The organism is Pseudomonas sp. LS2P72, assembly GCF_054897865.1.
The window spans coordinates 963,235-1,020,905 of the sequence record NZ_CM142708.1 but is presented as its reverse complement, the minus strand read 5'-3'; the positions used below and the strand labels follow the sequence as shown (position 1 = coordinate 1,020,905).

The window sequence follows — 57,671 nt, the reverse complement described above, 5'->3', positions numbered from 1 at the left end:
AACAATTCCTGATTAAAGAAGGCTTGCTGCTGCGCCCATTGGGCGGCGCGCTGTCGCAATTCCGTGCCGGTATGGAAGGCGTCGCCAACAGCCGCGCCTGCGGTTGGAACCGTCCGCCTATCGACCGCATGGCCAACCTGAACATCGAGGCCGGCGATCAACCGCTGGAGCAGATGATCGGCAACATCGAGCACGGCATCTTGATGAGCACCAACCGCTCTTGGTCCATCGACGATGCGCGCAACAAATTCCAGTTCGGCTGTGAATGGGGCCAACTGATCGAAAACGGCGAACTCAAAGGCGTGGTCAAGAACCCCAACTACCGGGCGATTTCCGCGCAGTTCTGGAAAAACCTCAGCGCCGTTGGCGATGCCAACTCCGTCAAGGTCCTGGGCACACCGAACTGCGGCAAAGGCGAGCCGAACCAGGTGATCCGAGTCGGCCATGCCTCGCCGGCCTGTGTATTCAGCAATGTGGATGTGTTTGGGGGAGATGCCTGATGAGCACTTCAAAAAATCAGGCCGATGCGTTCAAGGCCTTGGTCAATTGGCTGCGCGACGCGATTCGCGAGCCGGAGCAATTCACTCTAAGTTACGCCGCGGAATCGTCGGCCTTCGTGCGCTTCAACCACGCCAAGGTCCGTCAGGCCGGGCAGGTGCAGCAGGCGAGCGTCGGTTTCAAACTGATCAACGACGGCCGGCATGCCGACCTGAACATCACACTTTCCGGTGATGCTGAAGTCGATGTTCAGCGTCTGGCCGAAGGTCTGCAACAGCTGCGCGAAACCTTGCCGCTGCTGCCGCAAGATCCGTACCTGTTGCTCAACCACAACGGTTGGCAGAGCAAGAATGTTCAAGATCATCCGCTGCCGGACACCGAGCAGGTGGTCGCTGAAATCACCCAGGCGGCCGAAGGGCTGGACCTGGTGGGTTTCTACGCCGCCGGCCCGATCAGTCGCGGTTTCGCCAGTTCTTCGGGCGCGTTCGGCTGGCATCAGGCCAACAGCTTCAACTTTGATTTCAGCCTCGTCCATGACAACGGCCAAGCGGTGAAAGCCAGTTACGCCGGGCACGACTGGAGCAGCGAAGGGTTTGCCAAGCGCTTTGCGCAGGCACGCGAGCAGTTGGCGTTCCTCGGCAGACCGCAACACATCCTGGCGCCGGGTCAGTATCGCGCCTATCTGGCACCAGCAGCCTTGGGAGAAATCATGGACATGCTGGGCTGGGGCGGTTTCTCGGCGCAGTCGATTGCCAGCAAAAACAGTCCGCTGCAGAAGCTTTACGCGGGCGACAGTGCGCTCAGCCCGTTGGTGTCGGTGGATGAAAAGGTCAGCGGTTCGTTGAGCCCGGCATTCTCCGGCGAAGGTTATCCGCGCAACGATCTGGGGTTGATCGTCAACGGCAAGGCCGGCGCGCAGATGGTCAGTTCACGCAGTGCAGCCGAGTACGGCCTGACCGCCAACGGCGCCAGCGGCGGTGAAATGCCAAACGCGGTGAACATGGCGGCCGGTACGTTGCCTGATGCAGAGATTCTCAAGCAACTGGGCACGGGCTTGTACATCAGCAACCTGTGGTACCTGAACTACTCCGATCAGCCGGCGGCACGCCTGACCGGCATGACGCGGTTTGCGACCTTCTGGGTCGAGAACGGCGAGATTCAGGCGCCGGTGAGTACGATGAGGTTTGATGACAGTGCCTACAGTTTGCTTGGATCGCAGCTGGAAGCGTTGACCGAGGAGCGGGAGCTGATGTTGTCGGCCAGCACCTACAGCCAGCGGGCCACCGCGTCGGCGTTGTTGCCAGGGGCGCTGATCAGCAAACTGACCTTGACCCTTTAAACACATCACCCCAGTACACAGGGGATCCTGTGGTGAGGGGATTCTGTGGCGAGGGGATTTATCCCCGTTCGGCTGCGAAGCAGTCGTAAATTCGGCAAATGCGGTCTGTCTGATAAACCGCGTGTGCCAGTTTTTGGGGCTGCTGCGCAGCCCAACGGGGATAAATCCCCTCACCACAGAACCCCCTCCCCACAGAGGTCAGTGCCAGCCTTGACCTTGCATTAATTTCAACCCACAAGAGGTCCCATGCCCAACCGCCCGCCTCTCGACGCTGTCACCACCCGCTGGGTGCCGTGGGTTGTCGCCATCGCGTTCTTCATGCAATCCCTCGACGGGACCATCCTCAACACCGCCCTGCCCGCCATGGCCCGAGACCTGGCCGAAGACCCGCTGCGCATGCAGGGCGTGATCATCGCCTACATGCTCACCGTCGCCTTGCTGATCCCTGCCTCGGGCTGGATCGCCGACCGTTTCGGCACCCGGAAAATCTTCTTCGGCGCGATCCTGCTGTTCAGCCTCGGCTCGTTGCTCTGCGCACTGTCGAGCACCCTGAGCCTGCTGATTGGCGCACGGGTGATTCAGGGCCTGGGCGGCGCGCTGATGTTGCCGGTCGGGCGGTTAGTGGTGCTACGCGCCTACCCTCGCTCGGAACTGGTGCGGATCATGGGCTTCATCACCATCCCCGGATTGCTCGGCCCGTTGCTCGGCCCGACTATGGGCGGCTGGATGGTGGAATACCTGACCTGGCACTGGATCTTCCTGATCAACCTGCCGGTCGGCGCCGTCGGCTGCTACGCGGTGTGGAAATTCATCCCCGACCTGCGCGGCACCGAACGCACCCGCTTCGATAGCCTGGGCTTTTTACTGTTCGGCGCGGCGATGGTGCTGATCACCATCGCCATGGAAGGTCTCGGCGAATTGCACCTGCCGCACTTGCGCGTGATGTTGCTGCTGTTCGGCGGTATGGCCTGTCTGGCGGCGTATTGGTTGCGGGCCGGACACATCGAAAATCCGCTGTTCGCACCGTCGCTGTTCAAGACCCGGACGTTTGCCGTGGGCATCCTCGGCAACCTGTTCGCCCGACTGGGCAGCGGCGCCCTGCCGTTTCTCGTGCCGTTGCTGCTGCAAGTGGCGCTGGGTTATTCGCCGTCCCAGGCCGGGATGAGCATGTTGCCGCTGGCGGCGGCAGCGATGGTCGCCAAGTCGGTGGCGCGACCGCTGATCGAACGTCTGGGCTATCGCATCGTACTGACCGGCAATACGCTGGCGCTGGGGTTGATGCTGGCGAGCATGGGCCTGGTGAGCGAGCAAACGCCGTACTGGCTGCTGTTGGTGATGCTATCGATTCTGGGGGCGATCAACTCGTTGCAGTTCACCGCAATGAACACCGTAACCCTGATCGACCTCGACGACGCCAGCGCCAGCAGCGGCAACAGCCTGCTGTCGGTGGTCGCGCAATTGTCCCTGAGCCTTGGCGTTGCCTGTGCCGGCGCCTTGCTTGGCGGCTTCACGGCGGAGATCGGCAACGACGGCGTGGACACGGTTTTGGGCGCGTTCCAGCTGACCTTTGTAACGGTCGGGATCATGGCGATGCTGGCTGCAACGATCTTCTCGCAGCTTTCACCGAAGGATGGCCGACGGATGGTCAGCCGCGAACACGATATAGAGCACTGATCCGTAGCAGCTGCCGAGGCACGAGGCTGCGTTGCGTGTCCGCAGGACCGCCCTCGGGGGCCGCTTCGCTGCCCAACGGGGATAAATCCCCTCACCACGGCCTCGCGGGCTCGACAGCTGCTACACGCTACTCGTCCAGAACTTGCAGGTAGAGCGAGCGAGGCTGGTACACTGCGCGACATTTTGTTTTGCAGGCCAGTCCCGTGACCACCATCGCCACCGCTTTTAATACTTTGCCGCTGTCCGCCGCCATGCTGGCTAACCTCGACTCTTTGGGTTATGCCGAGATGACGCCGATCCAGGCGCAAAGCTTGCCGGTGATCCTCAAGGGGATGGACCTGATCGCCCAGGCCAAGACCGGCAGCGGCAAGACCGCCGCCTTCGGTATCGGCCTGCTGAACCCGATCAATCCGCGCTTCTTCGGTTGCCAGGCGCTGGTCATCTGCCCGACGCGTGAGCTGGCTGACCAGGTCGCCAAGGAACTCCGTCGTCTGGCCCGAGCCGAAGACAACATCAAGATTCTGACCTTGTGTGGCGGCGTATCCTTCGGCCCGCAGATCGGCTCTCTGGAGCATGGCGCGCACATCATCGTCGGCACCCCGGGCCGCCTTCAGCAGCACCTGCGCAAGGGTTCGCTGATTCTCCATGGTCTGAACACGCTGATCCTCGACGAAGCCGACCGCATGCTCGACATGGGTTTCTACGATTCCATCGAAGAAATCATTGCCCAGTGCCCGGAACGTCGCCAGACCCTGCTGTTCTCCGCCACGTACCCGACGGGCATCAAGCAGTTGGCCGCGAAGTTCATGCGCAACCCTCAGATCGTGAAGGCCGAGGCGTTCCACGACGACACGCAGATCGAGCAGCGCTTCTACGAGATTTCCCCGGAAGAGCGCATGGACGCCGTGGTCAAAGTCCTCGCGCATCATCGTCCGGCGTCCACCGTGGCATTCTGCTTCACCAAGCAGCAGGTGCAGGAAACCGTTGATCACCTGACCTCCAAAGGCATCTCCGCCGTCGGCCTGCATGGCGATCTGGAACAGCGTGACCGTGACCAGGTACTGGCCATGTTCGCCAACCGCAGCACCTCGGTGCTGGTGGCTACCGACGTCGCCGCGCGCGGTCTGGACATCGATGCGCTGGACATGGTGATCAACGTCGAACTGGCCCGTGATTCGGAAATCCACATCCACCGTGTTGGCCGTACCGGTCGTGCGGGTGAGAAAGGTATTGCGATCAGCCTGGTCGCACCGTCCGAAGCGCACCGCGCCCAAGCCATCGAGCTACTGCAGAATTCGCCGTTGAGCTGGGATCAGCTGGACAACCTCAAATCCCAGGGCGGCGCACCGCTGCTGCCGGTGATGAGCACATTGGTCATCGGCGCTGGCCGTAAAGACAAGGTGCGTCCGGGCGACATTCTTGGCGCACTGACGGGCGATGCGGGTATTCCGGGCGCTCAGGTCGGCAAGATCGCGATTTTCGATTTCCAGGCCTATGTGGCTGTTGAACGCGGAATCGCCAAGCAAGCCTTGCAGCGTCTGAATGACGGCAAGATCAAAGGCCGTTCGCTGCGCGTGCGTATCCTGTAAGAACAGCGCAACTCCCCCTGTGGGAGCGAGCCTGCTCGCGAATGCAATTTGTCAGTCGGCCTATAGGCTGACTGACACACCGCTTTCGCGAGCAGGCTCGCTCCCACATTAGTTTTGTGGTGAAACAGAGAGGACACCGTTTTGCGCTCTACCGAAGTCGTGATCATTGGCGCTGGCGCCGCAGGTTTGATGTGTGCGCTGACCGCCGCCGGGCGCGGGCGCAAGGTGATGTTGCTCGACCATGCGAACAAGGCCGGCAAGAAGATCCTGATGTCGGGCGGTGGCCGCTGCAATTTCACCAACATGTACACCGAACCGAGCAATTTCCTCTCGCAGAACGAGCACTTCTGCAAATCCGCCCTGGCCCGCTACACCCAGTGGGATTTCATCGGCATGGTCGCCAAACACGGCGTGCCGTACCACGAGAAGAAACTCGGCCAGCTGTTCTGCGATAACAAATCCAGCGACATCCTTGAAATGCTGCTCAACGAGTGCGATCAGGTCGGCGTCAGCCTGCACCTGGACACCTCGATCCAGCACATCGAGAGAATGGAAAGCGGCTACCTGCTGCAAACCACCCTCGATCAGATCACATGCGAATCCCTGGTCATCGCCACGGGCGGCTTGTCGATCCCGACGCTGGGTGCGACCGGTTTCGGTTATCAGGTGGCCAAACAGTTCGGCCACGACTTGCTGCCGACCCGCGCCGGGCTGGTGCCGTTCACCATCACCGATCAGCTCAAGGAGCTTTGCACCGAACTGTCCGGTACGTCGGTGGATTGCCTGGTGAGCTGCAATGACCAGAGTTTCCGCGAGAACATCCTGTTCACTCACCGCGGCCTCAGTGGTCCGGCAATTTTGCAGATTTCTTCGTTCTGGGAATCCGGCGACACGGTTGAGATCAATCTGATGCCGGACCACGACGTGCCGAGCTGGCTGCAACAACAGCAAACCGAACGTCCGAACAGCGAGCTGAAAACCCTGCTGGGGGAAATCTTCACCAAGAAGATGGCCAACCTGCTGGCAGACAACTGGTTCGTCTCCAAACCGATGAAGCAGTACACCCACGCGGAAATCGCCGACATCGCCGACAAACTGGCGAGCTGGAAAGTGGTGCCGGCCGGCACTGAAGGCTATCGCACCGCTGAAGTGACATTGGGCGGCGTCGATACCAACGAGGTGTCGTCCAAGACCATGGAATCGCTGAAAAGCCCCGGCCTGTATTTCATCGGTGAAGTGCTCGACGTCACCGGGCATCTGGGCGGTTTCAACTTCCAGTGGGCCTGGGCCTCCGGCTACGCTGCCGCGCAATACGTCTGATCGACCGCGTTATCTTTTCCCCCTGTAGGAGCCGAGCTTGCTCGCGATAGCGGTCTGACCGCCAACATCATTGTTGAATGTTAATCCGTCATCGCGAGCAAGCTCAGCTCCTACATTTAGGGAAGGCTCGCCAGGGAAGGAACAGATTTTGCTGTCAGATGTGATCGGCGCCATTGCGTCGGCGTCATTACTGGCTCAATTTAGCGTCATTGCCTCGGAAGGCCTTCGCACTTCATGTCATCGACCCCCTTTAGTCAGTCTCTGCGTCGCCTCTGGGCGCTGGATAAATTCAGCTACAGCGTGCGGGTATTCATCGCCCTGACCGGCAGCATGGCGCTGTGTTGGTACAAGGATGAAATGGGGCTGCTGATCCCGCTGTTCCTCGGGATCATCGCCAGCGCCCTGGCCGAGACCGACGACAGTTGGCAAGGCCGCCTTAACGCACTGGCCGTGACGCTGGTGTGCTTCAGCGTCGCCGCCCTCTCCGTCGAACTGCTCTTCCCCTATCCCATCGTCTTTGTCATCGCCCTGGCCCTGGCCAGTTTCGGCCTGACCATGCTCGGCGCCTTGGGTGAACGCTATGGCGCGATTGCCTCGGCGACGTTGATTCTGTCGGTCTACACCATGATCGGCGTGGACCAGCGCGGCGGTGCAGTCACCGATTTCTGGCACGAACCGGTGCTGCTGGTGGCCGGTGCGGCCTGGTACGGCTTGCTCTCGGTGCTGTGGCAGGCGATGTTTTCCAATCAGCCGGTGCAGCAAAGCCTGGCGCGGTTGTTCCGTGAACTGGGTTTTTACCTGAAGCTGAAATCGTCGCTGTTCGAGCCGATCCGGCAGATGGACGTGGAAGCGCGTCGACTGGAACTGGCGCAGCAAAACGGTCGTGTCGTGGCGGCACTGAACGCCGCCAAGGAAATCATCCTGCACCGGGTCGGCAATGGTCGACCGGGCTCGAAACTCAGCCGTTACCTGAAGCTGTACTTCCTCGCTCAGGACATCCACGAGCGCGCCAGCTCCTCGCACTACCCTTACAACGCCCTCGCCGATGCCTTCTTTCACAGCGATGTGATGTTCCGCTGCCAGCGCTTGCTGCGCCAACAAGGCAAGGCCTGCCGGGCGCTGGCCGAGTCGATTCAGATGCGCCAGCCGTTCATCTACGACGCGAGCTTCGCCGAAGCCCTGAGCGATCTGCACGCCTCCCTCGAACACTTACGCATTCAGAGCAATCCGGCGTGGCGCGGATTGCTGCGTTCGTTGCGGGCATTGGCGGCCAATCTCGGCACGCTCGATCGTTTGCTCAGCGACGCCAGCAACCCCGATGCCCTGGCGGACGCCACCGACAGCAGCCTGCTCGACCGTTCGCCCCGCAGCCTCAAGGACGTGTGGATTCGGTTACGCACGCAGCTGACACCGACGTCATTGCTGTTCCGTCACGCACTGCGTTTGCCCCTGGCCCTGAGCATCGGCTACGGGATGGTGCATTTGATCCATCCGTCTCAGGGTTACTGGATCATCCTCACCACGCTATTTGTCTGCCAGCCAAACTACGGCGCCACCCGCCGCAAACTCGGCCAGCGGATCATCGGCACCGCCATCGGCCTGACCGTGGCCTGGGCGCTGTTCGATCTGTTTCCGAATCCCTTGGTCCAATCGTGCTTCGCAATCGCCGCCGGCGTGGTGTTCTTTATCAACCGCACCACCCGCTACACCTTGGCGACGGCCGCGATCACCTTGATGGTGCTCTTCTGCTTCAACCAGGTCGGGGATGGTTACGGGCTGTTCCTGCCGCGGTTGTTCGATACCTTGCTCGGCAGCCTGATCGCCGGGCTGGCGGTGTTCCTGTTCCTGCCGGACTGGCAGGGCCGACGCCTGAACAAAGTGCTGGCCAACACCCTGACCTGCAACAGCATTTACCTGCGCCAGATCATGCAGCAATACGCCGCCGGCAAAAGCGACGACCTGGCGTATCGCCTGGCCCGACGCAATGCGCACAACGCCGACGCGGCACTGTCGACGACGCTCGCCAACATGCTGATGGAACCGGGGCATTTCCGTAAGGAGGCGGATGTCGGGTTCCGCTTCCTGGTGCTGTCGCACACCTTGCTCAGTTATTTGTCCGGACTGGGCGCACACCGGGAAACCCAGCTACCGCCCGACGTGCGCGAGCATTTGATCGACGGTGCCGGGGTGAAACTGGCCGCCAGCATCGATGAAATTGCCCAAGGGTTGGCGAGCAAACTGCCGATTGCGATTCAAAGCGATGAGGAAGAGGCACTGGCCAATACGCTGGAACAGATGCCGGACGAACTTGATGAAGGCCAACGGCTGGTGCAGACGCAATTGGCATTGATGTGCCGTCAGCTTGGGCCATTGCGGACGTTGGCAGCGCACCTCATCAAGGAAACGAGTGAGGTTTGAGATCTGCGGTGTCGGGGCCGGCCCCTTCGCGAGCAGGCTCGCTCCCACAGGGATTACCTAAATCCTGTGGGAGCGAGCCTGCTCGCGATGAGGCCATCAGCAACACCACAAAGCTTACATCCCATGTTGCTTCATCAACCGCTGATAACTCCCATCCACTTTCATTGCCGCGATCTCGCGGTCGAAACCGGCGACGATCTGTTCATGCCTGGGGTTCTTCAGGCTGACCAGGATGTGCAGGCTGTTCTCGCTCAATGGCTTGGGCAAAAACTCCACGGCATTGCGCACCTTGGCTGATTCCCGGGCCAGGTAGTAACGCGCGACGTATTCGTCTTCCAGCGTCAATTTGACCCGGTTGGCGGCGACCATGCGCACCGCCATGGAAAAGCTGTGCACCGGGACTTTCTGCAGCGATACGTCGTCATCGAACTCTGGCGAATAGGCATAACCGCGCACCACCGCAATCGGGTAGGTATGCAGTTGTTGCAGGTTGTTGTATTCGATCGGCGTGTCTTTGCGCTTGAGAAAGCGCACTCGGTTGAGCAGGTATTCGCCGGAAAACTGGCCAAGTTTCGTACGATCTTCGGTGTACCAGGCGTTGACCAACACGTCGTATCGACCCTCGCCTACCCCCAGCAAGGCCCGCGCCCACGGCACTTGTTCAAAGTCACTGGCATAACCGGCCCGGGCCAGTGCTGTGCTGACGATGTCTGTGGCCAACCCACCGTTGACCAGCGTGGCGTCGGTAAAGGGCGGCCAGGCATCGGCGACCAATCGCAGCTTTTCCGCTGCCGCGCTTTGAGTCAGCAACAGCAACCCACTCAAAGCAAAGGCTCGATGCAATCGCGGCATGCTAGAAAATCCTTAGCGGGCGGGACGCCCGACGGCGCTTCATCCCAGATTACACAAACAAGACAAGGCCGAGCGAAATGAATGATGGCATTTTGGCCTTTGTCACAGATTTCTCTGCCATACAGACATCTTTCGCCTGGGCGCTTAGTATCGGAGCGACGATGTTCAAGGAGTGTGAAGATGACAATCGATTGGGTCTGCAAACACCACAGCGATCTGGGCAAAGAGCAGCTGTACGCCATTCTGCAGCTTCGTGCAGAGGTGTTTGTCGTTGAGCAGAAATGCGTCTATCAGGACATCGACGGCCAGGATCTGGAAGGTGACACCTGCCATTTGATGGCTTGGGACGGGGATCGGCTGGTGGCGTACCTGCGGTTGCTCGACCCGGAGTTGCAGGGTGGCGACGTGGTGATCGGGCGGGTGATCATTGCGCCTCAAGCGCGCGGTACAGGGCTTGGGCATGAGTTGATGGCGCAAGCGTTGAAACAGGCTGAAAAGCGCTGGCCTGAAGTACCGATCTATCTCTCGGCCCAGGCGCATTTGCAAGGGTATTACGCTCAATACGGATTTGTGGTGGCGGGCGAGGAATTTCTCGAGGATGACATTCCGCATATCGGGATGCGCCGGGTTTGAGACTTGCGACAGGCTCTGGAATCACCCCCTCACCCTAACCCTCTCCCCAAGGGGCGAGGGGACTGGCCGATGTGTTATGTAGAAAATTGGCGACTTGAACTACCGAGTCGAACTCAGGATTCGAAAGGCTTGAAGATCTGCTCCCTTTCCCCCTCTCCCCATTGGGGAGAGGGCTGGGGTGAGGGGGCGATCTAAAGCGAATCCAACAATCAGGGGTACTCAAGCACCGCTTTGATCTGCCGAAGATTGCGCTCGATCCATCCCCGATCTATCGCCCCCCACTCTCGAATCCGATAACGCCCGGCATGGTTGCGCGCACCCTCTTCCTGCTGAAACTCGCAAACAATGTCCAGATCCGCCAATGCTGCGATGGTGTCCTGCGCCGTACGCCGGGGCATGCCGGTGACTTCGGTCAACGCCGGGACGCTACTGGCCAACCCGCTATCAATCAGGTACGCCACGTACAACCGACGATAGAAGCTGCTCTTGGTCTTGCTTACATCCATCTAAACACTCCCGGTTGCGATATTTTGATCTCTATTGCATATCCCGCCACGTCAGGTACACCCGCACATCGAACTCCACCTGGTGATACCCCGGCAACATGTGTTCGCAAAGCTTGTAGAACGCCTTGTTGTGATCCGACTCTTTGAAGTGCGCCAGTTCATGCACCACGATCATTTTCAGAAACTCGGCAGGTGCATCCTTGAACAATGACGCAACCCGAATTTCTTTCTTGGCCTTGAGCTTGCCGCCCTGCACCCGGGATATCGCGGTGTGCAATCCGAGGGCGCGGTGGGTCAGGTCGAGGCGGTTGTCGAACAGCACCTTATCGATGGCCGGAGCGTTGCGCAGGTATTCCTGCTTGAGGTCCAGCGTATAGGTGTACAACGCCTTGTCGCTCTGTACCCGGTGTTTTTCCGGGTAACGCTGGCTCAGGTAATCGCCCAGCCGACCGTCGGCGATCAGCTGGCGCACTTGGTCCTGCAGCGCGGCGGGATAGGCCTGGAGGTATTTCAACGCGGTCATTGGGGCGGCAACACGATTCACCAAAAGGTCGCCAGTGTAGCGAATTCAGCCGGTCAGCGTGTTCCAGTCGAACGGCCGCACAAAGTCGCCGACGTCCTCGGCCATCATCGGCCGCGCGACCAGAAACCCTTGCACGTACTCGCAACCATTGGCTTGCAGCCACCGATATTGCGCAACGGTTTCCACCCCTTCGGCAATCACCAGCATCCCGTACTCCTTGCACAGCTCGATCACATTGCGCACCAGCGCCGCATCGCGTGAGGACTCCAGAAGCCGGCCAATCAAATGCCGGTCGAACTTGAGCGTATCCAACTCCAGATCCCGCAGATGAGACAACGAACACGGCCCGGAACCAAAGTCATCCAGGGCCACTCGCACACCCAGGTTACGCAGCAGGCGCAGCTGTTTACGGGTTTCCTCGGGGTTTTGCATCAAGGCCTCTTCGGTGACCTCGACTTCCAGATGACGCGCCTGCAAACCATGGCGCTCCAGCACCTGGCGCAACTCAGTGACCAGATTGGGCATGCCGAACTGCGTACTGCTCAAACTGACGCCCAGCACCAAATCGTCGGCAAACAAGGATTCCCAGGCTTTTCGCTGGCTGGCCCCTTGTTGATAGATCCAGCTGCCCAGGCGACTGATCAACCGCGCCTCTTCCAGCAATGGCAAAAACAGCCCCGGCGGTACATCGCCGACGCTCGGGTGCTGCCAGCGAATCAGCGCTTCGAACCCGCGAATCTGCCCATTGGCAATGGCCACCTGAGGTTGATACACCAAATTGAAATCACGGTTCTCGATCGCCGCGCGCACACTTTCTTCGAGCATCAGTCGCGAGCGTGCCCGGCCGTTCATTTCGTGATCGTAGTAACGATATTGCTGACGACCGGCGCGTTTGGCTTCATACATGGCGATGTCCGACGCGCGCAGCAAGCCGTCAAGATTGGAACCGCAATCCGGGTACGTCGCAATGCCGATACTGGCGCCCAACGCGATATCCAGACCATCGATCTGCTGACAGATCGACACCCGCTCAATCAGCTTCTCGGCAATTTTTGCCGCTTGCTCGGGGAACTCCAGATCCAGCAACGCGGTGAACTCATCACCGCCCATGCGCGCCAGAATATCGAAGGGCCGCAGACAGGCCTTCAACTGCTCGGACACCCACCGCAGCACCCGGTCGCCGGCATCGTGACCGAGGGAGTCGTTGACCCGTTTGAAGCCGTCGAGGTCCAGATACAGCAGCACCCAGGCGCTGTCGGAGCGGTCGCCACGCAGCAGCAGGTTTTCCGCCGTCTGGTAAAAGCCGCGACGATTTAGCAGCCCGGTCAATGGATCAGTAACGGCCTGGAACTCCAGTTGCTGATGCAGATGGCGCACCACCGACATATCCAGCACCGTCACCACCATCGCCTGTTGTTCGCTGGGCAACGGTGCGCAAGACAGCGCCACGGGCACCTGCTGGCCGGGTGCCGTACGCAGCGATGCATCATGCAGTCGCAGGGTTTCGCCACGTTTGTAACCGGCGAACAGCTCGGAGTCACCCCAGATCGGGATGTGCGGATTTTGCAGGAAATCCAGGAATTCTTTGCCTTGCAGGTCTTGCAACGTGGCATTGAGCAACCGCGACATCGCCGGATTGGCAAAGCGGATCAGACCGTCCTCACCGACCACCAGAATGCCTTCGGCGGCATTGTCGAGCACCGAAGCATTAAACGCGCGTGCGACCTCCAGATCGTGGCTCAGGCGCTGCAACGCACGGCGATTACGCTGATGCTCGAGCAGCGCCTGGACTTTGGGTTTGAGAATTTGCGGGTCGAACGGTTTGAACAGGTAATCCACCGCACCACTGGCATAGCCCTTGATCACGGCGTCCTGGGACTGTTCGTTGGCGGTAAGGAAAATGATCGGGGTGAGGCGGGTTCGTTGGCTGCCACGCATCAGGCGCGCCACTTCAAAACCGTCCATGCCCGGCATCTGCACATCCAGCAGCACCAGGTCGACATCGTGTTCAAGTAACAGACTGAGCGCCTCGAAGCCCGAGGCGGCGGTCATGACCTGCCAGTCCTGGCGCTGCAACAACGCGCGCATGCTGATCAGGTTTTCAGGGTAATCATCGACGATTAAAAGAATTGAGGGGCCTTCAGCTGGCGTGGGTTGCGCGCATTCCATGCTGCTTCTCTTATGCGGGACGTCAGGCCGGTTTCTCGTGAAAACCGGACAAATACTAAGCCTTCACTCTAGACCGGGTTCCGCAAAAGCAGAAGCTATCAGTACGCCATCATTTAACCAAAGCGTCCATTTGCCGACTAACGGTCGACGCCACAGGCCCCTGAAACCGGGAAAGATGGCCTTTTAACAGGATTTTGACGTCACCCGTTTGTCATTTACGCATTAACAAATTGAACTCCTGCGATTATAAGGATTGCCCCCAAGGTGCGTGCTAGAGCTTCTGGCACGTGCGTGCAGCAAAAAAATCCGTGGAAGCTTTTGTCTATGATCGATCTCGCAACCTGGAACCTCAGCGTTCCCGTCGGCAATCCGCCGTACACCGTTGAAACGTCAAAACTGGTGGATGGCTTCAAGGATAAATACTTCCACTCCGACACCGGCACCTTGTTTTTCTGGACCCCGGTCACCGGTTCTACAACTGAAAACGCAAAGTATCCCCGCACCGAACTTCGCGAAACCTACAGCAATGGCACCCTGAAAAACTGGCGCTACCCGGACGCCGACAACTCCCTGCGTGCCACCCTGGCGGTGAACCAGGTACCGACCTCGGGCAAGATCGTCATTGGCCAGATCCACGCCTATGAAAGCCAGAAGCCCATGGTGAAGCTCGAGTATCAGTACTCGACCAGCACGCAGTCAGGCAACATCGTCGCCAAGGTTCGTATGCGCCCTGATGACGATGACGCACGGACAATCACCCTTGCTACCGGGGTGAAACTGGATCGGGAGTTCAACTACCTCATCCACCTGAGCCCAGGCGGCGCGCTGGGCATCAGTGCGGCGGGCTACCAGTGGGACACCGAAATCAGCAAGACCTGGAGCGTCAAGCCGCTGTACTTCAAGGCCGGGGCGTATGTGCAGGACAACACCGGGTACACCAGCGAAGGCGGGAAAGTGACGTTCAGCAAGCTGGATATTGATCACGACAGATAACCCCCCACACTCCGGAACGCTCCCAAGAACAACTTGATCTCTGTAGCAGCTGCCGAGCCTGCGAGGCTGCGTCCGAGGACGAAGTCCTCGCAAGCCCGATGAACCCGGTCTTCCTGAATAAATGGGGTGTCAGATTTACGACCGCTGCGTCCGAACGCGACCGGTGAGCCGAACGCAGCCTCGCCAGCTCGACCGCTGCTACAAATCCCAGCGTCCGAAAACCTCGTAGGACTCCTCCGATCGTGGCGAGGGAGCTTGCTCCCGCTGGGCTGCGAAGCAGACCCAAACCCTGCTACGCAATTTCCTCAGACACACCGCAGTGCCCGGTATTATTGCCGCTACCCCACCGAACGAGACCAAACCGTCTAGCCACATGACCGGAAAGGCGTCCTACAGCCCGGTTGCAGCCACCCGAATCGCGGCCTAGAGTGGGCCTGTCGCTGACATCGTTAGCGATAGGGTTTCGCAGCCCTAACGATACGTGTAGTAACCTAGCGCCTCGAAAATGACGGGCGCACTAGCACCCGTCCTCCTTTTTTATGGTGGCTGTGTGTGGGAGACCTCCGGGTCTGCCGGGTTCCTCGTATCCCTGGTCTGCGAACCCGCTCACAGCTACCACCCATTTCGTTTCGCAGCGAACGGCAGTAGCTCTTCTTTTGGATTCGAGGAAGATTTACTTATGAAAATGAACAATCCGCCCCGCCGCTTCACCCCCATGTCCCAATTCGCCACCGAGTACCCCGTCCTGCTCATCGACAGCGACGCCCCGCTACGCGAACTCCACAACTGCGTCAGCGAACGCCTCAACGCCGCCCTCAAATACCTCAACCTCATGGCCTGCACCAGCCTCCCCGACTACTCCGAGAACGACATCAACACCGTCACCAACATCGCCTTGATCCTGATCCGGGATGTGCATGATGTGTTTCGGGTGATTGAACAGCGCGGGTTTGAAACACCCACAGTTCAGTAGCCGACAGGCAATAAAAAACCCGCATTTACTGCGGGTTTTTTGGACGAACTTCTACCTGGATTCTTTCGGAAGTGTGAAGGGGGCAGGTTTTTTGCCGTTTTCGCTCTCACCCAAAAGGGGTGGTACAGGTATTGTGTAAGGTGCAGGCTTTTTACCATCTGGCTTTAGATCCTTCGTACTCATAATTGCGTACTCCATCACGTGGTTGATTTTTTGTGTTCATTTTGAGATGAAAATAATCAGCTCGAGGCAGATCAATTTAGCCTACTACTTCTTATTACATTTTTCAGGATTATAATTCTCCTTAGTGCATTCAGCAGCAAATACAGTTTTTGAAGAACGCCCTATGGAGTCATAAGATGCGCGCTGAGCTGTATCATTAGCAAGAGCCAATCCGCTCGCGACGGACAAACTCATTACTACAAAAAACATTGCAGTTATTTTTTTCATAATTCACCTTAATCTCCAGACCAAATATTATAAAGGGACAAAAGACAATAAAGAGAGAAAGGGGACAGATTTATTAATCCACTTAACTCTGGGTTGCGCCTTCAACAATAGGTAGCAGCCAGCATTAAGTCACCTGTAATAAATGACAGTTTTTAATACGCCTTTGCGATAACAGATATAACTTTAAAGAAAAACACTTGAAACAGCTTTCCGGCAGGAGCACGTCTATTTGCTGCTACGCTTCCCCCATCACTACAAGGAAGTAGGAGGCTATATGCCCAGGATGGGACGAATTGTATTGCCTAATTATCCGCATCATGTCGTGCAACGCGGCTACAACAGGCAGGCTGTGTTCGCCGAACCAGAAGACTTCAAGCGCTACCTCGAAGATCTGCGAGAGCTCAAAACGCTATTCGACGTCAAAGTCTATGCCTTCTGCTTGATGACCAATCATGTCCATCTGTTGCTAGCACCGGGAGACTCCGCTGCGGGTCTCGGGCAATTGATGAAAGGCCTGGCGGGCCGCATGACGCGTTGCTGGAGGGACGCTCCGGCACCTTGTGGGAGAGTCGATACAAATCCAGCGTGGTTCAAACAGACACCTATTTGCTGGCTTGTAGTCGATACATCGAACTAAACCCGGTGCGAGCGCAAATGGTTCAGCATGCGCAAGATTACCCTCGGTCGAGCTTGCACCTGCGCCTCAACGAAACCGCAGACGACCATTGGCTGGATGAAGATCTTTGCTTCAACGAACTCGGTAAACCCATTCCGAACGCCTTGCTCGCTATACCTCATTTATGGAACAGGCGGTTCCTTCCTCAAAATGCAGTTGATCAGAGGCGCCCACCAGCGCGGCCGATTGACGGGCAATCCTCGATTTATAGACGAGATTGAACAAATCACTGGATTGCGAATATCGCATCGAGCGCGCGGCAGGCCTGCGAAACAACTCGAATAGAAGTACTAGGGGACAATTAAATAGATCTGTCCCAGATCTGTCCCCTTTTATTCCGCTTTTCCTTTTCCGTTTTTTATTAGCTATAACAATAATGCATTTTAATTATAAAAAACTGTCAACTTTAACAGGTTCGGTAATCCATTAAACCCCCTAGGCTTCCGTACGCAGCACTGAGAATTATCAAACACACACTTATCAGTCTTTTAACCATCTGAAAAGGAATACGATTATGGGTGCTCTCGTTGGGACATATTTTGGCGCTAACGGCCCAGACCAAATTTATCTATACGTCCATCAAAGTGACGACATTGGCGGGGCTGTAAATGCAACTGCCAGCATTACCGGACAAACTGGCACACTCACAGGAAGACAAGTAATCGGCGGGACTACGACGACAATCATGCTAAATGGAAACATAGGTCAAAATTCTGAAAGCTGGACATTTAATACTTCGGACTTTAGAACTCTAAGTGGAGGTCGTAATTTCGCAGGTCCCAACGGTGTCTGGACCTATCAAGGCTTCGGACTTGGTCGGACGGCTTAATTCACAATAGACGTAGAGGTGTAATTCCGGTATACGCATGCTGTTTTGTATGCGCCAAGCCTTATGGGCGTTAATGGCATATTGCATTTGAACTACAATACAAAAAACCCGCCTCTCGGCGGGTTTTTTAATGCGACTCAAACACTAAAGCCTTAGTTAACCTTAGCGTTCAACTCACCCTTCAAATACCGCTGATACATCGCTTCCAACGAGATCGGCTTGATCTTCGAAGCATTACCGGCAGTACCAAACGCTTCATAACGTGCGATACACACATCACGCATCGCCGTCACGGTTGCGCCGAAGAATTTACGCGGATCAAACTCGCTCGGGTTGGTGGCCATCAGGCGACGCATCGCACCGGTGGACGCCAGGCGCAGGTCGGTGTCGATGTTGACCTTGCGCACGCCGTGCTTGATGCCTTCGACGATTTCTTCAACCGGTACGCCGTAGGTTTCTTTGATGTCGCCGCCGTACTGGTTGATGATCGCCAGCCAGTCTTGCGGAACCGAAGACGAACCGTGCATCACCAGGTGGGTGTTCGGGATGCGTTTGTGGATTTCTTTGATGCGGTCGATGGCCAGCACGTCGCCTGTAGGCGGCTTGGTGAACTTGTACGCGCCGTGGCTGGTGCCGATGGCGATGGCCAGGGCGTCGACCTGAGTGCGTTTGACGAAGTCAGCGGCTTCTTCCGGGTCAGTCAGCATTTGGCTGTGATCCAGAACGCCTTCGGCGCCGATGCCGTCTTCTTCACCGGCCATGCCGGTTTCCAGTGAACCCAGGCAGCCCAGCTCGCCTTCTACCGATACGCCGCAGGCGTGAGCCAGGGCTACAGTTTGTTGGGTGACGCGGATGTTGTAGTCGTAGTCGGTCGGGGTCTTGCCGTCTTCGCCCAGGGAACCGTCCATCATCACCGAGCTGAAGCCCAGTTGGATGGAGCGCTGGCAGACGTCAGGGCTGGTGCCGTGGTCCTGGTGCATGCACACCGGGATGTGCGGGAATTCTTCGATTGCCGCCAGGATCAGGTGACGCAGGAACGGTGCGCCGGCGTATTTGCGAGCACCGGCCGAAGCCTGGACGATCACCGGGGAGTCAGTCTTGTCAGCGGCTTCCATGATGGCGCGCATCTGCTCAAGGTTGTTGACGTTGAAGGCTGGAACGCCGTAGCCGAACTCGGCTGCGTGGTCCAGCATCTGGCGCATGCTGATAAGTGCCATTGTGTGTGTATCTCCCGGTTGAGGGTCGTTAATCGTGCCAGCCTGCCGTAGCGGCGGCGGCTATTCAAGTTATTGCAGATCGGGGGTCAGCCCGGCCTGCGAATTCGGTACGACAAAAATTCTGAGAACTGACGCTAACTCCTGTAGGAGCCGAGCTTGCTCGCGATATCGATTTAACTGCCAACACATGTGTTGAATGTGCTGGCCTCATCGCGAGCAAGCTCAGCTCCTACAGGTTTAGCGTCGGCCCCGTGTGTTACTGCGCTTTGCAACCGCGGCCGATCAAATCATTGGTGGCGACCCAGTACACCAGGCCTTCCTCACCTTTTACGTGAAACGCCAGCATGTCATTGCTGTACAGCGAACCTTCGGCGCCCGGCTCATGCTTCAAGCGGTAGACCTGATCGGCACCGCCCAGGCGGACGTCGACTTCCTTGCGGCTTTCGTCGGTGTAGCGCCAGAGCACTTTGGCCTGACTGTCGCAGGTCCAGGTGGTCCAGCTGTCCGTCGATTCGGCAGGCTTGAACAGGTTCAAATTAGCGCAACCTGCCAGCAGAGCCAGTGCCGTAACGGCGATAAAACCTTTCATCCATGTTCCTCGACTGACGGCGCATGCCGCCAGCCCTGAGTAAAGTGTCAGACCCGTCAAGGGCAACCATGTTCCTTGGCCGGGGTCTGTGTCTCGTATTTGTCCAGGCCATCAGGCCCGGAACGCTTGTTGATCACCGGGTTGGTTTCGGCCTGCCAGTCGGCCTGGTAGCAGCCTTTGTCCTGTTCAGGTGTCTCGGGTACCTTCGGGGCTTTCGGGTTACTCCCGCAAGCTGCCAGCGACCCCGCGATAACCAACAGCGCTAATGTTTTGACCATCTGAACACTCCTTTGCCTGGTCAAATGGGCGGCCTCAGGCCTTGGCCCGGCTTTCCAGGACTTCAACGGCCGGCAGGACTTTGCCTTCGACGAACTCGAGGAACGCGCCACCACCGGTAGAAATGTAGGAGATTTGCTCGGCAACGCCATATTTATCAATGGCGGCCAGGGTGTCGCCGCCGCCCGCGATGGAGAATGCCGAGCTGTCTGCGATGGCCTGGGCCAGGACTTTGGTGCCGTTACCGAACTGGTCGAATTCGAACACGCCCACCGGGCCGTTCCACAGGATGGTCTTGGACGACTTCAGCAGCTCAGCAAAATTCGCCGCGGTCTGTGGGCCGATGTCCAGAATCATGTCGTCTGCGGCCACATCAGCGATCAGCTTGACGGTAGCAGTGGCGCTTTCAGCGAATTCCTTGGCCACCACGACGTCGACCGGCAGCGGCACGCTGACCTTGGCGGCGATGGCGCGAGCGGTGTCCAACAGGTCCGGCTCGTACAGGGACTTGCCGACCGGGTGACCGGCAGCGGCCAGGAAAGTGTTGGCAATGCCGCCGCCGACGATCAGCTGGTTGCAGATCTGGCTCAGGCTGTTCAGCACGTCGAGTTTGGTCGAGACCTTGGAGCCGGCAACAATGGCAGCCATTGGCTGAGCCGGGGCGCCGAGGGCTTTGCCCAGTGCGTCCAGTTCGGCGGCCAGCAACGGGCCAGCGGCCGCGACTTTGGCGAACTTGGCCACTCCATGGGTCGAACCCTCGGCGCGGTGAGCGGTGCCGAAGGCATCCATCACGAACACGTCGCACAGGGCAGCGTATTGCTGGGCCAGTTCGTCAGCGTTCTTTTTCTCGCCCTTGTTGAAGCGCACGTTTTCGAACAGCACGATGTCGCCGGCCTTCACGTCAACGCCGCCCAGGTAATCGGCTACCAGCGGCACTTCACGCCCCAGAGCCTTGCTCAGGTAGTCAGCGACTGGCTTAAGGCTGTTCTCGGCCGAGAACTCGCCTTCGGTCGGACGGCCAAGGTGCGAGCAGACCATCACGGCCGCGCCTTTTTCCAGGGCCAGCTTGATGGTCGGCAGCGAGGCCAGGATTCGCGCATCGCTGGTGACAACACCGTCCTTGACTGGGACGTTGAGGTCTTCGCGGATCAGTACGCGCTTACCTTGCAGATCGAGGTCGGTCATCTTCAACACGGTCATGGGTCGCATTTCCTGGATAGCTGTTTTAGAGAGCAGGTTTTGGTTGTGGTGCAGCTGTTTGCAAATAGTGTTCTGCAACGTCCAGCATTCGATTGGCAAAACCCCATTCGTTGTCGAACCAGGCCAGGATGTTCACCAGCCGTGGGCCGGAAACGCGGGTCTGACTGGCATCGACGATGGCCGAATGTGGGTCATGATTAAAATCACAACTGGCGTGAGGCAACTCGGTGTAGGCCAGAAGGCCTTTGAGCGGGCCACTGGTGGCGGCCTCGCGCAAAATCCGGTTGACCTCGGTGGCGTCGGTATCGCTCACGGTCTGCATCGTAATGTCGAGGCAAGACACGTTAACCGTCGGCACCCGCACGGCTTTGGCCTGAATTCTCCCGGCAAGTTCCGGTAACAGGCGTTCGATGCCGCGCGCCAGACCAGTGGACACCGGAATCACCGACTGAAACGCCGAACGGGTGCGGCGCAAGTCTTCGTGATGGTAGGCGTCGATCACCGGCTGATCGTTCATCGCCGAGTGAATGGTGGTGATCGACACGTATTCCAGACCAATGGCCTGATCCAGCAGGCGCAACAGCGGCACGCCGCAGTTGGTGGTACAGGATGCGTTGGACACAAGCAACTCATCACCGGTCAGGCAATCCTGGTTCACGCCGTAGACGATGGTGGCGTCGACATCCGCCTCGCTGGCCATCGGCTGGGAAAACAGCACCCGCGGCGCGCCAGCGTCGAGGAAACGCTGGCCGTCTTCACGGGTGTGGTAAGCGCCGGAGCACTCCAGCACCAGATCGACGCCCAGCGACGCCCAATCGATGCCTTCGGGGGTGGCACTGCGCAGAACCTTCACGCAGTCACCATTAATATGCAGACAATCGCCGTCGACCTTCACTTCCCCGGGAAAACGCCCGTGAGTGGAGTCGAAGCGTGTCAGGTATTCGATGCTGGCCATGTCAGCCAGATCGTTGATCGCAACAATTTCAAACCCAGCCGTCGAGCCTCGCTCAAACAACGCACGCAAGACGCAACGACCAATCCGGCCGTAGCCGTTGAGTGCAACTTTGTAAGGACGCGGTTGAGGCATGGGGTTCTCTATACCTGAGGAATCCATCAACACATCGTTGACCGATATACCGTCATCGCGGGCAAGCCTTGCTCCTACAGGTCAACGTGATCTGTAGGAGCCGAGCTTGCTCGCGATGGCGTCAGAACAGGCAATACATTACCTGGACTTAGTCTTCCAGCAGCTCTTCAGCCTGACCCAGGATGTTTTCCAGGGTGAAGCCGAACTCTTCGAACAAGGCTGGCGCAGGCGCCGACTCGCCGTAGGTGGTCATGCCGATCACGCGGCCTTCCAGGCCCACGTATTTGTACCAGTAGTCCGCGTGCGAGGCTTCGATAGCGATACGGGCGCTGACCTGCAGCGGCAGAACCTCTTGCTTGTAGCCGGCGTCCTGAGCATCGAACACGCTGGTGCAAGGCATCGAAACAACACGCACCTTGCGACCCTGTTCGGTCAGCTTGTCGTAAGCCTGAACGGCCAGACCGACTTCGGAACCGGTGGAGATCAGGATCAGCTCAGGCTCGCCGTCGCAGTCCTTCAACACGTAACCGCCACGGGCGATGTCGGCGATCTGGAACGCATTGCGGGTTTGATGCTGCAGGTTCTGACGCGAGAAGATCAGCGCCGAAGGGCCGTCCTTGCGCTCCAGAGCCATTTTCCAGCACACCGCCGATTCAACGGCATCGGCTGGGCGCCAGGTGTCGAGGTTCGGCGTGCTGCGCAAGCTGGTCAGTTGCTCGATCGGCTGGTGAGTCGGGCCGTCTTCGCCCAGACCGATGGAGTCGTGGGTGTAGACGAACACGACACGCTGCTTCATCAGCGAGGCCATGCGCACTGCGTTGCGGGCATATTCCATGAACATCAGGAAGGTCGCGCCGTAAGGCACCAGACCGCCGTGCAGGGTCACGCCGTTCATGATCGCGCTCATGCCGAACTCGCGAACGCCGTAGTACATGTAGTTGCCGCTGGCGTCTTCAGCCGTAACACCTTTGCAACCTTTCCACAGGGTCAGGTTGGAACCGGCCAGGTCAGCGGAGCCGCCCAGCAGTTCAGGCAGCAGTGGGCCGTAGGCATTCAATGCGTTCTGGCTGGCTTTACGGCTGGCGATGGTTTCGCCTTTGGCAGCGACTTCAGCAATATAAGCCGAGGCTTTTTCAGCGAAGTCTTCCGGCAGTTCGCCGCTCAGACGACGAATCAGCTCGTTGGCCAACTCAGGGAACGCAGCAGAGTAGTCAGCGAAACGCTGATCCCACTCGGCTTCGGCGGCGCGACCGGTTTCCTTGGCGTCCCACTCGGCGTAGATATCGGCCGGGATTTCGAACGGACCGTGGTTCCATTTCAGCGCAGCGCGGGTCAGCGCGATTTCCGCGTCACCCAGTGGGGCGCCGTGGCAGTCTTCCTTGCCTTGCTTGTTCGGCGAACCGAAACCGATGGTGGTCTTGCAGCAGATCAGGGTTGGCTGTTCGCTTTTGCGCGCAGTTTCGATCGCGATCTTGATCTCTTCAGGATCGTGACCGTCAACATTGCGGATCACCTGCCAGTTATAAGCTTCGAAACGCTTGGGCGTGTCGTCGGTGAACCAGCCTTCGACTTCGCCGTCGATGGAGATGCCGTTGTCATCGTAGAAGGCGATCAGTTTGCCCAAGCCCAAAGTACCGGCCAGGGAGCCGACCTCGTGGGAAATGCCTTCCATCATGCAGCCATCACCCAGGAACACGTAGGTGTGGTGGTCGACAACGTTGTGGCCCGGACGGTTGAACTGCGCCGCCAGGACTTTTTCTGCGAGGGCAAAACCAACGGCGTTGGCCAAGCCTTGGCCCAGTGGACCGGTGGTGGTTTCAACGCCCGGGGTGTAGCCGAATTCCGGGTGACCCGGGGTGCGGCTGTGCAGCTGGCGGAAGTTTTTCAGGTCATCGATCGACAGGTCGTAGCCGGTCAGGTGCAGCAGCGAGTAGATCAACATCGAGCCGTGACCGTTGGACAGCACGAAGCGGTCACGGTCGGCGAACGATGGATTGCTCGGGTTGTGCTTCAGGTAGTCACGCCAAAGTACTTCGGCGATATCCGCCATACCCATAGGGGCACCGGGATGGCCGCTGTTGGCTTTTTGCACGGCATCCATGCTGAGGGCACGAATGGCGTTGGCACGCTCACGACGGCTGGGCATCGCTGTTCTCCTGCGGATATTGAATCGAGAGTGAATAAAACGAATCGGAAAAAAGGCGAGCATTTTCCCTCACCCACCCGCCTCGGGGCAATGACAGATAGTCATCTGAAGGCGTTTTTCCGGTGGATAAAGTCGCATTCGCCTGATGAAACCTTTCCGCTGACGATTTGTAGAGTGACCCTTTCCCCGAGAAGTGCCATCTATCGAGCAATATCAAAACTTTTTGATATTGCTCTTGCGGTGTTTTCCGACCGTCACTAGACTGCTGGCCTTATGAATTTACGTGTGCCTTCCATTCGACATGACGATTGCGATGAGCTGGCGGCCCTGTGCAAGGCCGGCGGCGACCCTCTGCGGCTGAATGTATTGCGCGCGCTGGCCAACGACTCGTTTGGCGTACTGGAGCTGGCGCAGATCTTTGGCATCGGCCAGTCCGGCATGAGTCATCACCTCAAGGTACTGGCCCAGGCCGATCTGGTGGCGACGCGCCGTGAAGGCAACGCGATTTTCTACCGTCGCGCCCTGCCCCACACCGACTTGCTGGGCGGCAAGCTGCATGCCGCACTGTTGGAAGAAGTGGACAACCTGACCCTGCCTGCCGAGGTGCAGTCACGGATCGCTCAGGTCCATGGGCAACGAGCGGCGGCCAGCCAGGACTTTTTCTCACGGGTCGCGGAGAAGTTTCGCGCCCAGCAAGACTTGATCGCCGGGCTGCCGCAATACCGCGAAAGCGTGGTGGCATTGCTCGACAAGCTAAGTTTCAGCGAAGGCGCCACGGCCATCGAAGTCGGCCCCGGCGACGGCGCATTTCTGCCGGAACTGGCGCGCCGCTTCACCCAGGTCACGGCGCTGGACAACAGCCCGGCGATGCTCGAACTGGCGCGCCAGGTTTGCGAACGTGAAACGCTGGCTAACGTCAGCCTGCAGTTGGCTGATGCATTGAACGGTGTCCGCCTCAAGGCTGACTGCGTTGTACTGAACATGGTGCTGCACCATTTCGCCGCGCCGGCCGAAGCACTCAAGCACATGGCCGACTTGCTGCAACCGGGCGGTAGCCTGCTCGTGACAGAGTTATGTAGCCACAACCAGAGTTGGGCCAGGGAGGCCTGCGGTGATCTCTGGTTGGGGTTTGAACAGGACGATTTGGCCCGTTGGGCCACCGCTGCGGGACTCGTTCCCGGGGAAAGCCTCTATGTAGGTTTACGTAATGGTTTCCAGATCCAGGTCCGCCATTTTCAGCGACCGGCTGGCGACACTCACCATCGGTAAATTCAGGAAAAAATCGAGATGAGCGAATACTCCCTCTTCACCTCCGAGTCCGTGTCCGAAGGGCATCCGGACAAAATCGCCGACCAGATTTCCGATGCTGTGCTGGACGCCATCATTGCTGAAGACAAGTTCGCCCGTGTAGCGGTCGAAACCCTGGTAAAAACCGGCGTTGCAATCATCGCAGGTGAAGTCACCACGTCGGCCTGGGTCGACCTGGAAGAGATCGTGCGTAACGTCATTCTGGACATCGGCTACAACAGCTCCGATGTCGGCTTCGACGGCGCCACTTGCGGCGTGATGAACATCATCGGCAAGCAGTCCCCTGACATCAACCAGGGTGTCGACCGTGCCAAGCCTGAAGATCAAGGCGCCGGCGACCAGGGCCTGATGTTCGGCTACGCCAGCAACGAAACCGACGTGCTGATGCCAGCACCGATCACCTTCTCGCACCAGTTGGTTCAGCGTCAGGCCGATGCCCGCAAATCCGGCCTGCTGCCTTGGCTGCGCCCGGATGCCAAGTCGCAAGTGACTTGCCGTTACGAAGGCGGCAAGGTTGTCGGTATCGACGCCGTTGTACTGTCGACCCAGCACAACCCTGAGGTGTCCTACAAAGACTTGCGCGAAGGCGTGATGGAGCTGATCGTCAAGCACGTACTGCCTGCCGAGCTGCTGTCCAAGGACACCCAGTTCCACATCAACCCGACTGGCCAGTTCATCATCGGTGGCCCGGTTGGCGACTGCGGCCTGACCGGTCGCAAGATCATCGTTGACAGCTACGGCGGCATGGCCCGTCACGGCGGCGGCGCGTTCTCTGGCAAGGATCCATCGAAAGTTGACCGTTCGGCCGCCTACGCCGGTCGTTACGTGGCCAAGAACATCGTGGCAGCCGGCCTGGCCGAGCGTTGCGAGATTCAGGTTTCCTACGCGATCGGTGTTGCTCAGCCTACGTCGATCTCGCTGAACACCTTCGGCACCGGCAAAATCAGCGACGACAAAATCGTCAAACTGGTTCGCGAAGTGTTCGACCTGCGTCCCTACGCAATCACCACCATGCTCGACCTGCTGCACCCGATGTACCAGGAAACCGCTGCGTACGGCCACTTCGGTCGTACCCCGGCAACCAAGACTGTGGGCGATGACACTTTCACCACCTTCACCTGGGAAAAGACCGACCGCGCCGATTCCTTGCGCGCTGCTGCCGGCCTGTAAGACTTCCCCGGCGGTACCAAAAGCCCTGCACGGTTCGCCGTGCGGGGCTTTTTATTGCGCGGAAATCTCATGATCTTCCTGCCTCTCGAAACACACCGAAAAACATCCTCGCTACCCACACCCGAAAGCTGACTAACCTTGAAAGCATTCTCCCTGAGCAAGGACGCTCATGATGCTTCTGCGCCTGTTTTTCTGTTTTTTCCTGACCTTTCTTTGCCTGAGTTCAAACGCTGCCGAGTGCCCCGACTGGCCACCCGCACGCGCCCTGGACGAAATCACGTCACTGCAGAAACAAATCGACCTCTGGGACGACAGCTATCATCGGGACGGCCGTTCATTGGTCGCCGATGAACTCTATGATCAGTCCCGTGCGCGATTGACCGAATGGCGCGCGTGTTTCGACCTGCCCCCATCCGCGGAACCGCTACGTATCGCGGGCGGCACGATGCCTCATCCCATCGCCCACACGGGCCTGGAAAAACTCCGCGATGGTCGCGCCGTCGAAGCCTGGCTAAAAGGACGGAGCGATGTCTGGATTCAGCCCAAGATCGACGGCGTAGCGGTGACGCTGATCTACCGCAAAGGCCAGCTGACTCAGGCAATCAGCCGCGGTGACGGAATAAATGGCCAGGACTGGACGGCTTCGGCACGCCAGATCGCCGCCATCCCCCAACAATTGCCAGAGCCGCTGGACCTGTTACTGCAAGGTGAACTCTATTGGCGCCTGACCGACCACGTACAGGCCCGCGCCGGCAGCCTCAATGCACGCGCCACAGTGGCCGGTTTGATGGCCCGCAAAAAGTTAAGCACTGAGCAAGCCGCCGGGATCGGCCTGTTTGTCTGGGACTGGCCCCAAGGCCCGGCCAGTTTGCCTGCCCGCATCGCAGTCCTGGATGAGTTGGGTTTCCCGAGCACCGCACCTTACAGTCACTCGATCAAGGAATTTGCCGACGCTGAACGCTGGCGCGATCACTGGTATCGCTCGCCCCTGCCCTTCACCAGTGATGGCATCGTCCTGCGCCAGGATCAGCGCCCATCCGCCGAGCGCTGGCAGGCTAAACCGCCTTATTGGAGCGTCGCCTGGAAATACCCTTTTGCCCAGGCCTTGGCCGAGGTGCGCAAGGTCCATTTCAAGATTGGACGGACCGGACGAATCACCCCGGTACTGGAATTGACACCGGTGATGCTCGATGACCGGCAGATCAAGCGAGTCAGCGTAAGCTCACTGCAACGCTGGGAAACACTGGATATCCGGCCCGGAGATCAGGTCGCCATCAGCCTGGCAGGCCTGACCATTCCCCGGCTTGACGGTGTCATGCTGCGCAGCACCCAACGCGCTGAATTGAGCGTACCGCTGGCGGAGGACTTTCATCATTTGAGTTGCTGGCAGCCGACACCGGGGTGCGAAAGCCAATTCCTCGCCCGACTGACCTGGCTCAGCGGCAAGCAGGGACTGGCCCTGCCCCATGTCGGCCCTGGCACTTGGGAGAAACTTTTCGAAACAGGCCGTCTGAATGGCCTGCTGGATTGGTTGACCCTCGATGCTCAAGAGCTTGCTAACATTGACGGCTTCGGCGAACGCAGCAGCGCTCGTCTTTTGAACAGCTTCAACAGTGCCCGACAACGCCCTTTCGCTCGCTGGCTCAAAGCCCTGGGTTTACCGCCGACCGGCCAGGCGCGGCTTGCCGACTCATGGCAGGAACTGGCACAACGAAATATCGAACAATGGCAGGCAGAAGCCGGCATCGGCCCGGGACGCGCAGCGCAGTTGAGCGCATTTTTCCGCGACCCGCAGGTCCTGGCCTTGAGTGAAACATTACGTCTTGCGGGGATTGACGGTTTTTAGCGGCCGGCGATGCCGCCAACCCGGGAACCCAATGGTGCCGCCGGGCTCAAACACCCCATCGTCACATCGACCCGACCGCTTTTTCACATGGAGCTTTTATGAAACTTCTTTCACCGCTCGCCCTGTTGACCCTTTGCAGTGTGCTGGCCGCTCCACTGATGGCCGCCGAAGAAGCTCCGGGCCTGACCGGCTGCGCCGCAAAGAAGCAGGGCATCATCAATCAGATTGAACTGGCCAAGTCTCATGGTAATGCCGATCAGCAGGCAGGCCTTGAAACGGCCCTGAGCGAAGTCACCGCTCATTGCACCGATGCTTCCCTGAAGAAAGAACGGGAGAACAAGGTGCTCGACGCCAAGCACGAAGTCAGCAAGCGTCAGGCTGACCTCGACAAGGCCATGAAGAAAGGCGACGCCGAGAAGATCAACAGGCGCAAAGACAAACTCGCCGAGTCCCGCAAGGAATTGCAGAACGCACTCGATGAACTGGATAAGTAAGGATCAGTTCAGGACTCAATGATCCCGGAACTCTTTATGGCAGGCACTGCAGGCATCTTCGACCTTCTGCACCGCCGGCCCAAGGTTACTGGCCTTGTAGGGCTGGACCTTGCTGGCAGTCACCAATTCACCGGTGGCGGCTTCAAGGGTGCGGGCCATGCCTTGGAAATGCTCCTGTTTCTGCCAGACATCGCTCTTGGCGCTGGTGTGGTCTTCTTCGCGCACCTGCGGAAAATGTTTCCAGGGTTCACGGGACAACGCATCGAGTTTCACGGCACCGTCAGCGAATTTCGGACCGTCAAACGGGATGCGACCACGCAACATGCCACCCAGGTCTTCGCCGATCTTGAGCATTTGCTTGAAGATCGCCTTGCGCTGACCCAGCGGCGAGTTGGGGTCGACACCACCACAGGCAGACAACGTCAGGCAGGCCAGCAATACAACAGTAAGTCTTTTAAGAGTCATGGTGGCTTCAGGTCACGGGAAACGGCGGCCAGTATCCTCGCGTCATCGGCAAAGACCAATAGCCCTATTATCAATCCGGGTTGTTTGAGCGCATGGAGCACTCAGGCAACCGACAAAGGAATTACTCCATGATCAGCCGTTTCAAGGCATGGCGTCACAACCTCGCCTGGACCCTTCCGATGGTGGCCGTGCTTGCGGGCTGCACCGGTGGCGACAATAACAAACCGAAAACCCACGCCCTGGCGACCTACTCCAGCGCCACGTGGGAAGCACTTCCGACGGTGTCCGACAACGACCTGGTCGCCGGCTTCGGTTCGTGGCGCAGCGCCTGCACCCGACTCAAAGCCGACCCGGTGTGGGGCTCGACGTGTGCGGCTGCCGCCAACGTGCCGCAAACCGCCAGCGACATTCGCAGCTTCCTCAAGCAGAATCTCGACGTCTACGGCCTGCGCGCCGCCAATGACAATCCCAACGGCTTGATCACTGGCTATTACGAGCCGGTCTACCCCGGCAGCCTGACCCAGACCGAAGTGGCAAACATCCCGGTGTACGGTGTGCCCGAGGACATGATCATCGTCTCTCTGGACAGCATTTATCCGGAACTCAAAGGCAAACGCCTGCGTGGACGACTCGAAGGTCGCGTGCTCAAGCCTTACGACGATGCGGCAGCGATTGAAACCAAAGGGGTCAAGGCCCCGGTTGTTGCCTGGCTGACCGATCCGATGAACCTGCAATTCCTGCAAATCCAGGGTTCGGGTCGTATCCAGCTCGACGACGGCCGCCAGTTGCGCATTGCGTATGCCGACCAGAACGGTCATCCGTATCGACCGATCGGCCGCTGGCTGGTTGATCAAGGCGAGCTGAAAAAAGAAGAAGTGACCATGGGCGCCATCAGCAATTGGGCCAAGGCCAATCCGACGCGCATTCCGGAACTGCTGGGCAGCAACCCCAGTTACGTATTCTTCACCCGCAACCCGGACAGCAACGAAGGGCCTCGCGGCTCGTTGAACGTACCGCTGACCGCCGGCTACAGCGCGGCGGTGGATCGCAAAGTGATTCCGCTGGGCAGTCTGTTGTGGTTATCGACCACTAAACCGGACGGTACCGCACTGGTACGCCCGGTTGCCGCTCAGGATACCGGCGGCGCAATTGCCGGCGAAGTCCGTGCGGACCTGTTCTGGGGTACGGGTGATGCGGCCGGGCAATTGGCTGGCGACATGAAACAGCAGGGGCAAATCTGGATGCTCTGGCCTAAAGGCGCAGCCCTGCCTCAAGTGCCGCAGGTGGCTGATGCGGCGAAGACCAGCCTCTGATATCTGTATCGGCGGTTAAATAGCAATCGCGAGCAGGCTCGCTCCCACATTTGGATCTCCAGTGAACACAGCATACGTGTACGACCGAGATTCAATGTGGGAGCGAGCCTGCTCGCGATGAGGCCCTCACAAACACCAACGTATTTTCAGACAGAAACCACAAAAAAACTGACGATCAACCCCATCCCCACCAACCACACCAGCGACCGCAAAATCGCCCAGTCCGCCAAGTAGCAAATGGTGTACAGCAGCCGACTGGTGATGAACAACACCGCCAGCACATTGATCGTCACCAGCTCGGCATTACCGGCCAGGTGCGCAACGATCACCGCCGCCGCGAACGCGGGAATCACTTCAAGACTGTTCAGATGCGCCGCATACGCGCGTCGGCCAAAACCATTCAGTGACTCAAGAAAGTCACGGGGGTCATGATTATCTTTCGGCCTGAACCCGCCGCTGGCCCTGGCGATGCCTGCGCAGACATAGGGCAGCAAAATCGCGATCAAAACGCACCACAGAGCAACCGTCATAACGCAATCCCTTCTTCAAATTTCAAGAGTCGAGCTCCAGTCAAAACTTCATCACCAGTATGCCGATCAGCACCAGCCCACAGGCTAAGAGCCGTGGCCTGCCGAAAGGTTCTTTCAGGTAACGCATGCCGAACAGCACCACCAGAATCACGCTGATTTCGCGCAATGCTGCCGCTTCGGCAATCGAACCCAGCTGCATGGCCCACAGCACCAGAGCGTAGCTGAACAACACGCAAAATCCGACCGCCAATCCCAGTCGCCACTGCTCACGCCAGAACAACATGAAGGCCGGGCGCTTACGCACCAGCGCCAGTAATGGGAACGGCCAGGCGCTGAGCAACGTGACCCACACCAGGTAATCCAGCGGATGTGACCAGCGCCGCAACGCCTGGCCATCGATGAAGGTGTAGCAGCCGATGCACAGGCCGATCAACGCCACCACCGGCAGCATCGACCACGGCAAACGCGCACCGCCTCCACCCTGCCAGAGCAGGCACAGCATGCCGAACGGGATCAGCAGAATCCCGAAGATCTGCTGGTTCGTCAGCACTTCCCCGGCAAAAATCAGCGTCAGTGCCAGCACCACCAGCGGCGACAAGCCACGCATCAGCGGATAGACCAGCCCGAGATCACCGACCCGATAGGCCTGAATCAGCAAATAGCGATAGAGCAATTCAAACGCCGCCGACGCCAGAATCCACGGCCAGATGTCCAGGGGTGGCAACGCCACGAACGGCAACATCAGCGCGACAAACAGCATCGCAACGCTGTCCATGCAGGCCACCACCAGCAGCCGTTCCGCACTGAATTTGATCAGGGTATTCCACGCCGCGTGCAACAGCGCCGCTACTAACACCAGTGCTGTTGCAAGCACGGCATACTCCTTCAGTTGACCGCCCCCTCCCCTGTAGGAGCACGGCTTGCCGGCGATGGCGTTCTTGAGATCGCCATCGCCGGCAAGCCGTGCTCCTGCAGAAAGCGGGGGGAGATAATTGATTCGCCATATGTCAGCAGCTGTTTATACTGCAAGCGACCACGCCGCACTCAGTTGCGCACAGACTAATTCCAATAAATTTTTGCCACCGCCCGCTCTCGTCGAGAACGGGCGTCGGCATGCGTATGCCTGATCAGAGCGTCAAGACTACCGACAGAGACCTTGCGCATGCCACTCGCCTTGTTTGCCCTCGCTGTTGCCGCGTTCGGCATCGGCACCACTGAATTCGTCATCATGGGCTTGCTGCCCGATGTCGCCCGCGACCTCGCCGTGAGCATTCCCCACGCGGGCCTGCTGATCACCGGCTACGCCCTCGGCGTGGTCTTCGGTGCGCCGATCCTCGCGATCGGCACCGCCAACATGCCGCGCAAAGCCACGCTACTGGGCATGACGCTGATGTTCATCCTCGGCAACATTCTTTGCGCATTGGCGCCGAACTACGCCACGCTGATGGCCGCACGAGTGGTCACCGCGCTCTGCCACGGCGCGTTCTTCGGCATCGGTTCGGTGGTCGCCGCCGGTTTGGTGGCACCGAACAAGCGCGCCCAGGCGATTGCGCTGATGTTCACCGGCCTGACCCTGGCCAACGTGCTGGGCGTGCCTTTAGGCACCGCGCTCGGGCAATACGCCGGCTGGCGCTCGACGTTCTGGGCGGTGTCGGTGATCGGCGTGATAGCCGCGATCGCGCAGTGGGTCTGGTTACCGAAGGACATCGCCATGGACAAGGCCAACCTCGCCAGCGAGTTCAAAGTACTGGGCAAGGTCAACGTGTTGCTGGCGCTGGGCATGAGTGTGCTGGCGTCGACCAGCCTGTTCAGCGTCTTCACTTACATTGCCCCCATCCTGCAAGACATCACCGGCGTCAGCCCGCATGGCGTGACCATCATGTTGCTGCTATTCGGGGTCGGACTGACGGCGGGTAGCATGCTCGGCGGTCGCCTGGCTGACAGTCGATTGCTGCCGTCGCTGGTGGGCATGGCGCTGGCCGTGCTGGTCGTGCTGGCCGCGTTCACACAGACCAGTCACTCGGTGATCCCGGCAGCGATCACGCTGGTGTTGTGGGGCATCTTCGCGTTTGCCCTGTGTCCGATTTTGCAATTGCTGATCATCGATCAGGCCCATGAAGCGCCGAATCTGGGTTCAACGTTGAACCAGAGCGCGTTCAACCTCGGCAACGCAGCCGGTGCGTGGATTGGTGGATTGGTCGTCGCCAGTGGTGCGGATCTGGCGGACTTGCCGTGGACCGGCGCGCTGGTCAGTGGCTTGACGGTGCTGACGGCGCTTTTCTACATCTATCTGCAACGTCGCGGTGTTGCTGCGGTCAATGTGTCCGGCTGAAAGATTGAATCGTTGCTGAAACCGATCGCGAGCAGGCTCGCTCCCACAGTTGATCTTCAGTGAATACAAAATTTTTAAACGACTGAGATCCAGTGTGGGAGCGAGCCTGCTCGCGAAGAAGTTGACGCGGTGTGACTGCCCCTCCTGAATCCCTGCTGCGGCGCTGGCGCACAGTGCCGCGCGGGACGATCCGGATTCTGACCTGGGGTGGTTTGCGCGGTGGTGTTTCGGTGGCCCTGGCCCTGGCCTTGCCGCTGGGTCCGGAGCGTGACTTGCTGCTGAGCATCGCCTACATCGTGGTGCTGTCGTCGATCCTGTTGCAGGGTTTGAGCATTGGCAAACTGGTCAAGCACGTGACCAAGGATGAGCCTGCGCCAGCGGCACAGGCCGAGCATCACTGACTACTTTTTGGTCTTCTGCGGATCAGGCTCCAGGCCTTGATCCGTAGACTTCTTCGGCGGCCCGCTCTCGCTGCGAATCTGCGCATGGCTGATCAGCGCGAAGATGAAGCTGCCGCCGATGATGTTCCCCGCCAGCGTCGGCCCGGCGAACACCAGCCAGAAATCCTTCCACGGCAACTTACCGGCAAACACCAGATACGAGACCTCGGCGGACCCAACCACGATGTGGGTGAAATCCCCCAGCGCCATGAGGTAGGTGATAAGGATGATGATCCACATCTTCGCGCTCTCCATGGACGGAATCATCCAGACCATGGTGGCAATCATCCAGCCCGACACAATGCCTTTGGCGAACATCTGGCTGGCGTCGTTCTCCATGATTTTGCGCCCGATATCGAGGAAGGCCAGGTCGGTCTTGCTGTCGAAAATCGGCAGATTCAGCATCACATACGCCACCAGCAACGTGCCGCAAAGGTTGCCCACCAACACCACCGACCACAGGCGTAGCAATCGACCGAAATTGTTCAGTGTGGGTTTGGTCATGATCGGCAGCACCGCCGTCAGGGTGTTCTCGGTGAACAACTGCTGACGGGCGAGGATCACCGCGAGAAAGCCTGCGCAGTAACCGAAACTGGCGATCACCTTGAAGCCTTCGCCGTCCGGCAGACGGGAATTGAGCAGCCCCATGGCCATCAGCGACAGGCCCATGGTCAGGCCGGCGGCCAGCGCCGACCACCACAAGGCGGCGACGCTGCGCTCGAGTTCCTGATCGCCCTGGGTGCGGATGATTTCATGCAGCACCGCCGCCCGCGGGGGCTGGCTCTTGTCGACGTCGTGCTGCTCTTCAGCCGAGAGGTTCGGGGTTTTTCCGTCTTTTGGCGCGTTCATAAAACTCCGGAACCCGTGGTGTGTGATGTAGGTACGACACGCAGGGTTCGGAGCTGTTCACTGCTCGCACAAACGAAACCAATCCTGTAGGAGCATGGCTTGCCCGCGATGGGTTCACCTCGGTTTCGGCGGGGATGCAAATGACGCCATCGCGAGCAAGCTTTGCTCCTACGGGGCGATGTCATCCTTGAACTGGTCTTTGACGTACGTGATCTCGGTCCGACCGTGCGGCGCGGGCAAGCCGTCTTCACCCAGATTGACAAAGACAATCTTCTCCACCGTCAGGATGCTTTTGCGGGTGATCTTGTTACGTACTTCGCACTTCAGGGTGATGGAGGTGCGGCCGAACTCGGTGGCGGTGATGCCCAGTTCGATGATGTCGCCCTGGCGCGAGGCACTGACGAAGTTGATTTCGGAAATGTACTTGGTGACCACACGCTGATTGCCCAATTGGACGATGGCGTAAATCGCCGCTTCTTCGTCGAGCCAGCGCAACAGGCTGCCGCCGAACAGCGTGCCGTTGGGGTTGAGGTCTTCGGGTTTTACCCATTTGCGGGTGTGGAAATTCATATTCACTCCTGAGCGTCTTGCCGAATGATGGTGGGCATCATGGCAGAGCCCGACCTGGAGCTCTATCAAGCATCGACTATGGTCTCGATTACCGTTCAGACATTGACCAACAGAAACGCTTTGGAAGTATCGCTCACACGGCTATAATCGCCACCGTTTCAAAACGGTAACGTTCCATTGCTACCGTTTTCCCGCCACCTGTCCGAGGGGCGCTGCAGCAGGTTCGACCTGTCAGGCTCGGATGGGGCGTTGCTTGACCGTCATCGGTCAGACACTAAACGCACAACGGCGCCCATTCGCATACATTACGAATGGAGGCTCATCATGAGCGCTGTTATCACGCCTGCAGATTTTACCGATTACAAAGTCGCCGACATGTCCCTGGCTGCCTGGGGCCGTCGCGAAACCATCATCGCCGAATCCGAAATGCCAGCCCTGATGGGTCTTCGCCGCAAATACGCCGGTGAGCAGCCGCTCAAAGGCGCGAAGATCCTCGGCTGCATCCACATGACCATTCAGACTGCCGTGCTGATCGAAACCCTGGTTGCCCTGGGTGCCGAAGTACGCTGGTCGTCCTGCAACATTTTCTCGACTCAGGACCAGGCCGCTGCTGCCATCGCCGCTGCCGGCATCGCGGTTTACGCCTGGAAAGGCGAGACCGAAGAAGAGTACGAGTGGTGCCTGGAGCAAACCATCCTCAAAGATGGCGCGCCTTGGGATGCCAACATGATCCTCGACGACGGCGGCGACCTGACCGAGCTGCTGCACAAGAAATACCCGGCGATCCTGGACCGCGTCCACGGCGTCACCGAAGAAACCACCACCGGCGTTCACCGCCTGCTGGACATGCTGGCCAAGGGCGAGCTGAAAATCCCGGCCATCAACGTCAACGACTCGGTGACCAAGAGCAAGAACGACAACAAGTACGGCTGCCGTCACAGCCTGAACGACGCGATCAAGCGCGGTACCGACCACCTGTTGTCCGGCAAGCAAGCGCTGGTCATCGGTTACGGTGACGTGGGCAAGGGCTCCGCTCAGTCCCTGCGTCAGGAAGGCATGATCGTTAAAGTCTCCGAAGTCGACCCGATCTGCGCCATGCAAGCCTGCATGGACGGTTACGAGCTGGTTTCGCCGTTCATCGACGGTATCAACAACGGCACTGAAGCAAGCATCGACAAAGCGCTGCTGGGCAAGATCGACCTGATCGTGACCACCACCGGTAACGTCAATGTTTGCGACGCGAACATGCTCAAAGCCCTGAAGAAGCGCGCTGTTGTCTGCAACATCGGCCACTTCGACAACGAAATCGACACTGCTTTCATGCGCAAGAACTGGGCATGGGAAGAAGTGAAGCCACAGGTTCACAAAATCCACCGTACCGGCCCTGGCGCATTCGACGCACAGAACGACGACTACCTGATCCTGCTGGCTGAAGGCCGTCTGGTTAACCTGGGTAACGCCACCGGTCACCCAAGCCGCATCATGGACGGTTCGTTCGCCAACCAGGTTCTGGCCCAGATCTTCCTGTTCGGCCAGAAGTACGCCGACCTGTCGCCAGCCCAGAAAGCCGAGCGCCTGACCGTTGAAGTACTGCCGAAGAAACTCGACGAAGAAGTGGCCCTGGAAATGGTCCGCGGTTTCGGCGGCGTTGTGACTCAACTGACCAAGACCCAGGCCGACTACATCGGCGTGACCGTTGAAGGTCCGTTCAAGCCGCACGCTTACCGCTACTGATCGGTTCCTGCCACTCAGGCAGAAACTACGCTGACCTGTAGGAGCAGAGCTTGCTCGCGATAGCATCACCGCGGTGCATTTGAAAAACCGCGGTGCCTGCATCGCGAGCAAGCTTTGCTCCTACAGCGGGTTCTCGTGTTTCCAAGGATACGACCATGTCCCAAGAACGTCGCTACAGCTTCGAGTTCTTCCCTACGAAGACCGATGCTGGGCATGAAAAACTGATCGCCACTGCCCGTCATCTGGCGACCTACAATCCTGACTTCTTCTCCTGCACCTACGGCGCTGGTGGTTCGACCCGTGATCGCACCCTCAACACCGTGTTGCAGCTCGAAAGCGAAGTCAAAGTCCCTGCCGCCCCGCATTTGTCCTGCGTTGGCGACAGCAAGGACGATATTCGTGGCCTGCTGAGCCAGTACAAAGCAGCCGGCATCAAGCGTATCGTTGCGCTTCGCGGTGACCTGCCTTCCGGCATGGGCATGGCCAGTGGCGAAATGCGCCATGCCAATGACCTGGTTGAATTCATTCGTGAAGAAACCGGCGAACATTTCCACATCGAAGTCGCCGCCTACCCGGAAATGCACCCGCAAGCGCGCAATTTCGAAGACGATTTGAACAACTTCGTGCGCAAGGCCAACGCTGGCGCCAACAGTGCGATCACCCAGTACTTCTTCAACGCCGACAGCTACTTCTACTTCGTCGAGCGTGTACGGGCGATGGGCGTGAACATTCCGATCGTTCCGGGGATCATGCCGATCACCAACTACAGCAAACTGGCGCGCTTCTCCGATGCCTGTGGTGCGGAAATCCCGCGCTGGATCCGCAAGCAACTGGAAGCCTACGGCGACGACACCCAAAGCATTCAAGGCTTTGGTGAGCAAGTCATCACCGAGATGTGCGAACGCCTGCTGCAGGGTGGCGCTCCAGGGCTGCACTTCTACACGCTGAACCAGGCCGAACCGAGCCTGGCGGTGTGGAACAACCTGAAGTTGCCGCGTTAATAGTCGTTACCAGCAAGATCAAAAGATCGCAGCCTTCGACAGCGCCTACATCGGGTACGGTTAATCCCTGTAGGCGCTGCCGCAGGCTGCGATCTTTTGCTTTTAACGCCCTTTTATTGTGCAGCAACACTCTGAGTTAGAGCTTCTGAATCCCGTTTCTGGCTCTTTCCGGTTTCTCGTCGTAATCTCAAGCCATGCCTTTGATCGCGCAGTTACTGACCCTGTTTCTTTTTACTTGCCTGAGCTTCGCCGCTCGGGGCGAGAAGCTGCGCATTGTCACCGAACCCTGGGCGCCGTACGTGTATGAGGAAAACGGCAAATCCATGGGCCTGGACTACGAAACCACCGCCATCGTCTTCAAACGCCTGGGCATCGAAGTGGAATGGCAATTCCTGCCGTGGAAACGCTGCCTGTCGATGCTCGAAACGGGCCAGGCAGACGGCGCGCTGGACATCTTCCACAGCGAAGAGCGCGACGCCACCCTGCTTTACCCCGGCGAGCCGCTCTCGGAAGTGGAGTTCGTGATGTTCTACGCCAATGAACGGCCCCACCCTTTTCGCACCTTGGCCGACCTGAAAGGGCTGACCATCGGCACCTCCCCGGGCTATCTGTACAGCCAGGACTTTCGTGAATCGACCCTGTTCACTCACGAACCGGCGCCAACCCATGAAGCCAACTTCGGCAAACTGGTGCGCGGGCGGATCGACCTGCTGATCACTGATCGCCGGGTCGGTCAGCACTTGCTCGACGAATTGGGCATCCGCGACAAGATTACCGAGAACCCGACCGTCATCAGCCACCAGAGCCAATTCCTGGCAGTACGCCGCAATGCCGGCATGGACTTGTTGGTGCAGCGCTTCGGCGCCGAACTCAAACGCTTCAAGCGCGAGCCTGCGTACGCTGAACTGAGCGCCCGTTATGGCGCCGATCCGGCTGCCGAGGTCAAAGCCACCAGAGCTACCGCCGCCAGCGGAAAAACCGTTGAGCAGCAGGAAAGCGGCGCGCAGTGATTGCTCTGTTATACTCCGGCCTTCCCGCCAGGCTCACGCCCGGACGCTCGGACTTGTTCAAGGCATCTCGACCCCGCTACAGCGCAGCTTTTCAGCCCGCGCGAGCACTCCAGATGAGCCTTCTTGGCCCAGCAGGACCGGACGGGATTGCGTTCCTCTTAAACGCCATTCGCGCCAGGCAAGACTCCCATTGGGCCAAGCCCTAACTAAAACAGGATTACTCATGTCCTTTGCTTCCCTCGGTCTCTCCGAGGCTTTAGTCCGCGCCATCGAGGCAGCGGGCTATACCGAGCCTACTCCGGTGCAACAGCGGGCCATTCCCGCCGTGTTGCAAGGTCGCGACCTGATGGTCGCGGCTCAGACAGGTACTGGCAAAACCGGCGGCTTCGCCCTTCCGATTCTGGAGCGGTTGTTCCCCAACGGTCACCCGGACAAATCCCAGCGTCACGGCCCGCGCCAACCGCGCGTACTGGTCCTGACCCCTACTCGCGAACTCGCGGCTCAAGTACACGAGAGCTTCAAGGTCTATGCCCGTGACCTGAAGTTCGTCAGCGCCTGCATCTTCGGCGGCGTCGGCATGAACCCACAGGTTCAGGCCATGTCCCGCGGTGTTGACGTGCTGGTGGCCTGCCCCGGCCGCCTGCTCGACCTCGCCGGCCAAGGCAGCGTCGATTTGTCCCACGTGGAAATCCTCGTGCTGGACGAAGCCGACCGCATGCTCGACATGGGCTTTGTCCATGACGTGAAAAAGGTCCTCGCCCGTCTGCCGAGCAAACGCCAGAACCTGCTGTTCTCGGCGACTTTCTCCAAAGACATCACCGATCTCGCCGGCAAGCTGCTGCACAACCCGGAACGCATCGAAGTCACGCCGCCAAACACCACGGTCGAGCGTATCGAACAGCGCGTATTCCGCCTGGCCGCCAGCCACAAACGTTCGTTGCTGGCGCACTTGATCACCGCTGGCGCCTGGGAACAGGTGCTGGTGTTCACCCGCACCAAGCACGGCGCCAACCGTCTGGCCGAGTACCTGGACAAACACGGCCTCAGCGCCGTAGCGATCCACGGTAACAAGAGCCAGAACGCTCGCACCAAAGCCCTGGCCGACTTCAAGGCCGGCGAAGTGCGCATCCTGGTCGCCACCGACATCGCCGCTCGCGGCCTCGATATCGACCAACTGCCACACGTGGTCAACTTCGAACTGCCAAACGTCGACGAAGATTACGTTCACCGTATCGGTCGTACCGGCCGTGCCGGTCGTTCAGGCGAAGCGATCTCGCTGGTCGCTCCGGATGAAGAAAAGCTGCTGAAAAGCATCGAACGCATGACCAAACAGAAGATTGCCGACGGCAACCTGATGGGCTTCGATTCCAGCGCTGTAGAAGCCGAGAAACCTGAAGTTCGCGAGCGTCCGGATGTGCGTAACCCGCGCAACCCACGTGGCCCGCGCGGCGACGGTCCGAACGGCACCGGCGGTGGCGGCGGTCGTAAAGACAAAGGCAAGGACAAGGGCGGCAAGGAAAAACCTGCAGCCACTGGCCGTGGTGATCGCCCGGCGCGTGAGCACAAGCCACGCGAAGGCACTCCGGCTCGCGAGCAACAGCGTCCAGCGCCACGCGCTGCTGCTGCAGACCGTGCTCCGGACGAGTTCCTGGACGACGATATCGATAACTTCGGTAACCGCGTCGACTACGTTCCTCAAGCCAAACCGGCTCAGGGCCGTGGCCGCCGTCCGGGTGCTCCGGCACAAGGCACGGCAGCCGGCGCTGGCGCAGGTGCTCCGCGCACCGGCGGCGCCAAGCCTCAGGGTCGTCAAAGCGGCCCACGCAGCAGCGATGGCGCCACCACCGGCACGCCGCCGGCCAAGCGCAGCGGCCCACGCAACGGCGCTCCACGTGACGGCCAGGCCCGTCGCGAAGAATCCCGCACCCGCCGCCCGGCTCGTACCGACGACCAGCCGCGTTCGGAACCGGCCGTGCAAAACCCGCGCGGCCCGGCACCGAAGATCATTCACAAGGAGTCGAAAACCGATCGTTTCCCGACTCCTGAGCAACTTGATCAACTGCCAGGCCGTCCGCGCGGCGAGAAACCAGCCTTGCTGACCCGCAACCGCTGATTTAACGCAGCCATAAAAAATGTCCCGTATCGCGAGATTCGGGGCATTTTTTTATGCATCACCAAAAACCTGTAGGAGCAAAGCTTGCTCGCGATTGGTTCACCTCGGTGTGTGGTGTGGCTGATGACGCCATCGCGAGCAAGCTTTGCTCCTACAGGGTTCCGTGTCGTTGTTGAGGATTGCGCCAGGCAATAAAAAACGCCCCCGATCATGAGATCGGGGGCGTTTTTGTTTTAGCGGTGAAAGTTAGTTCGCTTTCACACCTTCAAACGTTACGTACAACTCAACCGCGTCGGACTGTGGGCCCAGGTCTTTCTGCTTGCCGAAATCGGAACGCTTGATGCTGGTGGTGCCCTCGAAGCCGGCACGGTAGCCGCCCCATGGATCCTTGCCTTCACCCAGGAAAGTGGCCTTGACCACCACTGGCTTGGTCACGCCCAGCAGGGTCAGGTCACCGGTCACGTCCGCAGTGTCTTTACCCGCGGCGTTTTTGCCGGTGGATTTGACGCTGGTGGAAACGAAAGTGGCTTTGGCGAACTTGCTCACATTCAGGAAATCACCGCTGGCGATGTGCTTATCGCGCTCGGCATGGTTGGTGAACACGCTGGCGGTGTTCACGTTGAACTCGATCTTGCTGGCTTCAGGCTTGGCAGCGTCGAAGCTGAACTTGCCGTCGATGTCCTTGAAAGTACCGGTGATGAAGCTGTAGCCCAGGTGGCTGATCTTGAAGTCAACGAAGGCGTGCTGGCCTTCCTTGTCGACAACGTAGTCAGCTGCCATCACGTTGGCGGACAACAGGGCAGAACCGATTGCCAGAGCGGCGAGTGTCTTTTTCAACATGCTTTCTATTCCTTTGGAGTCGAGGTTGAACATCAGGCTTTGCGCCCCAGCATTCGCGTCAGGGTCGCATCACGATCAATAAAGTGGTGTTTCAGTGCTGCCAACGCATGGAGACCGGAAAAAATTACCAGCGCCCAGGCCAGGTACAAATGAATCACACCGGCTGTGTCTGCCTGATCCGGTAGTCCGGATATCAGTGCAGGAACTTCAAACAGGCCAAACACCGGAATCCCGACACCGTCTGCGGTGGAAATCAGGTAACCGGCAATCATCACAGCGAACAGACTGAGATACAGGAACGAATGACCGAACTTGGCGCCAATGCGCGTCATGCGGTTATAGCTTTCCAGTACTGGCGGCGGCGGGCTGATGAAACGCCACAGTACCCGTAGAACCATGACGACTAACAACACCAGGCCAATGCTCTTGTGCAAGTCGGGCGCGTCTTTGCGCCAGGTGCTGTAGTAGTCGAGACCGACCATCCACAAGCCCAACGCAAACAGACCGAAGACCGCCAACGCCACGCCCCAGTGCATGAAGATGCTGACCCAACCGTAGCGCGAAGAAGAATTACGTAGCTGCATTGCCCAAATCCTGTGAGAACTGCGACCAAGACTATCGAGTTATCTATCGAGTTAAAGCGGAAAATTTTGCTTTGAAATATCGAGAAATACGATGAAGAGTCTGAAATAGGTGAGTTAAGGAAAGATTAAAGACCCATGTGTAAGCAAAAATGAAGTCCAACTAAAGAACACCAGCGCCTCAGGATTTATTCGATTCTTGATAGTGGTTTTCTACGGGTATAAAAAAACGCGGCATTTCTGCCGCGTTTTTTTCAGTCCCAAAGCTTACTGCACTTTGGTATCCGTCGCCGGAGTCGCAGCGGGCTTGGCCGCTACTTTCTTCGCCGGTTCAACTTTCTTCGCCGGGGCCTTTTTAGCCTCGGTTTTGGCCGCAGGTTTTTTCACCGCAGCCTTGGCCGGGGCTTTTTTGGCGGGTTCGGCTTTCACCGGTGCCGCTGGTTTCGGCGCTTCGACCGGAGCTGGCGCTGGGGCCGGCGCAGGTGTTGGAGCCGGTGCAGGAGCAACCGGAGCCACAGGCTCTGGCGCTTTGACCGGTGCCGGTTTGTCGTCGGAACCACCGAACAGGTTGGTGAAGAAGTTGCCTTTCTTCGCCGCCACCGCGCCGGCCGCAACAGCCGTCGCTGCCGGAACAACCTTAGCCGGTTCAAACGACTTGCCGGCCGCCAGGTCTTCTACCTGACTGGCTGCCCGCTGACCGGTGCGCAATGCGCCTTCCAGCGTGCCCGGGTACAAGGTGTCAGTGTGTTCGCCGGCAAAGGCTACACGCTGAATCGGACGCTCCCACAGACGCCAGTACTTGCTGATCTGGCCAGGGCCGAAGGCCAGGTAAGCGCCGCCCATCGATGGGTCGTTGCTGTAACGGCGGATCTCATAACCGGTGAACGAACCGCGTGCCTGTGGATAAAAGGCGTGCAGACGGATCAGCACCTGATCGGCGATCTGCTTGTCGCCGAAGGCCTGCATCACGCGCGCGTTGTCGCCGGACAGGTTGATCACCACATTGGCGCCGCCCTTCAGTGCCGGCTCAACCCACAACATGCCCAGGCCGGTGTTGCTGTAGATCTCGCCGGTCATCCGCGCCTTGCTTTCCCACACTGGCGTCTTGAACTTCAGCATGATCTGGTCGCGCCAGCCGTAGTTGGTGCCCTTGATCGCGCCCATGTGCTGGGCATCCAGCGACGGCGTCATCTGGATCTTGTTCAGGGCGCGCAATGGCACGGCCACAACGACGTAGTCAGCCTGATAGCCAACGCTGCCGACTTTGACGGTCACGCCGTCCTTTTCCTGGGTGATCGCCGAGACCGGGGAGCTGGTCTTGATGGTTTTCAGTTGTTTGACGAATGCCTGTGCCAGCACCGGGCTACCGCCGAGCAGGCGCGAAGCACGCAGATCACGGTCGGCAACGCCACGGTAAACGCGGCTTTGCTGTGCGAAGTACAGCAGCGACAGGCGCGACGGTTCGTCATAACGGGTACGAATTTGCTGATTCACCAACTGACGCGCCGTGGGCGGCAGATTCAGACGGTCGAGCCAGTTGGACACGTTGATCTGGTCCAGGGCGAACAGTGTGCTGTTGGCCGCCGGGTTCTGCGGGTCTTCGATCGAGCGCGCCAGATCGTCCAGGGTCTTTTCGTAGCGCTTGAGCGCGTCGCTGGTGGCCGGTTGCTTGGTGGCCAGATCGGCGGCAGTGAAATACTCACCGTCAATCAGGTAGCCCGGGGTCCGCACGAACTCTGGGGCCGGCGTGGTGCTCAGCTTGAAGGTCGATACGTACTTGTTCAGAACCGGTTGGGTCTTGTCGTTGCCGATCCACTCACTGGTGGCCATACCAGAGCGACCGCCCAAGCTCGGCTTGGCTTCCAGCAGGGTGACCTGCCAGCCCTTGTTTTGCAGTTCGTAAGCCGCGGTGAGGCCAGACAACCCTCCGCCGATCACGATCGCCGTTTTATCCTTGGCCAGCGCAGACACGCTGAACAGCCCCAACATCACCAGCGCACAGGCGCGCAGCCAACCAGCAGACATTCAGCGAACTCCGGAAATACACGTAGGAAATAGCGGTTTTGCGAGTCAGACGACTCAAAGAACCGCGAAGAATACGTCAGCCATCAAAAGGCCGCCAGCGACGTCTATCCACCTATACAAAGTAGCTCAATCCACACAATGGGTTGTTCCCACGTCACGCATTGCATAGGCTTGCGCGATTGTTTGCCCGCGCACGTCGCGAGCCGCCTCGAGGAGACTGAAAATGGGCCTGAATAATCAGTGGATGCAACGCGATCTCGCGGTGTTGTGGCATCCCTGCACCCAGATGAAAGACCACGAACAGCTGCCACTGATCCCGATCAAACGCGGTGAAGGCGTCTGGCTGGAAGACTTTGAAGGCAAACGCTACCTCGACGCCGTCAGCTCCTGGTGGGTCAACGTGTTTGGTCACGCCAACCCGCGGATCAACCAGCGCATCAAGGATCAGGTCGATCAGCTGGAGCACGTAATCCTCGCTGGTTTCAGTCATCAGCCGGTGATCGAGTTGTCCGAGCGCCTGGTGAAAATGACGCCGGAAGGCCTGACCCGGTGCTTCTACGCCGATAACGGTTCGTCCTGCATCGAAGTCGCGCTGAAAATGAGCTTTCACTACTGGCTCAACCGCGGCCAGCCGAACAAGAAGCGCTTCGTCACCCTGACCAACAGCTACCACGGCGAAACCATGGCGGCGATGTCGGTGGGCGACGTGCCGCTGTTCACCGAAACCTACAAGGCCCTGCTGCTGGACACCATCAAGGTGCCGAGCCCCGATTGCTACCTGCGTCCGGAAGGCATGAGCTGGGAAGAACATTCGCGCAATATGTTCGCTGCCATGGAACAGACCCTGGCCGAGAACCACGACACCGTCGCCGCAGTGATCGTCGAGCCGCTGATCCAGGGCGCCGGCGGCATGCGCATGTACCACCCGGTGTACCTGAAACTGCTGCGCGAAGCCTGCGACCGCTATGGCGTGCACCTGATCCATGACGAAATCGCCGTCGGCTTCGGCCGCACCGGGACGATGTTCGCCTGTGAACAGGCCGGCATCCGCCCGGACTTCCTCTGCCTGTCCAAGGCCCTGACCGGCGGTTACCTGCCGTTGGCGGCTTGCGTCACCACCGAAGATGTCTACAGCGCGTTCTACGACGACTACCCGACTCTGCGCGCCTTCCTGCACTCCCACAGCTACACCGGCAATCCGCTGGCGTGCGCGGCAGCCTTGGCGACGTTGGATATCTTCGAAGAAGACAACGTCATCGAGAACAACAAGGCGCTGGCTCAGCGCATGGCCAGCGCCACCGCGCATCTGGCCGATCACCCGAACGTTTCGGAAGTGCGCCAGACCGGCATGGTGCTGGCCATCGAGATGGTCAAGGACAAGGCCACCAAGGAAGCGTATCCGTGGCAGGAACGCCGCGGCTTGAAAGTGTTCCAGCATGCGTTGGAGCGTGGTGCTTTACTTCGACCGTTGGGCAGCGTGGTGTACTTCCTGCCGCCGTACGTGATCACGCCTGAACAGATCGACTTTCTGGCCGAAGTGGCCAGCGAAGGCATCGACATTGCGACTCGTGACAGCGTTAGTGTTTCGGTGCCGAAAGACTTTCATCCGGGCTTCCGAGATCCGGGCTGATGCATCGAACGATGCGGTCCATGTGGGAGTGAGCCTGCTCGCGATTGCGGTGTAACAGTCAAAATTGATGTCGACTGACACCCCGCTATCGCGAGCAGGCTCACTCCCACAAAGGTTCGCGCACAGAAGCCGACAATGATTCAGATGATTAACACCCTTTTCAGAGACCCAAGATGAGACTGTCCCGCTTCTTTATCGACGCCCCCTTGAGCACCGGCGAACACGAGTTGCCCGAGGCCCAGGCCCATTACATCAGCCGCGTATTGCGCATGGCCGAGGGTGACGCGCTGCAACTGTTCGACGGTTCGGGCCATGAGTTTCGCGCCACGCTGGTGGAGGTCGGCAAGAAGCGCGTCGTCGTGCAGATCGATGAAAGCTTCGCCGGGCAAGTCGAGTCGCCATTGTCGATCCATCTCGGCCAGGGCTTGTCCCGTGGCGAGCGGATGGATTGGGCGATTCAGAAAGCCACTGAACTGGGCGTGACTGAAATTACTCCGATCTTCAGCGACCGCTGTGAAGTCCGGCTGAAGGATGAACGCGCCGACAAACGCCTGATGCACTGGCGCCAGGTGGCGATCAGCGCTTGCGAGCAATGCGGGCGTTCACAGGTGCCGGTGATTCATCCGCCGCTGCTGTTGGCGGATTGGTTGAAGCAGACGGAGGCAGAATTGAAACTGGTACTGCATCCGGTGGCCGAGCCATTGGTGAGCCATGCGAAACCGGCGACGCTGGCGTTTTTGATCGGCCCGGAAGGCGGGTTGTCCGACGCTGAAATCGAGCAGGCCAAGGCTGGCGGTTTTCACGCCGCCCGCCTCGGCCCTCGCGTGCTGCGCACCGAAACCGCGCCGGTGGTGGCGTTGGCGGTAGCCCAGCAGCTTTGGGGTGACTTCTAGGGCCCTGTGGCGAGGGGATTTATCCCCGTTGGACTGCGCAGCAGTCCCATTTTTGGGACCGCTACGCAGTCCAACGGGGATAAATCCCCTCGCCACGGGTCTACAAGACACAAAACAGAATCTGATCGTTCAGAAACTATTGCACCGGATCACTCACCGGCTTGGCGATGATTGCTTTCAGCTCGCTGGTCATCGGGAATTCCAGGTTCAGGCCTTTAGGTGGAATCGGTTGCTGGAACCAGCGCTGGTAGATGCCGTTGATCTCACCCGAACTGTACAAATCCGCGAGGGTCGAGTTCACCAACGCAAGAAACTGCGGATCATCCTTGCGCACCATGCAGCTGTAGATTTCCCGTGACTGCTCCTCGCCCACCACCACCCAGTTATGCGGATCACGGGCCTTGGCGCGTTCGCCATAAAGCAGCGCGTCATCCATATAGAACGCCGCCGCCCGACCCGACTGCAGCATCTGGAAGGCTTCGCCGTGATCCTTGGCGCTGATCACGAACATGTCGATCTTGTGATCGATGTTGTAGCTCTTCAGAAACCGTTCGTTGGTGGTGCCGGCGGTGGTCACGACGTTCTTGCCGCGCAGATCGGCGAAGCGCTTGATGCCGCTGTCTTTCGCCGTGAGCAACTGACCCTTCACGTAGATAAACCCGTAGGAAAACGCCACTTGCTGCATGCGCTCGGCGGTCACGCCGGTGGAGCCGCACTCAAGGTCGACCGTGCCGTTCTGCACCAGCGGGATGCGCGTTTGCGAGGTCACCAGGTTGTACTTCACCTGCAGATCCGGCTGATCGAGTTTTTGCTTGATGCGCTCGACAATCTTGCTCGCCAGGTCCACCGAATAGCCCATCGGCTGCCCCGTGTGATCACCCACGTAGGAGAACGGCACCGACGCGTCGCGATAGCCCAGCGTGATGCTCTTGGCATTGGCGACCTTGTTCAGCGTGCCGGTCAGTGGCGCTTCGTTGGCCTGGACCTGGCTGGCGAACAGCAGGCCGAGGGTGCAGCCGATCAACGTGATTTTTTGCATTGTTATTCTCCGTTGTGGGTAAGGCGATTAGCGGCGGGCGGCGATCACGGTGATTTCCACCAGCACCTCTGGACGGGCCAGCTGCGCTTGTAAGGTGGTGCGGGTCGGCGCTTTGCCCGGTGACAGCCACTGCGACCAGACTTCGTTCATGGCAGCGAAATCGCGGTCAATGTCGTTCAGGTAAATGGTCGCGCTGAGCAGATGATCCTTGTCGCTGCCAGCCTCGGCCAGCAATGCGTCGATCTTCGCCAGCACTTCGGCGGTTTGGCCGGTGACGTCGGTGCTGTCACCCGGAACCTGTCCCGAGAGAAACACCAGATCGCCAAAGGTCACCGCGCCAGAGAGGCGGCTGTTGCTGTTGATTCGGTTGATGCTCATCGGTTTTTTCCTTTTCAAGTCAGGCGACGCGGGGGGCGAGGCCCTGCATTTCGATTGAAGGTGTGCGCCGGGCGATCAACTCGCTGAGTACCCGGGCGCTGCCACAGGCCAGGGTAAAACCCAGGGCACCATGTCCGAGATTGAGCCACAGGTTGCGATACGCCGTGGCGCCGATCAACGGCACGCCGCTGGGGGTGGCCGGGCGCATGCCGGCCCATTCGATGGCGGCGGCGTAATCGCCGGCATTCGGCAAGGTTTCCTGCGCCTGGCGCTTGATCAGCGCCAGGCGTTTGGGGTCGAGCGCCGGGTCGAAACCGACAATGTCGACCATCGCCGCCACGCGCAGTTGATCACCAATGCGGGCGTAAACAATCTTGCGGTTGTAATCGGTGATGCTCAGCTCCGGCGCGCGATGTTCGGCGCGGATCGGCAAGGTCAGGCTGTAGCCCTTGAGCGGATACAGCGGCAGGTTAACGCCGGGCAATGCCAGCGCAGGACTGCGATGACCGGCAGCGATCACCAGTTGCTCGACCGGCAAAACCTGCGAACCCATTTCGACGGCCTGCACCGCGCCGTCCGCGTGGCGAATGCCGGTGACCTTGCGCCCGAGCAAAAACTCGCAACGCCCCGACGCCTGGAGTCGAGCCTGCATCTGCTGACAGAAAGCATGGCAATCGGCGACCTCCTCGTCAGGGGTGTAAATCGCGCCCACAAACGGCGCCTCGGCGAGCGCAGGCTCCAGCTGTGCGCATTCGGCCCGCGACAGCACGTGCTGCTGTTGCGGATCGGCCAGGCCATGGCGCGCATGCTCAAAACTCGCGGTTTCACGAAACGTCACCAGTTTGCCGTTGCGCCGCCAGTCGAAACCGTCGAGGCGATCTTCGTCGCGCCAGCCTTGCAGCGTGGACTGGCTCAGCAGCGCCAGACGCAGCAGGTGCGCGCCGTTGCGCTGATTCACCGAACGACGGCAGGCTGCCAGGAAGGACGCCATCCAGCGCCATTGCGCCGGGTCCAGGCGCGGGCGCAGCTTCAACGGCGAGTCACCGCGCAGCATCCAGCCAAGCGCCTGCAATGGGACGCCGGCATCGGCCAGTGGCGCGACGTAGCGGTAGGACAACTGGCCGCCGTTGGCGAAACTGGTCTCGCTGCCCAGCGAATCCCGGGCCTCGATCAGCGTCACGTCGATGCCGTCGCGAACCAGTGCGTAAGCTGTCGTCAGCCCGATGACGCCACCACCGATGATGCAAACCCGCTGAGCCATGTCTGTCCTTAACCGTTGTTGAAACAGGCTTCAGGTTAGGACCAGGTGACAGACCTTGAACAATGCATAAAGATGCCTGCCCCATAAACAAAGGTTATGGACTTGCCATGCGACTGCGACACATCGAGATTTTCCAGGCCATTCGCCAGACCGGTTCGGTCAGTGGCGCCGCGCAGTTGCTGCACGTATCGCAACCGGCGGTGAGCAAAGTGCTGCAACACGCCGAGCAGCAACTGGGCTTCCCGTTATTCCTGCGGGTGCGCGGTAAATTGCAGGCTACGCCCGAAGCGCTGGAGCTTGAGCGCGAGGTCGACAAGGTCACCGAAAGCCTGCAAGGCGTGCGACGCCTGGCCCAGAGCCTGCGTCGCGAGCCGGGGCACAGCGTACGGATCGGCGCGATCCCGGCGCTGGCCTTGTCACTGCTGCCGCCGGCCATCAACGAGTGGACGCAACGTTACCCGGACATCGTCTGCGAACTGTCCAGCGCCCACAGCCGTGAGCTGATGCAGAACTTGCTGATGCGCGAAGTGGATGTGGCGCTGACCTTGCAGCCGCCGGATCATCCGGGGTTGAAGGCGCAAGTCTTGGCTTGCGGAGTTTTGGTAGCGCTCGCGCCGTTGGGCTATTGGACTGACGACGCCTTGAGCCAACCGTTGCCATTGAGCGAACTGGCCGGTGCGCCGCTGATCGGCCTGTCCAGCGCCGACCCGCTGGCGGCCAGACTCGACAGCTACCTTGAGGCGGTCGATCCGCCGCCACGGGTACGCATCGCCGTGCAGACCTATTCGCTGGCGCGCGCGATGGTTGAATCCGGTGCCGGGCTGGCGGTGATCGATCCGTTTACCGCGCTCGGCGCATCCCCCGCCACCACGGCGATTCGACCGCTGGCGCCAGCACTACCGATCACCCTGTACGCGGTGACCCGCGCCCCGACGAACCGCCGCCCCATACCTTGAGCGACTTGTTGCAGGTGTTCAGCCGACGGGCGCAGGCGCAACTGGATCGCCTGTGTCCCTTGTAGGAGCGAGCCTGCTCGCGATCCCCTGTAGGAGCGAGCGGTGCGGCGATCCGACTTGCCCGCGAAGAACGATGACGCGGTGTACCTGATATGCCGCGGGGCCTTGTTCGCGGGCAAGCCTCGCTCCTACAGGGATCTACAAGACGTAAAACAGAATCGCCACGAAGTGCAGCAAACTCCCGGCGATCACGAACAGGTGCCAGATCCCGTGGGCATGGCGCAAACGACTGTCCAGCGCAAAAAAGACAATGCCCACGGTGTACAGCACGCCGCCCGACGCAAGCCAGGCGAAACCCGTACTGCCCAACGCCGCCAGTAACGGCTTGACCGCCACCAGCACGATCCAGCCCATCACCGCGTAGATCACGATCGACAGAATCCGCGCCTCCGAACGCGGTTTGATCTCTTGCAGGATGCCGATCAGCGCCAATCCCCAGACAATCCCGAACAACGTCCAGCCCCACGGCCCGCGCAGGGTCACCAGGCAGAATGGTGTGTAGCTGCCGGCAATCAGCAGGTAGATCGAAAAGTGATCGACCTTCTGCATGATCGCTTTCTTGCGCCCACGCACGCTGTGGTAAACGGTCGACGCGCTGTAAAGCACCAGCAAGGTAAACCCGTAAATCGCCACGCTGACGATCTTCCACGGGCTGCCGTCCATGCTGGCGATCACCAGCATCCACACCACCCCGACAAATGCCGCCACTGCCCCGACCAGATGCGTCCAGGCGTTCAATCTTTCCCCGTGATACATGTGTTGCTCACCTCAAAATTCGTTGCCGCATCGCGCAAGGCTCAGGCCTTGAGACTAAAAGCGCAATGTTTCAGAACACAATGCCCCCCTGTAAGAGCTGTCGTGGGGGGCATCTATCAAGCAGAGAGACGGATCGTTACGCTTAGGGTAATGGTTGACTGGGCGGACGCCATCGCGAGCAAGCTCGCTCCCACAATGGATCTCCGTCTTACACAAAACCCCTGTGGGAGCGAGCTTGCTCGCGATGGGGCCAGAACAATCCCCACTGTTTTCAATGACGGAGCATTACAGTCCGGTCATCTGCTGCTGTACGCGAATCAGAAGCTGTTCAGCACTTTCCAACAGCTGCGCCAACAACGCCGGATCTTCATCCATATAGCCTTCGTACTCCGCCAGGTTTCGTCGCTCATGACACAGGGCGAATAGCCGAACCTGTACTTTGCCAATATCAGCGGTATGACCCAGGCATTGGAACACCAGATATCGCTTGTCTGAACGGTAGCCGCACAAGCGAAGAGCCGTCAGTGCAAGGGCATGGGCAGCGTTGTAAGCCAGGTCGAAACGACTCGCGAAGGAAAGCGAAGACGTTTGCGCGTCTTTCAATCGATCCACAGCCGAACGCATGAGCCCTTCGCATTCCTTGCGATCCGGCGGCTCAGCTTTCAGTCCACCGCTACGTAACAGATTCTCCAGGTTCTCGTTGCTGCCCATCCTTGGACTCCAAAGGGTTTCCCCCCATCAGATTGATCTTGTCCTGCTGCGCTACCCGCACGACGAAGCTATTTTCAGCGGCCAGTTTCGCGGCCCAGTCGTCGGGGGTGTAGAGCGTCGGGTTGAGGACGCGGCCCAGTTGTTCCTCCAGAGGCATGAGCCGCTCCATCACTTCACTGTAGTGGAGGCTTTCGCCGATCAGCATGAGATCAATGTCACTGGATGCGTTTGCCGAATCCTTGGCGATTGAACCGTACACAAATGCCCAAGTGATCTGTTCGGCAAAGGGTTGGAGCGCCTGACGCAGAGGCTCGGCAATTCCAAAGGTTTTGCGGGCGATGCCCAACAGTTCCGCATAGATCGGGCAGTCGGGATTGGCTTGATAGTGGGTCTGGTTACCCTGACGGCTGAGGGTCAACACGCCCGCCTGCTGCAACCGATCCAGCTCGCGCATGAGGCTGCCTTTACCCACTTGAGCCCAGCGGGCGATCTCGTTGGCGTAAAAACTTCGGTCGGGTTTGCCGAACAACAAGCCCAGCACTTTTTGCTGAGTCGTCGTGAACAGGGCTTCGCTGAGGGAAAGGTTTTTCACAGTGGCAACCGATGAGTCCCAAAAAGGGAACGATAGGTCCCTTTTTGGGAATCTTCAACCTGTCGCGAGCCGAATGGGGATTTGTGTTTAAAAGTTTCTCCGCAGGACGGGTGAGAGGCTACGCAGTCTGGCGTCGCTGCCTACAGCAATGCCGGAACCCGCCGACTGGTGCGGTTTTGCGTTGATCTTTATCGTTTGGGGGTCGCTGCACATCCAGTGACTGGGACTGGAAACCCCAAAAAAAAGGGCGCAAAAGCGCCATTCATAACGAATGGGCCAATTCCAATCTGTAAGCGGAAACTCATTATGTCCAAGGTAACGCCCAACTCAGCAGATAACACTGACACCGATTCCCAAGCATCCCTCGAAGCCGAAAAACTCAAGGAAGCCGCTGACCGCGTCTTTTCCTACTACTTCCCACCCCATGAAAAACCGGGCAAGCGCCGCAAACATCACCTCTTTAGCGTCTCCCCCAATATCGACACCGAAGCCCTTCTGACCAATGCCTCCGAAGACCTGCTGTCCATCAGCGCCATTGCTGCCGATCTGGCGGACGATGTGGAAGGCTCACGCCGCTCTGTAGCCTTGGCGCTCAGCCGCATGGCGGATGGGGTGCAGTTGTTGGTGGAGCGGGCGCTGGATCATCATGAGACGGCGCAGATGGCGGCTCAGGCCAGGGTTTAGCCGTCAGGTTTGAGGTGAATTGACGGCCGCCATCGTCGGAACGCCGCCCGGAGCAAGCTCGCTCCCACATTGGATCTGCGGCGTACACAAAACCTGTGGGAGCGAGCTTGCTCCGGGCGGCGTTCCGACGATGGGGCCAGTCAGGTCAACCCGGCATTCACCAGCAACTCCTCCAACGCCAACAAGTTCGGCACCTTCGCCACTTGCTCCCCCACCTGCACCGCCGCCTGCTCCAGCGCACACAACGGCACATCCACATAGCTCAACTGACTATCAAGCTTGTAAGACCGCGGAATCCCCTGCACCAGCAACGCAATGAATTTCAAATCGGGCCGCCCACCGAGCGCATTGAGAATGACAATCCGCGCCCGCTCACCGATGACGATTTTCTGCCCACACGCCGACTCAAAACTCAGCAACGGAATCTGCCGGTTCCGCCACATGACCCGCCCGAGGTACCACGGCGGCGTGTCGAGGTCGAAGGCGCTGGGTTGGTAATCAATAAGCTCCGCAACCGCGACGTTGGGCAAAATCAGGTTGCGGTCAGCCAAGGGCAACAACAGCCCGGTCAGGTTGCTGGTGCGATGCTCAAGCATGGGTTTTGCTCCACAGGGTGATGCTTTCGAGCAGCACCGATTCCTGGTACGGCTTGCCAAGGTAGTCGTTGACGCCGATGGCCATGGCGCGGTCGCGGTGTTTCTGGCCGGTGCGGGAGGTGATCATGATGATCGGCAGGTGTTGCAGACGTTCGTCGGCGCGGACCTGGGTGGCGACTTCGAAGCCGTCCATGCGCGGCATTTCGATGTCCAGCAGCATCAGGTCGGGCATGTGTTCTTCAAGCAGCAGCATGGCGTCGACACCGTCCTTGGCGGTCAGCACGTTCATGCCGTGGCGTTCCAGCAGGCGGCTGGTGACTTTGCGCACCGTGACCGAATCGTCGACCACCAACACCAGCAGTGGCTTGTGCGGCTCGACCTCCGCCTCCTGAGTCACTGGCTGTTGCGGCACACGGGCCTGCATCGCACGGATCGGTGCCAGCAAATCGAGAATCAGCACCACCCGCCCATCGCCGAGAATCGTGGCCCCGGACAAACCCTGCACCGCTGCAAACTGCGGGCCGAGGCTTTTGACCACGATCTCGCGAGTGCCGGCCATGGAGTCGACTTGCACCGCGATGTGCCGCTCGTTGCACTGCACCAGCAACACCGGCAACGGCAGGCTCTGTCCCAGCAGTTTCGGACGGTGGCTGGTTTTCAGCAGTTCACCGAGGTAACACAGTTCATAGTGTTGCCCGGCGTATTTGTAGGTCGGCGGATCGAGCCGGTAATGCCCTTCAAGCTCGTTGGGCAGCACGCGAACGATGCCGTCGATGGTGTTCAACGGGATCGCGTACTGATCATCAAAGCACTGCACCATCAGCGCCCGATTGACCGACACGGTAAACGGCAGGCGAATCCGGAAGTGCACGCCCTGCCCCGGCACAGAGTCGATGCTCATGCTGCCGCCGAGTTGCCGGACCTCTTCATGCACCACGTCCATGCCGACGCCGCGCCCGGAAATCTGGGTGATTTTCTCGGCGGTGGAGAACCCCGGTTGCAGGATGAATTGCAGGACATCGCGGTCGCTGATGTCGCTGTCCGGGGCCAGCAACCCGCGCTTGATCGCCTTGCGCCGCACCGCGTCCAGCGGCACGCCGGCACCGTCGTCGCGGATGTCGAAAATGATGTCGCCGCCCTCGCGCGACAGGTCGAGGGTGATACGACCCTGCGCCGGTTTACCCGCCGCGGTACGCACCTCGGCCGATTCCAGGCCATGATCCACGGCGTTGCGCAGCATGTGTTCCAACGGTGCGGCCATGCGTTCGAGGACGTTGCGGTCCATCTCGCCTTCAGCATTGCCGACGATAAACTCCACGTCCTTGCCCAGCTCGCCGGAGACCTGACGGACGATCCGCTTCAAGCGCGGCAGCATCCGTTCGAACGGCACCATGCGCGTACGCATCAGGCCTTCCTGCAATTCGGTGTTGATGCGGCCTTGTTGTTGCAGCAGGTTTTCCGCGTCCTGATTGCGTCGGTCGAGGGTTTCCTTGAGGTCGAGCAAGTCGGAGGCGGATTCGAACAGCGCGCGCGACAGTTGCTGCAACTGTGAGTGGCGGTCCATTTCCAGCGGATCGAATTCTTCGTAGCCCAGGCGTTCGGCATCGACTTGTTGACGGCTGAGAATCCGCCCCTGGGTTTCAGTATCGAGCCGGCGCAATTGGTCGCGCATGCGCTCGATGGTGGTTTCCATCTCGCTCAGGGTCACGCGTGCATCATTGACCTGTTGTTCGATCCGGCCACGGAAGATCGACGTTTCGCCGGCCAGGTTCACCAGATCATCGAGTAATTCTGCCGAGACCTTGACCATGTCCGCGCCGGCATCCGATTGCGCTGCGGGCGTCTCGATTTTCGACGTTACGGAGACCACGGCCGGTGCCGGTGCTGCGGGCACCGCCGGATGACTGAAGTTCTTGATCGCGTCGATCAGTTGATCGGCGGGCGGCAAAGGCTGACCGGCACGGGTCGCGTCGAGCATCTGCGCCAGTCGGTCGTGGCTGCTTTGCAACAAGCCGAACAATGCGGCGGTGGGTTGCAGTACGCCAGCCGAGAGGCCTTCGTAGAGAAATTCCAGCTCATGGGCGAGGTCGCCGATCGGCGCGATTTCCACCATCCGCGCGCCACCCTTGAGGGTGTGCAGGTCACGCAGCAGGGTTTCCACTTCCTGACGATTCGACGGCTCGGCCTGCCAGCGCACCAGCGCCGCGCCGGAGTTTTCGATGATGTCGAAACCTTCCTCGAGGAAGATCTCCAGCAGCTCCGGATCATGGCCCGGTGAATCCCCGTTCCGCGCCGGTTCGACCGTTTCAACAGTGCTGGCATTGCCTTGGCGAAACTCGCGAATGGCCTCGATCACCTCACCCGGATCGCCCAATGGCCGCTGGTTCTGCAACTGGTCAAGCAGCTGCGCGAGCCGGTCATGACTGTGTTGCAGCAGGTGCGCCAAGGCTTCGCTGTAGGCGTAACGGCGGTCCACCAGACCTTCGTAAAGGCTTTCCAGCTCATGAGCCAGATCACCGACCGGCTCGACCTCGGCCATCCGCGCGCCGCCCTTGAGGGTGTGTAAATCACGCTGCAATGACAACAGCGGCGCGGCGTTGTCCGGGTCGCTCAGCCAGCGCTGCAAGGCCTGGCCGGCGCTTTCGAGGATATCCACCGCCTCTTCGAGGAAGATCGAAACGATCTCATCGTCCAGCTCAACCTGGGTCGCGGTCTGTTCCAGTTCGGCAGTGGCACTGCCCAGTTCCCGGATGCTCAGGGTACGGCTGCCGTCACTGCGAATCAGCCCCATCGCCGACGGATCCAGGCTCTCATCGAGCAACCCGCGCAAGGCCCGGATGCGTTCCGGTTGCGGGCTGACTTCCTGGCCGGCGGCCAGTTCGTCGAGCATGTTGATCAGCGCTTCATGGGCACTTTGCGCCTCATGGAAAAACGCCTCGCTGACCGCCAGACTGCTTTCTTCCACCGCACCATAGAGGTCGAGCAAGGCTTCGCAGAGTTCATCCACCGGATGCAGATCAGCCAGGTGCGCGCCTTCGCCGAGGGTGGTCAATTCATCCAGCAATGCGCTGAGTTCCTGACGCTCGCCGGGATGTTGCTGCCAGCGTTGCAACAGGCTTTCGGCGTCGAGCAGGATGTCCATGCCTTGCGCGAGGAAGTTGTTGATCAGTTGCGGATCACGCTTGATGCGCAACCCGGTGTTCGGTGAACTCAGGAGCGTTTCCAGACGCTCGGCCAGCAACGCCTGGGTTCGCTCGATCAATGAGCGGGCGCCGGGAATCTCGGCCATCGGGTCGGTTTTGAGCTGTCGCAACCCGAGACGGAACAGTCCTTCGGCTTCGAGTAACAGTTCGACTTCGTCCAGGTCGAGGGCGAGCAGGTGCGCCTTGTACTCCCGGGTCAAATGATCCAGTGGCTTCGCCAGTTCGGCAATCGGCAATACGCCAGCCATGGAGGCGCTGCCCTTGAGGGTGTGCAGCGCCCGTTGCAACTCGTCGCTGGCCTGCAATGGCACGTGCTCGGCGGCTTGATCGAGGA

Annotated in this window: 48 protein-coding genes, 3 pseudogenes and 1 riboswitch (2 of these 52 only partly in view); of the genes and pseudogenes, 25 read left to right on the top strand and 26 right to left on the bottom strand. The window is 59.3% G+C overall.

What is annotated here, in order from left to right:
• From ACYZUA_RS04650 to yccS, 6 genes are all read left to right on the top strand, one after another.
• Nucleotides 1–500 carry the end of a TldD/PmbA family protein gene (locus tag ACYZUA_RS04650; protein ID WP_461962244.1) on the top strand. Its footprint begins 943 nt before the window's first position, so only the last 500 of its 1,443 coding nucleotides appear in the window; the start codon falls outside the window, past its left edge; it ends in the stop codon at nt 498–500.
• On the top strand, nt 500–1,837 hold the full coding sequence (locus tag ACYZUA_RS04645; RefSeq protein WP_461962243.1) for a TldD/PmbA family protein: 1,338 nt from the start codon (nt 500–502) through the stop codon (nt 1,835–1,837). The genes ACYZUA_RS04650 and ACYZUA_RS04645 overlap by 1 nt, the downstream gene beginning before the upstream one ends.
• A 246-nt stretch (nt 1,838–2,083) precedes the next feature.
• Nucleotides 2,084–3,511 (top strand): multidrug transporter subunit MdtD, encoded by a 1,428-nt coding sequence (gene mdtD / locus ACYZUA_RS04640; RefSeq protein WP_461962242.1) that lies wholly within the window; start codon nt 2,084–2,086, stop codon nt 3,509–3,511.
• Nucleotides 3,512–3,714: 203 nt separating this feature from the next.
• The gene (dbpA, locus tag ACYZUA_RS04635) at nt 3,715–5,100 is read left to right on the top strand and encodes an ATP-dependent RNA helicase DbpA (RefSeq protein WP_461962241.1); all 1,386 of its coding nucleotides are present in this window, start codon (nt 3,715–3,717) and stop codon (nt 5,098–5,100) included.
• Between the two features lie 141 nt (nt 5,101–5,241).
• Nucleotides 5,242–6,420 (top strand): BaiN/RdsA family NAD(P)/FAD-dependent oxidoreductase, encoded by a 1,179-nt coding sequence (locus ACYZUA_RS04630; protein WP_461962240.1) that lies wholly within the window; start codon nt 5,242–5,244, stop codon nt 6,418–6,420.
• A gap of 234 nt (nt 6,421–6,654) precedes the next feature.
• Entirely contained in the window at nt 6,655–8,838 is a 2,184-nt protein-coding gene (gene yccS, locus ACYZUA_RS04625; protein ID WP_461962239.1) for a YccS family putative transporter, read from the top strand.
• A gap of 114 nt (nt 8,839–8,952) precedes the next feature.
• Here the strand turns inward: yccS and ACYZUA_RS04620 are convergent, their stop codons facing one another.
• Nucleotides 8,953–9,690, bottom strand: coding sequence for a substrate-binding periplasmic protein (locus ACYZUA_RS04620; protein WP_461962238.1), 738 nt, complete (start codon nt 9,688–9,690; stop codon nt 8,953–8,955).
• Between the two features lie 180 nt (nt 9,691–9,870).
• On the opposite strand from ACYZUA_RS04620, the gene ACYZUA_RS04615 reads away from it, so the two are divergent.
• Nucleotides 9,871–10,323, top strand: coding sequence for a GNAT family N-acetyltransferase (locus tag ACYZUA_RS04615; RefSeq protein ID WP_461962237.1), 453 nt, complete (start codon nt 9,871–9,873; stop codon nt 10,321–10,323).
• A 209-nt stretch (nt 10,324–10,532) separates the two neighbouring features.
• Here the strand turns inward: ACYZUA_RS04615 and ACYZUA_RS04610 are convergent, their stop codons facing one another.
• The 3 genes from ACYZUA_RS04610 to ACYZUA_RS04600 are packed head-to-tail and all read right to left on the bottom strand — an operon-like array spanning nt 10,533 to nt 13,521.
• The gene (locus tag ACYZUA_RS04610; protein WP_008151963.1) at nt 10,533–10,829 is read right to left on the bottom strand and encodes a winged helix-turn-helix domain-containing protein; all 297 of its coding nucleotides are present in this window, start codon (nt 10,827–10,829) and stop codon (nt 10,533–10,535) included.
• Nucleotides 10,830–10,860: 31 nt separating this feature from the next.
• Nucleotides 10,861–11,352: a M48 metallopeptidase family protein gene (locus ACYZUA_RS04605; protein ID WP_008151965.1), complete on the bottom strand. Its 492-nt coding sequence runs from the start codon at nt 11,350–11,352 to the stop codon at nt 10,861–10,863.
• A 45-nt stretch (nt 11,353–11,397) separates the two neighbouring features.
• Complete coding sequence (locus ACYZUA_RS04600) at nt 11,398–13,521, bottom strand: putative bifunctional diguanylate cyclase/phosphodiesterase (protein WP_461962236.1); 2,124 nt, start codon at nt 13,519–13,521, stop codon at nt 11,398–11,400.
• Nucleotides 13,522–13,845: 324 nt separating this feature from the next.
• Here ACYZUA_RS04600 and ACYZUA_RS04595 point away from each other — a divergent pair, with 324 nt between their 5' ends.
• The 3 genes and pseudogenes from ACYZUA_RS04595 (at nt 13,846) to ACYZUA_RS04585 (ending at nt 16,898) form a co-directional block, all read left to right on the top strand.
• Nucleotides 13,846–14,514 carry a polysaccharide lyase family 7 protein gene (locus ACYZUA_RS04595; protein ID WP_461962235.1) on the top strand — a complete coding sequence of 223 codons (669 nt, stop codon included), beginning with the start codon at nt 13,846–13,848 and terminating at the stop codon, nt 14,512–14,514.
• Nucleotides 14,515–15,193: 679 nt separating this feature from the next.
• A complete protein-coding gene (locus tag ACYZUA_RS04590) occupies nt 15,194–15,487 on the top strand; it encodes a fructose-bisphosphate aldolase (protein ID WP_461962234.1) in 294 nt (97 codons plus the stop codon).
• 724 nt (nt 15,488–16,211) lie between these two features.
• Nucleotides 16,212–16,898: pseudogene (locus ACYZUA_RS04585) on the top strand (transposase).
• Between the two features lie 696 nt (nt 16,899–17,594).
• Here ACYZUA_RS04585 and fba read toward each other — a convergent pair.
• The 6 genes from fba to tkt form a co-directional block, all read right to left on the bottom strand.
• Complete coding sequence (gene fba / locus ACYZUA_RS04580; protein WP_046045276.1) at nt 17,595–18,659, bottom strand: class II fructose-bisphosphate aldolase; 1,065 nt, start codon at nt 18,657–18,659, stop codon at nt 17,595–17,597.
• 256 nt (nt 18,660–18,915) lie between these two features.
• Nucleotides 18,916–19,248 (bottom strand): MliC family protein, encoded by a 333-nt coding sequence (locus ACYZUA_RS04575; RefSeq protein ID WP_223431203.1) that lies wholly within the window; start codon nt 19,246–19,248, stop codon nt 18,916–18,918.
• 56 nt (nt 19,249–19,304) lie between these two features.
• Nucleotides 19,305–19,526 carry a hypothetical protein gene (locus ACYZUA_RS04570; protein ID WP_218536731.1) on the bottom strand — a complete coding sequence of 74 codons (222 nt, stop codon included), beginning with the start codon at nt 19,524–19,526 and terminating at the stop codon, nt 19,305–19,307.
• 34 nt (nt 19,527–19,560) lie between these two features.
• Nucleotides 19,561–20,724, bottom strand: coding sequence for a phosphoglycerate kinase (locus ACYZUA_RS04565; RefSeq protein WP_218440363.1), 1,164 nt, complete (start codon nt 20,722–20,724; stop codon nt 19,561–19,563).
• Between the two features lie 25 nt (nt 20,725–20,749).
• Nucleotides 20,750–21,811 (bottom strand): erythrose-4-phosphate dehydrogenase, encoded by a 1,062-nt coding sequence (gene epd / locus ACYZUA_RS04560; RefSeq protein WP_461962233.1) that lies wholly within the window; start codon nt 21,809–21,811, stop codon nt 20,750–20,752.
• A 148-nt stretch (nt 21,812–21,959) separates the two neighbouring features.
• Nucleotides 21,960–23,957, bottom strand: coding sequence for a transketolase (gene tkt, locus ACYZUA_RS04555; RefSeq protein WP_461962232.1), 1,998 nt, complete (start codon nt 23,955–23,957; stop codon nt 21,960–21,962).
• Between the two features lie 273 nt (nt 23,958–24,230).
• On the opposite strand from tkt, the gene ACYZUA_RS04550 reads away from it, so the two are divergent.
• The 4 genes from ACYZUA_RS04550 to ACYZUA_RS04535 all read left to right on the top strand — a co-directional run bounded on the left by ACYZUA_RS04550 (nt 24,231) and on the right by ACYZUA_RS04535 (nt 28,775).
• Entirely contained in the window at nt 24,231–25,226 is a 996-nt protein-coding gene (locus ACYZUA_RS04550) for an ArsR/SmtB family transcription factor (protein ID WP_056739026.1), read from the top strand.
• A gap of 18 nt (nt 25,227–25,244) precedes the next feature.
• A complete protein-coding gene (metK, locus tag ACYZUA_RS04545) occupies nt 25,245–26,435 on the top strand; it encodes a methionine adenosyltransferase (protein WP_461962231.1) in 1,191 nt (396 codons plus the stop codon).
• A 172-nt stretch (nt 26,436–26,607) separates the two neighbouring features.
• A complete protein-coding gene (gene ligB / locus ACYZUA_RS04540; protein ID WP_461963874.1) occupies nt 26,608–28,281 on the top strand; it encodes an NAD-dependent DNA ligase LigB in 1,674 nt (557 codons plus the stop codon).
• A 98-nt stretch (nt 28,282–28,379) separates the two neighbouring features.
• On the top strand, nt 28,380–28,775 hold the full coding sequence (locus tag ACYZUA_RS04535) for a DUF1090 domain-containing protein (protein WP_461962230.1): 396 nt from the start codon (nt 28,380–28,382) through the stop codon (nt 28,773–28,775).
• 15 nt (nt 28,776–28,790) lie between these two features.
• Here the strand turns inward: ACYZUA_RS04535 and ACYZUA_RS04530 are convergent, their stop codons facing one another.
• Nucleotides 28,791–29,240 (bottom strand): c-type cytochrome, encoded by a 450-nt coding sequence (locus ACYZUA_RS04530; protein WP_461962229.1) that lies wholly within the window; start codon nt 29,238–29,240, stop codon nt 28,791–28,793.
• Between the two features lie 128 nt (nt 29,241–29,368).
• On the opposite strand from ACYZUA_RS04530, the gene mltA reads away from it, so the two are divergent.
• A complete protein-coding gene (gene mltA, locus ACYZUA_RS04525; protein ID WP_461962228.1) occupies nt 29,369–30,553 on the top strand; it encodes a murein transglycosylase A in 1,185 nt (394 codons plus the stop codon).
• A 146-nt stretch (nt 30,554–30,699) separates the two neighbouring features.
• Here the strand turns inward: mltA and ACYZUA_RS04520 are convergent, their stop codons facing one another.
• Together ACYZUA_RS04520 and ACYZUA_RS04515 are read right to left on the bottom strand one after the other, a co-directional pair.
• The gene (locus tag ACYZUA_RS04520) at nt 30,700–31,083 is read right to left on the bottom strand and encodes an MAPEG family protein (RefSeq protein WP_461962227.1); all 384 of its coding nucleotides are present in this window, start codon (nt 31,081–31,083) and stop codon (nt 30,700–30,702) included.
• Between the two features lie 40 nt (nt 31,084–31,123).
• The gene (locus ACYZUA_RS04515) at nt 31,124–31,957 is read right to left on the bottom strand and encodes an EamA family transporter (protein ID WP_095127118.1); all 834 of its coding nucleotides are present in this window, start codon (nt 31,955–31,957) and stop codon (nt 31,124–31,126) included.
• A gap of 288 nt (nt 31,958–32,245) precedes the next feature.
• Here ACYZUA_RS04515 and ACYZUA_RS04510 point away from each other — a divergent pair, with 288 nt between their 5' ends.
• Both ACYZUA_RS04510 and ACYZUA_RS04505 read left to right on the top strand, forming a co-directional pair.
• A complete protein-coding gene (locus ACYZUA_RS04510; RefSeq protein WP_461962226.1) occupies nt 32,246–33,415 on the top strand; it encodes an MFS transporter in 1,170 nt (389 codons plus the stop codon).
• Nucleotides 33,416–33,552: 137 nt separating this feature from the next.
• A pseudogene (locus ACYZUA_RS04505) lies at nt 33,553–33,816 on the top strand (cation:proton antiporter domain-containing protein); the annotation flags it as partial.
• On the opposite strand, the gene ACYZUA_RS04500 reads toward ACYZUA_RS04505, so the two are convergent.
• Complete coding sequence (locus ACYZUA_RS04500; RefSeq protein ID WP_461962225.1) at nt 33,817–34,704, bottom strand: formate/nitrite transporter family protein; 888 nt, start codon at nt 34,702–34,704, stop codon at nt 33,817–33,819.
• Between the two features lie 168 nt (nt 34,705–34,872).
• Nucleotides 34,873–35,274 carry an acyl-CoA thioesterase gene (locus ACYZUA_RS04495; protein WP_008152010.1) on the bottom strand — a complete coding sequence of 134 codons (402 nt, stop codon included), beginning with the start codon at nt 35,272–35,274 and terminating at the stop codon, nt 34,873–34,875.
• Nucleotides 35,275–35,472: 198 nt separating this feature from the next.
• Nucleotides 35,473–35,575: riboswitch (S-adenosyl-L-homocysteine riboswitch) on the top strand.
• A gap of 23 nt (nt 35,576–35,598) precedes the next feature.
• On the opposite strand from ACYZUA_RS04495, the gene ahcY reads away from it, so the two are divergent.
• The 4 genes from ahcY (at nt 35,599) to ACYZUA_RS04475 (ending at nt 41,132) form a co-directional block, all read left to right on the top strand.
• A complete protein-coding gene (ahcY, locus tag ACYZUA_RS04490) occupies nt 35,599–37,008 on the top strand; it encodes an adenosylhomocysteinase (RefSeq protein WP_219095081.1) in 1,410 nt (469 codons plus the stop codon).
• A gap of 155 nt (nt 37,009–37,163) precedes the next feature.
• Nucleotides 37,164–38,009, top strand: coding sequence for a methylenetetrahydrofolate reductase [NAD(P)H] (gene metF / locus ACYZUA_RS04485; RefSeq protein ID WP_461962224.1), 846 nt, complete (start codon nt 37,164–37,166; stop codon nt 38,007–38,009).
• Between the two features lie 194 nt (nt 38,010–38,203).
• The gene (locus ACYZUA_RS04480) at nt 38,204–39,019 is read left to right on the top strand and encodes a substrate-binding periplasmic protein (protein ID WP_461962223.1); all 816 of its coding nucleotides are present in this window, start codon (nt 38,204–38,206) and stop codon (nt 39,017–39,019) included.
• A gap of 223 nt (nt 39,020–39,242) precedes the next feature.
• On the top strand, nt 39,243–41,132 hold the full coding sequence (locus ACYZUA_RS04475) for a DEAD/DEAH box helicase (protein WP_461962222.1): 1,890 nt from the start codon (nt 39,243–39,245) through the stop codon (nt 41,130–41,132).
• Between the two features lie 246 nt (nt 41,133–41,378).
• On the opposite strand, the gene ACYZUA_RS04470 is transcribed toward ACYZUA_RS04475, so the two are convergent.
• From ACYZUA_RS04470 to ACYZUA_RS04460, 3 genes are all read right to left on the bottom strand, one after another.
• Complete coding sequence (locus ACYZUA_RS04470; protein WP_461962221.1) at nt 41,379–41,972, bottom strand: YceI family protein; 594 nt, start codon at nt 41,970–41,972, stop codon at nt 41,379–41,381.
• A gap of 32 nt (nt 41,973–42,004) precedes the next feature.
• Nucleotides 42,005–42,556, bottom strand: coding sequence for a cytochrome b (locus ACYZUA_RS04465; RefSeq protein ID WP_461962220.1), 552 nt, complete (start codon nt 42,554–42,556; stop codon nt 42,005–42,007).
• 264 nt (nt 42,557–42,820) lie between these two features.
• A complete protein-coding gene (locus ACYZUA_RS04460) occupies nt 42,821–44,578 on the bottom strand; it encodes a flavin monoamine oxidase family protein (RefSeq protein WP_461962219.1) in 1,758 nt (585 codons plus the stop codon).
• Between the two features lie 223 nt (nt 44,579–44,801).
• Here ACYZUA_RS04460 and ACYZUA_RS04455 point away from each other — a divergent pair, with 223 nt between their 5' ends.
• Nucleotides 44,802–46,208, top strand: a complete 1,407-nt coding sequence (locus ACYZUA_RS04455) for an adenosylmethionine--8-amino-7-oxononanoate transaminase (protein WP_033060427.1) — start codon at nt 44,802–44,804, stop codon at nt 46,206–46,208.
• Nucleotides 46,209–46,381: 173 nt separating this feature from the next.
• The gene (locus ACYZUA_RS04450; protein ID WP_461962218.1) at nt 46,382–47,101 is read left to right on the top strand and encodes a 16S rRNA (uracil(1498)-N(3))-methyltransferase; all 720 of its coding nucleotides are present in this window, start codon (nt 46,382–46,384) and stop codon (nt 47,099–47,101) included.
• Between the two features lie 136 nt (nt 47,102–47,237).
• Here the strand turns inward: ACYZUA_RS04450 and ACYZUA_RS04445 are convergent, their stop codons facing one another.
• The 3 genes from ACYZUA_RS04445 to ACYZUA_RS04435 are packed head-to-tail and all read right to left on the bottom strand — an operon-like array spanning nt 47,238 to nt 49,779.
• Nucleotides 47,238–48,140 (bottom strand): transporter substrate-binding domain-containing protein, encoded by a 903-nt coding sequence (locus tag ACYZUA_RS04445; protein ID WP_461962217.1) that lies wholly within the window; start codon nt 48,138–48,140, stop codon nt 47,238–47,240.
• Between the two features lie 27 nt (nt 48,141–48,167).
• The gene (locus tag ACYZUA_RS04440) at nt 48,168–48,518 is read right to left on the bottom strand and encodes a RidA family protein (protein ID WP_461962216.1); all 351 of its coding nucleotides are present in this window, start codon (nt 48,516–48,518) and stop codon (nt 48,168–48,170) included.
• A gap of 19 nt (nt 48,519–48,537) precedes the next feature.
• Nucleotides 48,538–49,779 (bottom strand): D-amino acid dehydrogenase, encoded by a 1,242-nt coding sequence (locus tag ACYZUA_RS04435; RefSeq protein ID WP_461962215.1) that lies wholly within the window; start codon nt 49,777–49,779, stop codon nt 48,538–48,540.
• A gap of 107 nt (nt 49,780–49,886) precedes the next feature.
• Between ACYZUA_RS04435 and ACYZUA_RS04430 the strand changes: the two are divergent.
• A pseudogene (locus tag ACYZUA_RS04430) lies at nt 49,887–50,800 on the top strand (LysR family transcriptional regulator).
• 133 nt (nt 50,801–50,933) lie between these two features.
• Here the strand turns inward: ACYZUA_RS04430 and trhA are convergent.
• The 3 genes from trhA to ACYZUA_RS04415 all read right to left on the bottom strand — a co-directional run bounded on the left by trhA (nt 50,934) and on the right by ACYZUA_RS04415 (nt 52,854).
• On the bottom strand, nt 50,934–51,551 hold the full coding sequence (gene trhA, locus ACYZUA_RS04425; RefSeq protein ID WP_403140492.1) for a PAQR family membrane homeostasis protein TrhA: 618 nt from the start codon (nt 51,549–51,551) through the stop codon (nt 50,934–50,936).
• Between the two features lie 285 nt (nt 51,552–51,836).
• Nucleotides 51,837–52,262 carry a hypothetical protein gene (locus tag ACYZUA_RS04420; RefSeq protein WP_461962214.1) on the bottom strand — a complete coding sequence of 142 codons (426 nt, stop codon included), beginning with the start codon at nt 52,260–52,262 and terminating at the stop codon, nt 51,837–51,839.
• A complete protein-coding gene (locus ACYZUA_RS04415) occupies nt 52,225–52,854 on the bottom strand; it encodes a transcriptional regulator (RefSeq protein WP_461962213.1) in 630 nt (209 codons plus the stop codon). The genes ACYZUA_RS04420 and ACYZUA_RS04415 overlap by 38 nt, the downstream gene beginning before the upstream one ends.
• 306 nt (nt 52,855–53,160) lie before the next feature.
• On the opposite strand from ACYZUA_RS04415, the gene ACYZUA_RS04410 reads away from it, so the two are divergent.
• Nucleotides 53,161–53,538 carry a DUF6124 family protein gene (locus ACYZUA_RS04410; RefSeq protein ID WP_461962212.1) on the top strand — a complete coding sequence of 126 codons (378 nt, stop codon included), beginning with the start codon at nt 53,161–53,163 and terminating at the stop codon, nt 53,536–53,538.
• Nucleotides 53,539–53,678: 140 nt separating this feature from the next.
• Here ACYZUA_RS04410 and ACYZUA_RS04405 read toward each other — a convergent pair whose 3' ends face one another.
• A complete protein-coding gene (locus ACYZUA_RS04405; RefSeq protein ID WP_461962211.1) occupies nt 53,679–54,134 on the bottom strand; it encodes a chemotaxis protein CheW in 456 nt (151 codons plus the stop codon).
• Nucleotides 54,127–57,671, bottom strand: the 3' portion of a protein-coding gene (locus ACYZUA_RS04400; protein WP_461962210.1) for an Hpt domain-containing protein. Its footprint extends 2,359 nt past the window's final position; only the last 3,545 of its 5,904 coding nucleotides appear in the window; its start codon lies off the right edge, out of view; its stop codon occupies nt 54,127–54,129. The genes ACYZUA_RS04405 and ACYZUA_RS04400 overlap by 8 nt, the downstream gene beginning before the upstream one ends.

Coding starts and splice junctions, on each gene's coding strand:
- ACYZUA_RS04645 (WP_461962243.1), top strand. CDS start 500: ATGAGCACTTCAAAAAATCAGGCCGATGCGTTCAAGGCCTTGGTCAAT.
- mdtD (WP_461962242.1), top strand. CDS start 2,084: ATGCCCAACCGCCCGCCTCTCGACGCTGTCACCACCCGCTGGGTGCCG.
- yccS (WP_461962239.1), top strand. CDS start 6,655: ATGTCATCGACCCCCTTTAGTCAGTCTCTGCGTCGCCTCTGGGCGCTG.
- ACYZUA_RS04620 (WP_461962238.1), bottom strand. CDS start 9,690: ATGCCGCGATTGCATCGAGCCTTTGCTTTGAGTGGGTTGCTGTTGCTG.
- ACYZUA_RS04615 (WP_461962237.1), top strand. CDS start 9,871: ATGACAATCGATTGGGTCTGCAAACACCACAGCGATCTGGGCAAAGAG.
- ACYZUA_RS04610 (WP_008151963.1), bottom strand. CDS start 10,829: ATGGATGTAAGCAAGACCAAGAGCAGCTTCTATCGTCGGTTGTACGTG.
- ACYZUA_RS04605 (WP_008151965.1), bottom strand. CDS start 11,352: ATGACCGCGTTGAAATACCTCCAGGCCTATCCCGCCGCGCTGCAGGAC.
- ACYZUA_RS04600 (WP_461962236.1), bottom strand. CDS start 13,521: ATGGAATGCGCGCAACCCACGCCAGCTGAAGGCCCCTCAATTCTTTTA.
- ACYZUA_RS04595 (WP_461962235.1), top strand. CDS start 13,846: ATGATCGATCTCGCAACCTGGAACCTCAGCGTTCCCGTCGGCAATCCG.
- ACYZUA_RS04590 (WP_461962234.1), top strand. CDS start 15,194: ATGAAAATGAACAATCCGCCCCGCCGCTTCACCCCCATGTCCCAATTC.
- fba (WP_046045276.1), bottom strand. CDS start 18,659: ATGGCACTTATCAGCATGCGCCAGATGCTGGACCACGCAGCCGAGTTC.
- ACYZUA_RS04575 (WP_223431203.1), bottom strand. CDS start 19,248: ATGAAAGGTTTTATCGCCGTTACGGCACTGGCTCTGCTGGCAGGTTGC.
- ACYZUA_RS04570 (WP_218536731.1), bottom strand. CDS start 19,526: ATGGTCAAAACATTAGCGCTGTTGGTTATCGCGGGGTCGCTGGCAGCT.
- ACYZUA_RS04565 (WP_218440363.1), bottom strand. CDS start 20,724: ATGACCGTGTTGAAGATGACCGACCTCGATCTGCAAGGTAAGCGCGTA.
- epd (WP_461962233.1), bottom strand. CDS start 21,811: ATGCCTCAACCGCGTCCTTACAAAGTTGCACTCAACGGCTACGGCCGG.
- tkt (WP_461962232.1), bottom strand. CDS start 23,957: ATGCCCAGCCGTCGTGAGCGTGCCAACGCCATTCGTGCCCTCAGCATG.
- ACYZUA_RS04550 (WP_056739026.1), top strand. CDS start 24,231: ATGAATTTACGTGTGCCTTCCATTCGACATGACGATTGCGATGAGCTG.
- metK (WP_461962231.1), top strand. CDS start 25,245: ATGAGCGAATACTCCCTCTTCACCTCCGAGTCCGTGTCCGAAGGGCAT.
- ligB (WP_461963874.1), top strand. CDS start 26,608: ATGCTTCTGCGCCTGTTTTTCTGTTTTTTCCTGACCTTTCTTTGCCTG.
- ACYZUA_RS04535 (WP_461962230.1), top strand. CDS start 28,380: ATGAAACTTCTTTCACCGCTCGCCCTGTTGACCCTTTGCAGTGTGCTG.
- ACYZUA_RS04530 (WP_461962229.1), bottom strand. CDS start 29,240: ATGACTCTTAAAAGACTTACTGTTGTATTGCTGGCCTGCCTGACGTTG.
- mltA (WP_461962228.1), top strand. CDS start 29,369: ATGATCAGCCGTTTCAAGGCATGGCGTCACAACCTCGCCTGGACCCTT.
- ACYZUA_RS04520 (WP_461962227.1), bottom strand. CDS start 31,083: ATGACGGTTGCTCTGTGGTGCGTTTTGATCGCGATTTTGCTGCCCTAT.
- ACYZUA_RS04510 (WP_461962226.1), top strand. CDS start 32,246: ATGCCACTCGCCTTGTTTGCCCTCGCTGTTGCCGCGTTCGGCATCGGC.
- ACYZUA_RS04500 (WP_461962225.1), bottom strand. CDS start 34,704: ATGAACGCGCCAAAAGACGGAAAAACCCCGAACCTCTCGGCTGAAGAG.
- ACYZUA_RS04495 (WP_008152010.1), bottom strand. CDS start 35,274: ATGAATTTCCACACCCGCAAATGGGTAAAACCCGAAGACCTCAACCCC.
- ahcY (WP_219095081.1), top strand. CDS start 35,599: ATGAGCGCTGTTATCACGCCTGCAGATTTTACCGATTACAAAGTCGCC.
- metF (WP_461962224.1), top strand. CDS start 37,164: ATGTCCCAAGAACGTCGCTACAGCTTCGAGTTCTTCCCTACGAAGACC.
- ACYZUA_RS04480 (WP_461962223.1), top strand. CDS start 38,204: ATGCCTTTGATCGCGCAGTTACTGACCCTGTTTCTTTTTACTTGCCTG.
- ACYZUA_RS04475 (WP_461962222.1), top strand. CDS start 39,243: ATGTCCTTTGCTTCCCTCGGTCTCTCCGAGGCTTTAGTCCGCGCCATC.
- ACYZUA_RS04470 (WP_461962221.1), bottom strand. CDS start 41,972: ATGTTGAAAAAGACACTCGCCGCTCTGGCAATCGGTTCTGCCCTGTTG.
- ACYZUA_RS04465 (WP_461962220.1), bottom strand. CDS start 42,556: ATGCAGCTACGTAATTCTTCTTCGCGCTACGGTTGGGTCAGCATCTTC.
- ACYZUA_RS04460 (WP_461962219.1), bottom strand. CDS start 44,578: ATGTCTGCTGGTTGGCTGCGCGCCTGTGCGCTGGTGATGTTGGGGCTG.
- ACYZUA_RS04455 (WP_033060427.1), top strand. CDS start 44,802: ATGGGCCTGAATAATCAGTGGATGCAACGCGATCTCGCGGTGTTGTGG.
- ACYZUA_RS04450 (WP_461962218.1), top strand. CDS start 46,382: ATGAGACTGTCCCGCTTCTTTATCGACGCCCCCTTGAGCACCGGCGAA.
- ACYZUA_RS04445 (WP_461962217.1), bottom strand. CDS start 48,140: ATGCAAAAAATCACGTTGATCGGCTGCACCCTCGGCCTGCTGTTCGCC.
- ACYZUA_RS04440 (WP_461962216.1), bottom strand. CDS start 48,518: ATGAGCATCAACCGAATCAACAGCAACAGCCGCCTCTCTGGCGCGGTG.
- ACYZUA_RS04435 (WP_461962215.1), bottom strand. CDS start 49,779: ATGGCTCAGCGGGTTTGCATCATCGGTGGTGGCGTCATCGGGCTGACG.
- trhA (WP_403140492.1), bottom strand. CDS start 51,551: ATGTATCACGGGGAAAGATTGAACGCCTGGACGCATCTGGTCGGGGCA.
- ACYZUA_RS04420 (WP_461962214.1), bottom strand. CDS start 52,262: ATGGGCAGCAACGAGAACCTGGAGAATCTGTTACGTAGCGGTGGACTG.
- ACYZUA_RS04410 (WP_461962212.1), top strand. CDS start 53,161: ATGTCCAAGGTAACGCCCAACTCAGCAGATAACACTGACACCGATTCC.
- ACYZUA_RS04405 (WP_461962211.1), bottom strand. CDS start 54,134: ATGCTTGAGCATCGCACCAGCAACCTGACCGGGCTGTTGTTGCCCTTG.